This window comes from Clostridium sp. C8-1-8 (genome assembly GCF_009928445.1).
Classification (GTDB): domain Bacteria; phylum Bacillota; class Clostridia; order Clostridiales; family Clostridiaceae; genus Clostridium_AR.
The window spans coordinates 1-57,671 of the sequence record NZ_JAABNO010000027.1; the positions used below are offsets into that span (position 1 = coordinate 1).

Genomic DNA, 57,671 nt, shown 5'->3' on the forward strand with positions numbered 1-57,671 from the left:
AAGATTTTGGGGAGATCCATTGATTAATCTTTACAAGCTTATCATACCAGGGGGTGCCATAAGATTAATTTCTTGCGAGACTGGTGCTGATGATGCTATTGCAGCCAAATACTTAGCCCAAAATCTAGGTGTAGAAGTAATGGCTCCATCAGATATTGTATATGTATATGAAGATGGTGCAATGAAAATTGGAATTAACAACACTGGTACATGGAATATATTTAAGGCATAGGGAGGAATAGCATGATTATTATAGGACAAACATGTGAGTTGGATAAAGATAGTAAGTATCCATCAATAAAAGATTTGCTTAATAAGCCAATTGAGGAAAAGGAGAAAGTTATAAAGTATATGAAAAAGTGCAAGGTTGTAGCAGTTGCTCCAGCAATAGTTAGAGATATACTGAATCCTAACAATAAAATTGATGAACTTTGCTTGATGAGTGATGGTAAATATGAATGGCGTTCTGATATAATATACTATCTAGAAAAGTATGATATGGAGTTACCAGAAGAGTTCATTCAACATGTATTAAACCAAGTATAAGTGGAAGCTGAAAACATTGATATACTTATTTTTGACTGCAAAATTGGGAAATATCTTTCTGAAAAACTTAAAATCGGCACATGATAAAGTTAAATCCATTAGTGTCCTTACTTCTCAGTAGTCTTGCAGTAAGTAGCCCTACTACAAAATCTTAATAATGCAGTGTGCCGTAACTAAAAGAAAAGCTAAATATATATTATTGCAATGATAAGAGTCAATGTTTCTAATGAAGAAGCATTGGCTCTTTTCCATGCAGAGAAATTGAAAGGAGTAAAGATGATGTGTAAAATGATTGAAGATTTCAAGATGAACCTAATTGAGTATGGTAAGAGTCTTAAGACAATAGAAAGCTATGTTGGTGACATGAAGGAAATCGTTGTAGAAAGTTAAGGATAGGTAAAAATAGCTTATGGTTCAGAGAAACAAGTGGAGGTATACGCTGATAATGAAGTTGATCTCAGAAGGTAACAAATGCTTTCCTAAATATATTGAAAAATAAAAAGGTTACTGATACAATGACTGGGCCAGTAAGATATAAGGCTCATGTGGAAAGTATAGGCTGGCAGAATTATGTATCAGAAGGGCAAATTGCTGGAACAACAGGACAAGGTCTTAGAGTTGAATAATAGAGGTGGATTGCCACAAGGAGCTAGAATAAAGTATCAGGTACATGTTCAAGACATAGGCTGGATGGACTATGTATATGATGGAGCAGATGCAGGTACCATGGGACGTAGCTTAAGAATAGAAGCTATGAGAATGCAGCTGGAAAATGCACCAGCAGGCTACCATATACAATATCAAGTACATGTGCAGGATAAGGGATGGATGGATACTGTAAGTGATGGACAGTTGGCAGGAACTACTGGTGAAAGTAAGAGAATAGAAGCTTTCAAAATCAATTTAGTACAAGATTTAATTCCAAGAATGAACATTGATGCACCAACTGAAGGACAAAACCTAAACAGTAGTTTAAGGGTATATAGATGGTCTTTACACAAAGGTGGGGTAAGTCAAGTTAAAGTATATGTAGATGGAAACTTTATAAGTAATGCAAATATTGGTTGCTCAAGACCAGATGTTAAGAATGCATATCCTAGCTATCCAAATGCAGATAAGAGTGGCTTTGAATACGATATAGAAGTAGCAGAATTATCAAATGGAGACCATACAGTTACTGTAACAACTACAGGAAATGACGGAAGCTATGCTCAACAGACTATGGGCTTTAATGTGAATGTAAGCAATAGCGGAAGTGTAGTAACATTATTATCATTAACAGAAAGCTTCTTTGACGGAATAAAGGATGCAGTTTCTGATAATTTACAAGGAATATCTCAGATTATTATGCATCCAATAAAATCAGTGGAAATGGCAGCTTTTTTATTAGTTGCAGTATCGGTTGATGGTTCTCCATATAATCAAATGTTACGGGAGATTATAGATAAGGAACTTGATGAAATAGTTAAAAATTTCAAAAATGGAGATGGAAATCTTAAGGCAAGATATTTGGGGCGTGCATTTGGTGAAGTTATGCTATTATTAGCTTTGGATAAAGCAGTAGAGAAGGCATTTGAATTAATCAAACCATTATTAAAAGCATCTAAACTCTCGGATGTTTTAGAAATGTTTGGCATAGTTAAGGGCAAAAAAGTTGAAGCTGAAAAAGTGGGTGGCCTTATTGAGGAGGCGGCAGAAGCTAGTACCATTATTAATAAAACACGAACTCAAGAGCTTTTGAGTAAAATGCCAGAGTTGATTGGGAATACTAGGGAGAAGTTATTGCAGGTGATACAGAATGGGAATTTAAAAAATGTTGCCAATGAACTATATAGACCAGGTGCTACTATAGGTGATGGTGGAACGGCAGCAGCATTGGCTGATGAATTTACCAAAGGTACTTCCACACATTTGCAAAAAGCACAGGAAAGAGTGATTCAATTGAAGAAGATTATAAATAGTAATGAATTGGGGCTAAATGATTTAGATATTGCAGAAAGTTTTCAAGAAGATTTAGAAGATGCAATAAAACTATTTAGATAGGTAGGGCGTAATAGATGAGCAAAGAATCAGAAAAATTTTTTAGAATGATGTTAGATTTTTTACCGGAAAGAGAGGATGACTATAGAAAATCTATAGAGGAGTATGGTGCATTATTAGAAACTGTTGTAATTGAAGATATTTTTATGCCAGATATTATACATTTAATAAAAGAAAATAAAAAAACCAAGTTATTAAAGAATATATTTGACTACTTTGAAAATGTATCTAATTGTGAAGATGAGCATTTAATAAGTATTTTTTCAATCACTGTTATAGAAATATTAGGGAATGATAAACAAGTTCTAAAGATTGCTAAAGAGTATATGGGGAAAAAAACTACACAACTTCAAATTGAGGCTGATAGAAGTTTAGGTAGAAAATAAGGAGAGTTTACTGCATAATATTAATAATGCAGTAAGAGAAGCACTAAATGAACTAGCTGAATTTAAGTAGGCTGGTTCATTATTTGTGTGCCCAGCATGGGGAACAACTTGGCGGTGAAAGTCCGCTGTGGGCTTGGTAGTGGAAACCACTAGCTAATGGCAAGGTTGTCCATCATGAGGTGGAATCTTAAGGAAGCCTAAGGCAAAGTCTCCGTCTGAGGGATACGAACTACATATAAGGCTTACTAGAAACGGACGAGTTTGCAAAACAAAACGAAGTCCTACACTATCCCAATTCCTAGGAGTAAATGTAGCAGATATATGAGATGAAGGTTGTTGTTATTACCTTGGGAGGTCTGATAGGTACATAGTTTACAAAGATAGATTTCTAGGGCGATAACCTATATAGCGATATGTAACTGAACTATCAGAAGTCAGCAGAAGTCATAGTAACTCCGATAATAGCGATAGCGGATGAAGGACTGAACTTTAAGGAGGTTTTTCAAGTTTGAAAGTTTCGAAGAATGCTCAAAGATTGCAGAAAACTAAATATTTAGGCTCTAGTGCCAAAGATAGAGTGGAACTCGAAGATAAGAAAAGAGTGCATAGAGAATTCTCGGCAACTCCAAAGGAGAAAATTAGTGGATTTGAATATTGCTCAATAGAAAGGATATTATCCAAGGATAATATGAACTTGGCCCTTAAAAGAGTAATATCTAATAAAGGTAGCCACGGCGTGGACGGAATGGCAGTTTATGAACTTAAACAATTTCTGAAAACAAACTGGATATCTATTAGAGAGAATATTCTTAATGGTGAGTATAGACTAATGCCAGTTAGAAGAGTAGAAATACCAAAACCTAATGGTGGAACTAGACTCTTAGGTATACCTACAGTTTTGGATAGACTTATCCAACAAGCTATTGCTCAAGAATTAAATATTATCTATGATAGAAGATTTTCTGAAAGTAGCTTTGGCTTCTGTCCTCAAAGAGGAGCTAAAGATGAAATCAAGAAAGCAGAGCAGTATATCAATGATGGCTATAGGTGGGTTGTTGATATGGACTTAGAGAAATTCTTTGATAAGGTCAACCATGATATCTTAATGCATAAATTATCAAGAAGCATTAAGGATAAGAGAGTATTATTACTAATAAGGAAATACCTTTAGTCAGGAATAATGATAGATTCAACAGGGGAAATTCATCATGGGTTGCCAGAAGAATTTAAAGATTGGTTTGCAACAAAAGGGCTGGATGTAAATAGTCCTGAGTATTTCTTTGACTTACCAGAGGATATACATAGGCTTAAAATAGGAGATGGTATACACACTAATAACTCACCACTGGGGAAAACATGGAACACTGTTTGGGCAAAATATATTCGTGATAATGGAGGAGCAACGTCTGAGCAAATACTTGAAAAATTAAAAGAAATGGCAAATACCTGTGATATAACCAAATACAGGGCTGTTAAAAAGTAGGGAGGGTATATAATGGAGTTTTATATTATGACAGAGTTATTTAGTAATTATGCAACAGCAATTGTACAGGAAAGTCCTAAAAAAGTAGTCGAATGTGAAAAATGTAAAAGTATAGATGTAATATTACTTGATAAATTAAGGGTATGTATGAAGGGTAAAAAGGTAGCAGATTACTACTGGGTTCCAAGTACTAATATAATTAGTGGTAGATTACAGGAACTTTTAAAGTATGAAAATGTGAAAGGTTATGAACTTAAGGAACTAATAGTAGAGGATTGGGTAGATAGTAATTATAGAAGTATTGAAATTGACTATAGTGATTTAAGGGAGATAGTTATTACAAGCAAGTGTGGATATCTAAGGCAAATAGATGGTAGGATAGTAGATAAATGTGAAAAGTGTGGTAACAAGATTTACGAAAAACGTAAAGAGGTGGAAGGCTTAAGTGTAGATTTAGAAAAATGGGATGGATCAGACATGTTTTGCTATGATAATTGGAAGGGGGTTATAATTGTAACTGAACGACTAAAGAAATTAATAGAAAAAGGGAAGTATAAGAATATACAATTTATAAATATTAAAGATTTTAGGTTTTCTTGATATTAAATAGTTTATAGGCATAAATTATCATATATTTTCCTCGGTACCAATGGGAAGTATTAAAAAACAGGAATTGCATTAAAGAATTAGTTTCATATGATATAAACAATAGGGCTAGTTGGAACAACATAAAGTTATATCCAATAATATTAATAAACTAGTTAAAAGATTAAATTAATCAGCTGAAATATAAGTAGGCTGGTTAATTATCTTTTTATAGCTAAATAAATACATTCTATTGCAAGAACAATTGACTCTAAAACCATTGGAAATAGTGAAATCGCTGAATATTTTGATAGAGAATTCATTCAGATAAGCTAAGTGCATTTAATTATTTTGATTAAGGAGATAATTCATAAATACTAAGATGAGGGTAAACAAATGTTGTTATTAGAAGCTGAAGTGTATTTTGATTTACATGTAGATAATTCACAGGCGTTAACGGAAGATTTAGATACAAAATATATAATTAGACCATCAATAAATTTTGGTAATGATATATTATTATCAGGAAATATTATCGGAAACTATAATGTAACGAAATTTATTAGAGGTCAGTATCATAAAGTAATTATTGAAATGCCAGCAGTGGATAGTGATGTATATAATGAAATAAGTGGGTTAATTAAAATTAGGAACAGTTATTTAATACAAATAGCCTCTAGAGTTATAGGAAAAGCAAAAATATTAGATTTGATATTTGAATAATTTACTAACGAGCGCAGGTAAATGGTCTGGTAATTTTGGATATGCTGAGTCAAACATTACTGGGTTAAGTAGAAATATTTTTTTGCACATAGATTATTTAAAAGAACAATATTAAAAATCAACTATAGCAGACCAGGAAAAGGAGTAGTTATGAGCATTAAGAGAATACTATCAATTACAATAATATTTGTAATGTCATTAGTGATATCATCTTGTAGCATTTATAAAATTTCTAAAAATCCTGTAGCTAATAGATTTTCTAGAGATGATGGTAAAATTGCGGATAACAGTTTTCAAAAGATAGTAGAAGCAATAGATAAGAAAGATAAAGAAGGGCTGAAAAAAATGTTCTCTGCACAGGCATTGAAAGAAACAAAAGATATTAATGATGGAATTGATTATTTAATGGAGTTTTATAAAGGCAAGATTGTGTCTAATGAAAGAGCGTTAGAGGTTTCAGAGTCAACTAATCATGGAGTAGATACAAGTGAACTGAAATGTTTTTATACTGTCACAACAGATGTTGACAAATATATTGTGTTCTTTATTGACAGAATAGTTGATGATAAAAATCCTGATAATGTAGGGCTTTATATGGTACAAATAATAAAGTTGTCAGATAGAGATAAAGAGTTTGACTGGGGAAGCAACACAAGGTGTGCAGGTATTTATCGCCCTTCAGATGCAAAAAAGATAAAATTGTTAACTAAAGGCGGTCGTCTATCGATGACCGTCTTTCTCTACTATATAGACCAGCATGAAAATTTTTCTAGCTAAACCTAGTAATTTCATGAGCTTATAATAGCTATTTAATGTAAGCAGTAAAAAAGAAATTAGCAATAATTTAAGGGTTAGAGGATGGTCAATAAATCCATCAGGAGTAAAATCAGTACAAATACTCATAGATGGAAACTTTAAGAACTATGCAGTAACAGAACTATCAAGACCAGATGTTAAGAATGCATATCCTAGCGGATAGCGGAGAATTAAAATTCGAATGATTGGATGGTCTTTTAAACAATTTACAAATATTTTAAATATTAAAAGGGATATACCAATCTTAAAATGTAATTGCTTAGTTTGTTTTACTAAATCTAAATAGAATAGGGGAGATTAAAATGATTATATGGAAGGGATATGGTATATTAACATTTGTGTTTCTAATTCTAAGTTTTACTGTGGTTGAATTAGTTGCAGGAAAAGAGTTTTATGGAGCTCATAGTTGGGTGAGTCTTTTTGCTTATCTGCTTGCAGGTTTGTTATGTTTCTTTGTTGGAAGAGCCTTAAATAGAGGAAGTGGTAAAGTATATATAGATAAGGAAACTGGTCAAGAAATTATAGCTAGAAGGACGCATTCATTTTTCTTTGTTAATATGGAGTATTGGGGATTTATATTACCTATATTAGGAATTGTCCTACAGTTCACAAATAAATAAGGGATTAAACAATAAATTGTTTAGGCTAATGCTTGTATAAAATAGCATTGGCTTTTTTTATTATTTAGGAATGGCAATGCAATTCAAAGTTCTTACAAAAGTATGATGAAAAAGCTTGCGTTTTATTAGAAAATTATATTTCAGATAAAGCTTCTAATAAATATGATTGGATGATTCAAAGACATATATAGGATTAAGAATAAAAATGAAAAAATATATCTCCTGTCAGATTTTAAGGTAATCTTAAGATTCAATTAATAGCTACTTAAGTAAAAGTGGTTAGAATTATAAATAGACTAAACGTCGTTCATAAAAAACAATAATGCTAAACAATTAGGCATAAGTTTTTTATATAATTTATTGTTCCATTAATAATTTATGGATATACAAATAATCATTGAAAGGTTTGGGAGGATTAAAATGATTGAAATAAAAGAATTGTCAAAGGTATATAGAATGGGAAAAGAAAAGGTTGTAGCTTTAAATAAGGTTTCTTTTAATATCGAGGATGGCGAGTTTGTAGCTATAGTAGGGCCTTCTGGTTCTGGTAAATCCACATTGATGCATCTTGTGGGAGGATTGGACAGTCCTACTAAAGGAAGTATAACTGTTGATGGAAAGGATATTTCGAAGCTTAAAGACAAGGATATGGCTAAGTATAGAAATGAAAAAATAGGCTTTGTATTTCAAGCTTTTAATCTTGAGAATACACAAACAGCTTTAGAGAATGTTATGATGCCTTTAATATTTTCAGGGGTCAGCAAGAAGGAAAGAAAGGAAAGGGCTCTTAAAGCTCTAGAACTTGTGGGGCTAAAGGATAAGGTAAAGCATAAACCTACTGAGATGTCTGGTGGACAAAGACAAAGAGTATCTATTGCTAGAGCTATTGTTAATAAGCCTCAGATAATATTTGCAGATGAGCCTACAGGTAATCTTGACTCAAAAACCGGTGAAAATATAATGAACTTGTTTCAGGAGCTTAATGGTAAGGGATATACAATAATAATGGTTACTCACAATCCTATTGAGGCTCAAAAGGCAAAGAGAATGGTTAAAATAATGGATGGAGTTATAATCGATGATGTGGTCAATGAAAGGGGAGTAGAAAATGCGATTTAGAGACAATGTTGGCATGGCCCTTCATGATCTTAAAAGAAGAAAAGGAAGAACTTTTCTTACTTCTTTAGGTATAGCAATAGGTACTATGCTGGTTTTAATAATGGCAGGACTTGGATTTACTTTGAAAAACTTTATAGTGGATTCAATGAATGGAGAGCTGAGTTCAAAGGTTGTTACGGTGAGTCCTATAAAGAAAGATGCACCAGAGCTAGAGGATATGTCAGATTATGAAGATTGGAATGAGAAAAACTTTAAAAAGATAGATAGTAATATGATAAATAAACTTGCATCAATGAATGGAGTAAAGGAACTAAAGGCTTCTATTACTGCCGGTGCAGAAAAGATTAAAGTAAATGATAGCGTGAAAGAAGGATTCTTTAGCATACAAGGATATGATTTAAAACATTCAATATTCTTTGAAGATGAGCTTAGCAGTAAAAAGAAAGCTTTAAAAAATGATAATCTGAAGATTATGCTAAGTGGAAATATATTAGATAAAGATTCAAAAGGTGAGGCTATTATAAGTGAGAACATGGTTTCAGCATTGGGATTTAGCAAGGCTGAAGATGCTGTTGGCAAAGAAATATCTATAGTATTGGATAAGGCAAATAATATAACTATTAAGCCAGTTGAAAAAAAGCTGAAGATAGTTGGAGTTGTTGATAAGAATTTATTATCTGGGGACAGCATAATAACTTCATCAAAAGATGCAGCAGAGATCCTTGGGGTTACACAGTTTGTAAATGATTATGAGAGCGAAAAAGGTTTTAACTCTTTAGTGCTTTCTGCAGATAAGATCGATAATGTTGAAAAGGTAAAGAATGCAGTACTGTCTGAAGGCTATCAAGCTGTATCTAATCAAGATATGATTAAGGACATAACAAAAGCCTTCAACAATATAAGTTTAGTACTATCTATATTAGGTATAATTGTTTTATTTGTTGCTGGCTTAGGTATAGTTAATACCATGGTTATGTCTATTTATGAGAGAACTAGAAGTATTGGAGTAATGAAGTCAGTAGGAGCAAATAACTCAAGCATTAGAAGTATATTCTTAGTTCAATCAGGAACCATTGGCTTCATAGGTGGTATAACTGGAATAATTATTAGCGTAGGTATATTTAAGATAATACAGCTGGGATTGATAGCTTATTTGAAAGCTTCAAAAATAGATATTACCTTTAATTTTAGTATACCATTATGGCTTATAGGCTCTACTTTAGCATTTTCTATTGCTATAGCAGTTTTAGCAGGTTTATATCCAGCTATGAGAGCTTCGAAGATGGATCCTATAGAAGCACTAAATGGTTAGGAGGAGAAAAATGAAAATATCAGATGGATTATCAATGGCAGTTAGTGATATAAGAAAACGAAAAGTAAGGACCGTTCTAACCGTAGTGGCCCTGTCTGTTGGAAGCTTTTTGATGGTGTCTATGATGGGAGTAGGAGACTCTATATCGAAAGGTGCTACTAAATTATTCTCAAGCTTTGGAGATACGAAACAAATAAGTGTTATGCCCCTAAAGTATGATAAGAGTTCATCTCCAGTATCAGTGTCAGTGAATACAGGAAGCAGTAGTACAAGTACTACCACTTCTGATAAGAAGGAAGATAAGACGAAAAAAATAGATAAAGATACTGTAACTAAGATGTCTAAGATAGATGGAGTCAATGAACTTTATGCAGTTGTAGATTCTAAGTTAACTGGTGTTGAGTTAGAGGGCAATAGTGATGTTAAGAAGAAAAGTGTAAATATAATTGGTTTTTCTTTTGATTTTAATTATAAGACTGATAATAATATAACTTATGGAAATGAACTCTCAGGCAAAAATGATGAGGTTTTAGTAGGAGAAAAGTATCTAGATAGACTTGGCATAAAGGATTATAAATCAGTTATAGGAAAAAAGATAAGTATGAAGGTAGAGTTTCCAAAGGTAAATGGAGCTGAGGTTAAGAAGCCTTTCTCTATTGATGGGAAAATAGTTGGTGTAGTTAAGGGAAAGAGTGGTTTTGGAACCAATATATTAACTTCTGAGGACATAGTAAGTAAGGTACAAGGTTACTATGAAGAAAAGGATAATTACCTTGCAGATAAAGGGTATTCTCAGGTTGGCATAGTTGCTAAAAGTGATGATAAAGTAAAAGCAATTACAGATAAAATAAGAAAAGATATGGGATATAGCGCATCTAATATGGTGGAGATGCTAGATATTATAGGTTCCTTCACTAAAGGGATAAAAAGCATTCTAACTGTTGCAGGTATAATTGTTCTTCTAGTTGCAAGTTTAGGTCTTATAAATACAATGACTATGACCATTCAAGAAAAGAAAAAGTCCATAGGAGTTATGAAGGCTGTAGGCGCATCAAAGAAACAGATTAGTTTCGTGTTTATGTTTCAATCCTTGGTGCTTGGAGTTCTAGGAGGACTACTAGGATGCTTAACTTCTTCCCTAGCTATTTATGGGATAAACTTATATATGAAATCAACTTCAAGTACCTTGAACTTAGCACTAAACTTAAATAACTTATTAGTGGCTTTAGGGATATCTGCATTAGTAGCATTTTTTGCAGGTATAGTTCCAGCTATTAGAGCTTCAAAACTTAACGTGGTAGAAATATTAAGTTATGAGTAGCCAATATTAAGTACATTGTGATGTTAAAACATTTAAGTTTTTAACTATGTTTAATAATATTTTTGAAATTAAGTGGTTACGAAGGATATGGTATATGAGCGTGCTATTACAATGAAAGCATCTCATGACTGACCACTTAATTTCAACAGGTTTCTTTGACAGAGGCAAATTTTAAAATTTTGCTTGTACCTCGAACAACATTAAATTATAATATTTCTTATAACTAGAAAATAATGTATAGTAATAAGTTTATATTATGCCTAATTTAAAATCGCTATTTTTATGGCGATTTTAAGTTATGTGAAAAATAAGGTTATGGAAGTTATAGCTGTTAAGTTTATTAAAACTTCAATTAGTAAGTTTATCTATTGAAAGCAGCTTTGGTACTAGCATATAACCTATACAAATTTAAGGTTGGAGGTAATTATGGCAAAAAACATACTAATTGCTGATGACGAAATTGAGATAGTTGAATTAGTTGAACTTTATCTTGAAAAAGAAGGGTATAACATAATAAAGTGTTTCAATGGAATAGACGCATGGAATATATTATGTGAAAAGAGTATAGATTTAGCTATATTTGATATAATGATGCCTGGCATTGACGGATATCAGCTTATAAAGAAAGCTAGAGAAAAACTCAATGTTCCTATAATTTTAATATCTGCTAAAAATGATTTTAGCGATAAGATACTTGGATTAGGTCTTGGAGCAGATGATTATGTATCTAAGCCATTCAATCCACTAGAGCTTATAGCCAGGGTTCAGGCTCAATTGAGACGTTATTATCTTTTAATGGGCGGAGCCAATAATAAGACTAAGGAAGCTCAGAAGATAGTTCATGGTGATATAGAACTAGATGAAGAAAGCTGTGAAGCTTTTAAAGCTGGAAGACTTCTTGATCTTACATCAACTGAATATAAGATATTAAGCCTTTTTATGAAAAATGTAGATAAGGTATTTACTAAAAAACAGATTTTTGAAACAGTTTGGGAAGAAGTATATTATGGTGATGATAATACCATAATGGTTCACATAAGTAATCTTAGAGACAAGATTGAAGATAATCCTAAAAAACCAGAATATTTGAGGACGGTGAGAGGATTAGGATATAAGTTTACTGGAAAGTCAAAGGTGGACTAGATGAAAGTATTAAAGAAAAGAAGAAAACCTAAAAGTATATATATAAAGATAATGTTAGGCTATTTCATATTTGGTGTGGTAACTATCGTGTTACTATTTCTTATGATAATAGCTCTAGCATTTTTTACTTTATTTTCGGCTAAAAGGCATAACGATAATGACTTTCCTAAGTCTACTGCAAAAGCAATTGTGTGCAGTGACTATAAAAATATAGACTCTACTTATATAGAGAAGTTTGGCGGATGGGTTGAAATACTTAAAGACAATAAGGTTATATATGTAAAAGGTCAGAAAAAAGATGATATAAAGGAGTATACAGAAGAACAACTTGTGAATGATTTGTCTACAGATTTGAAAGCAAGCTTTGACTTTAATAGAACTTCTTACTCAGCAGCGACGTTTAAAGGAAATGATGGACTTAGTTATATATGTCTTGTAAAGTTTCCACCTAAAAATATTGGGTTATCGCTAAGTGGACAGATGACGGGATCCCCACTTGAAAGGGATATACAGTTATTTATGCTTTCTATATTTAGCGGAGCAGGAGTTGTACTACTACTTATAATGTTTGTACTTAGTAAGCTAATAGCTAAGCAGATAAGTAATCCTATAAAGCATATAATAAAGGGAATACAGACCATAAGTACTGGAGATTATAATTATAAGATTAGGTGTAAAGCAGATAGTGAACTTGCTATGATTAGAGATGCACTAAATGATATGTCACAGAGGATACGGGAAGCAGAAGAACAAAAAAAATGGGCAGAAGAAAGTAAAAGGATGATTATTGCGGATATTTCCCATGATCTGAAGACACCAATAACTTCAATTCAAGGTTATGCAAGAGCTTTAAATGATGGGCTAGTTGTAGAGGAAGAAAAGAAGAAGAAGTACTTAAATTACATATACGAAAAGTCCAATAGAATGAATTATCTCATTGATGAATTATTTACATTTTCCAAGATGGACACTCCATCCTATAAGTTAAATATGGTAGAAGGTGACTTGGCTAACTTTTTTAGAGAGACAATAATAGGCTTTATACCAGATATAGAGAAATGTAATTTCCAATATGAAGTAGATATAAAAGAAGAATATATAAGGTTTACCTTTGACAGAGATGAATTATATAGAGCAATTTCCAATATAATAATAAATGCTCTAAAGTATAATCCTCCGGGAACTACATTGACATTTTTTCTAGACAAAAATGATGAAGAAATATTAATCTCAATTAAAGATAATGGAATTGGCATATCTGAAAAGGTTAGAAATACTATTTTTAATGAGTTTACAAGAGGTGATACTGCTAGAAAGTCTGATGGTGGCAGTGGACTTGGTATGGCTATAACAAAGAAGGTAATAGAACTTCATGAAGGAGCTATTGGAATAGAAAGTGAGCTAGGTAAAGGAACAAAATTCATTATCAAGTTTCCTAAAAAGTAATTTTTAATAAGTACAAAAAACGCTAAAGCAAACTTGCTTTAGCGTTTTCTATATAAATATTAAGCTTGGTTAACTGATCCGAAAAGTACCATCTTTTCTTTAACTGTAGCTTTTATAGCTTCAAATCCTGGTCCTAAAAGTTTACGTGGGTCAAATCCCTTTCCTTCTAGGTCTTTACCAGATTCTATATACTTACGAGTAGCTTCAGCAAATGATAATTGACATTCAGTATTAACATTTATTTTAGCAACTCCTAGAGATATAGCTTTTTTGATCATTTCTTCAGGAATACCTGTACCACCGTGTAGAACTAGTGGAACGTCTCCAGTTATATCATTGATTTGGCTTAATGCATCGAAAGCTAAGCCCTTCCAGTTAGCTGGGTATTTTCCATGGATATTACCGATACCAGCAGCAAGCATTGTTACTCCTAGATCTGATATTTGCTTACATTCCTTTGGATCAGCAATTTCACCTGCTCCAACAACTCCGTCTTCTTCTCCACCAATTGAACCAACTTCTGCTTCTAATGAAAGTCCTCTTTCACCAGTTACTTTTACTAATTCAGTTGTTTTTGCTATATTTTCAGCTATTGGATAGTGAGATCCATCAAACATTATTGATGAGAATCCAGCTTCCATAGCTTTGTAAGATCCTTCGTAGCTACCGTGGTCTAAGTGTAATGCTACTGGAACAGTTATCTTTAAATCTTCTAATAATCCATTAACCATTCCTACAACAGTCTTATATCCGCCCATGTACTTTCCAGCACCTTCAGATACACCAAGAATTACTGGTGAATTATTTTCTTGAGCAGTTAATAGTATAGCCTTAGTCCATTCTAAGTTGTTGATGTTGAATTGACCAACAGCATACTTTCCATCTCTAGCTTTATTTAACATTTCTTTAGCACTTACTAATGACATGTTCATACCACCTTTCGTTTAATAAAAATCATATGGTAAGGGACTTTTTAGGTCCCAGTGGGACTTATCCCTTATGTACATTATATACTATTATTATTATATTTTCTACCAGTATTATTATATTTTCTCACAAAAAATAATAAAATAATTCTAGAATATGTTTTCTAGCTTTGGAGTTTGAAGAGCCTTTATAGCTTTAGTAGAATATTTTATTAGATGTATGCTTGAAAGTGCTTCTGATTTATTCTCATATTTAGTGTATTGAGAGAGCTTTAAAGATTCATTTACAAGTATATCCGCATCTTGATGGTTTATGTAAACCGAGAGAGGTTCAAAACTTTTTTCTATATACTCCTTAAGATCTACCGAAAGCTTATAGGATTCATCCCATTTATCATTCTTGATTGAATCTTCTATCTTAACACATTTTATACTTACGTCATCGCAAATCTTTATCAAGTCACTATGAGAATAAATTATGAAACCTAGTAAGCATAGAAAAATTAATATGGATGTAATAGTATTTTTCATAGGTCATCATCTCCAAAATCAATTGAATCATCTCTCTTTTGGAGAAAGAACTCTCCAGTTGAATCAACCATAGCTATATATACATCTTTCATGTTGGTTACACCATTATTGTCTAGCATGTTTTTTAGCCAGGTATCATCTTTCTTTAATTTAAGCAGAGCCTTTTGATTTATTTTGCCGTTCACAATGATAACTACTGGAAGTTTATCTTCATCTTCTTTTATTTTTAAATCACCTTTGGTTGCTGGAGAAAAAAACTTTTTAGGAATTACAGAAACTTGACCATTATTTTCCAAAATGGCGTATTGAATATCTGCTATATTGAAATATCCGCTTAGTCTCAGTTCTTCCATAAGATCATCTATATTTATCCTTTGACTTATAAGTGATTGGAAGTTTACTTGACCCTCCTTAATTAATACACAAGGAGTTCCATCTATAACCCTTCTTGCAAGCTTACTCTTTAGCTGTATTTCTGATAAAACAGTTTTTAACATTAACAATGTTATTATTGGAATAACGCCCAAAAGTAATGGAAGTCTAGTGTCTTGCATTGGAAGTGCAGCTAGATCTGATATCATCATAGTTATAACAAATTCGTAAGGCTGAAGCTCACCTATCTGCCTCTTTCCCATAAGTCTCATAACAAGAACAACTACAGAGTAAAGTATTACCGTCCTTATAAGTACAATCAACAACTGAATCACCTCTCCAATGTTATAATTTCTTTTACTAATTTAAATTATTCAAATATTAGGATTTTTTTAAAATCAAAGATGTATAATAATGTTAGGAGAAGTAGAAAGTTAAAAGCTTTCAACGGTATTCTTAAAGTTAACATAAACTAAAATGCATTTAACAACAGCATTTTTGAGTATTTATAAAAGTTTGGTGTGAAAATAAAATAATACTAGGAGTGAATACAAGATGGTATTGAGACTTGAGCTAGATGAAAAGATTATAGAAGTGGAAAAAGGAACAAAGTTTTATGATTTAGTTAAGATATATCGTCCTAATAATATAGTACCAATAACTTTGTGTAAACTTAACAATAAATATTATGAATTAAGATGTCCTATAGAAGAGAATGGAAGATTAGAGTTTATAGCAGCTGATGATCGCATAGGCAATAGGGCATATGTTAGGGCTCTTCAATTCGTATTTATAAAGGCTAGTCTAGATTTGTTTCCAGAAGCCAAAATAACAATTGAACATTCTTTAAGCAAGGGGATTTATGGAGAAGTTCATATGGAAAAGGCTTTAGATGCTGAAGATATAATCTTAATAAAAAAGAAGATGAAAGAACTTATTGATAGGGATATACCTATCAATACTATCAAGATGCCAAAGGATGAAGCTATAAGAATATTCTCTTCCTATGGAATGATGGATAAAGTAAAACTACTTGAAAATATATGTAATAGCCAAGTAAGGCTGTATGAGTTAGATGGAAGATATGATTATTTCTATGGAAAGTTAGGCTACTCTACTGGCATACTAAAATACTTTGATGTTCTATATCATGAACCTGGTTTTTTACTTAGATTTCCTGAGGAAGGAAAGGGCGTAGAAATCCCTGTTTTTGAACCTCAAGAGAAGCTGGAAAAGATCTTTCAAGAGACTGAGCAGTGGCTAAATATATTAGATATTGCTGATGTAGGATCATTAAATAACAAGGTTATAAGAAAAGAATTTGATGAAATCATAAGGGTTTCAGAGGCTTTGCATGAAAAGAAGATTGCATATATAGCAGATATGATTAGGGATAGGAATGAAGTAAAGATAGTTCTTATAGCTGGACCATCTTCTTCAGGAAAGACAACTTTTGCTAAAAGATTAGGAATACAGCTTAGAGTCAATGGCCTAATTCCAATTCCTATTTCACTTGATGATTATTTTATAGATAGGGATAAAACTCCTTTAGATGAAGAGGGAAAACCGGATTTTGAATCTATTTATGCTCTGGATTTAGAGCTTTTCAACAAACAGTTAAACCTTCTTTTAGGTGGAGAGACAGTTAAAGTGCCTACCTATAATTTCAAGACTGGTAAGAGAGAGCTAGAAGGAGAAGCTATGAAGCTCCCACAAAACGGTGTGTTGATAGTGGAGGGGATACATGGACTTAATGATATACTAACTTCAACCATACCGGATCATAACAAGTTTAAAATTTATATAAGTGCCTTGACACAACTCAACGTCGACAATCATAATAGAATTGCAACCTCTGATGTAAGAAAGATAAGAAGAATTGTAAGAGATTATTTATCTAGAGGTTATGGAGGAGAAGAAACTTTAAAGATGTGGACTTCTATAAAGCGAGGAGAAGAAAAGAATATATTTGTATATCAGGAGCAGGCTGATGTAATGTTTAATTCAACATTGGTATACGAACTTTCTGTGCTAAAGAAGTGTGCTATAGAAGAGCTTTCAAAGATACATCAAGATAGTGAAGTATATAATGAGGCGGAAAGACTAATAGACTTTCTAAAGTTATTTCAAGGTATAGACAACGATATGGTTCCTGAAAACTCCATTCTAAGAGAATTTATAGGAGGTAGTTGTTTCTATAAGTATTAAGATGATAATAATGGGCTAAACCCGCATTATTACTATAAATTCTTAAGAATTTAAGAATTTTTAAATTTAAAAATATATAAAATTATACTTTTATAAAGTTTAATTTATTTTAATAGTCCTATCATAGAGCATTTCCTTGATAATTGCTTAATGTTATAAAATAGAACTGGTTCATATGCAAATGAATAGATTAATAATATGATAACTGTAAGATGGAGCGTGGCAAATGAAAAAATATGGAGCTTTTGATATAATTGGACCTATTATGATTGGTCCGTCTAGTTCTCATACTGCTGGAGCAGCAAGGTTGGGAAAGGTGGCTGCAGCCATTGCTGGAGACAGCATTAAGGAAGTTACTTTTTTGCTTCATGGTTCTTTTAGTAAAACCTACAAAGGGCATGGTACTGATAGAGCTTTAGTTGCAGGCATACTAGGTATGGAACCAAGTGACGTAAGACTTAGGGAATCCATAGATATAGCAAGAGAAAAAGGAATAAAGATAGATTTCAAGGAAAAATATCTAGGCGATGTTCACCCAAATACAGTTAAGTTTGTAATAAAAGACAATCAGGATAATATATCCGAAATAACTGGATCCTCTATAGGTGGAGGAAGTATAGTTATAACAGAGGTGAACGGCCAAGAGGTTAACTTTACAGGTGAGTATCCTACTGTAATAATATCTCACAGGGATGTACCAGGAGCGGTGTCAAAGGTTTCAGCAATACTTTATAACAACAACGTTAATATAGCTTTTATGAGTGTGTTTAGAACTAAAAAAGGAAAAACTGCTACTATGATTTTTGAAGTAGACAGCCTTTTAAATGAAGTTGTCATTAATGAGATTAAAAAAGTAGAAGCTGTAGATAGAGTTATAAAGATAAACCCAGTTAGGGCTTAAAATTAAGTCTATGTAAAATTACCGTGTTGAAATTAAGTGGTTAGTCATCCGATGCTTAGATGAGCTTGTGCTAATTGCTCGCTCATATAGCATCTCCTTCATGACCACTTAATTTCAACAATATTATTAAACATAGCCAAAATTAAAGATAAGATTAATTAAAATATCTATAGATATTGAAAAGGAGAATAACTTAAGATGGTTAGGAATGGAGAAGAGCTTCTCAGTATATGTAAGGAAAACCAATGGTCCCTTAGCGAATTTGCAATTCAGGCTGAAATGGAGCAAAGTGAAGCAGCTAGAGATGTTGTAATGAATGAAATGAGAAAAGCTCTAAAGGTTATGATAGAAGCAACTACTGAAGGCCGTGAAAAAGAGGTTTACTCTGTTAGCGGTCTTATTGGTGGAGATGGATATAAGCTTCAAAAATATTTGATGCAAGGTAAAAGCCTAACTGGAGATGTTATGGTATCTGCTATGGCAAAAGCCATATCCTGTGCGGAGGTTAATGCATCAATGGGAAGGATTGTAGCTTGTCCTACCGCTGGTTCTTGCGGTATACTGCCTGCTGTTTTACTTACAGCTGGGGAAAAATTAAATTTAAGTGAAGATAAATTGATAGAAGGCTTGTTTGCAGCTTCAGCTGTTGGAAGTATAATAGCTCAGAATGCAACTGTTGCAGGGGCAGAGGGTGGTTGTCAGGCTGAATGTGGATCTGCAGCTGCAATGAGTGCGGCTGCAATAGTAGAGCTTATGGGCGGCACGCCTGAAATGAGCTTAAATGCTGCTGCAATAGTTATAAAAAACATACTGGGATTAGTATGTGATCCTATAGCTGGGCTAGTAGAAGTTCCTTGTGCAAAGAGAAACTTTGCTGGTGCAGTGAGTGCTTTAACCACTGCTGATCTAGTTATGGCTGGTGTAAGCTCAAAGATACCTTTTGATGATACTGTCGATGCTATGTATAGAGTTGGAAAAAGCCTACCTAGTGAATTGAGAGAAACAGCCCAAGGTGGCCTTGCTATAACAAAAACAGGGTTAAAACTTAAAAAGCAAATTTTTGGAGATCAATAAGCCATTAGGCTCATATAGATGAAGATAGTGACAGAAGAAGAATTATATGATATAATAATATATATTAAGTAAAAGTAAATAGTAATCTGTGCTAGGGGGGCTGGTTATGCCAGCTGAGATAGAGAACGTTATTCTCTGACTCTTAACACCTGAACTGGTTAGAACCAGCGTAGGGAAGCAACAATAATTTTGTTAATTAGTGCAGCTTCTATGCTGCACTTTTTTGTGCGGCTAGATAAGTTTTTGATTTATATTTCTGCAGGTTAAGATAAAGCAGTTTATAAATTTAATAGTTTATCATAGAAGTTAATTAGTAGGTTATAAGCCCCCTTCACAGATGAAAAAGAAGGAGGGCTTTTTTATATGAAACAAAATAATACAGCAATACAAGGTAGTAATAATATGGTTTATAAGCTGACCCTAAGTGGATTGTTTATAGCTTTTGGTACTGTAACAGGATCAGTATTTTATATACCGTTTTTAGGTGGAAAGATGTTTCCGGTTCAGCATTTCTTAAATGTAGTTGCGGCAATAGTTTTAGGGCCATTTTATGGTGTAGCTAATGCATTTTGTATATCACTGCTTAGAAATATATTGGGCACTGGGTCCATACTTGCATTTCCAGGAAGTATGGTAGGAGCACTTTTAGCAGGAGTTGTGTATAAGAGGTTCAAAAATATATATTTGACTGCAGTAGGGGAGTTTATAGGTACAGGTATATTAGGAGCTTTTATAGCTTATCCAATGGCTACTCTTATATTAGGGAAAAAAGTAGCAGCTTTTGCATACGTATTTCCATTTTCTTTGAGTTGTGCAGGAGGGGCTATAATTGCAGTAGTATTTTTATCAGTACCAGTTATAAGAAAAACTTTAAAAAGGGAGGCACAATAAATGATTAAAAAAGCACTTACAATAGCAGGTTCAGATACTTGCGGGGGGGCTGGAATCCAAGCTGATTTAAAATCCTTTTCTGCAAATGGTGTATATGGTATGAGTGTTATAACTGCAATAACTGTTCAAAACACTCAAGGAGTTTTTGGAATACAGGATGTCAATCCGGAAATTATATCAAAGCAGATTGAAGCTATATTTGATGATATAGAAGTTGACGCAGTAAAAATTGGAATGGTATCTAAGATAGAGTCCATTAAAGCCATAGCTGAGACTTTAAAGAAGATAGACAAACTTCCTCCAGTAGTGTTAGATCCAGTAATGGTTTCGAAGAGTGGTTTTAAGCTGCTCTCAGAGGATGCAAAGGAAACTCTTATTAAGGAGCTATTTCCTTTAGCAACTATCATAACTCCTAACATCCCAGAAGCAGAAGAAATATTAGGCTATAAGATAAATGACTTTGAAGATATGTATAAAGCGGCAAAAGACCTAAAAGAGTTAGGACCTAAGTATGTCTTAGTAAAAGGTGGACACCTAAAAGGAGATGCCATAGATTCACTTTTTGATGGTGAGAGACTTATAAGCTTTAAAGAAGAGAGAATAAATACAAAGAATACTCATGGAACTGGATGTACGTTATCCTCAGCAATAGCAGCTAATATTGCCAAGGAAATGAGTATAGTTGATGCAGTAAATGAGGCTAAAAAATATATAACTATAGCCATAGAGCACAGTATAGAGTTAGGAAAAGGTGTAGGACCAACTAATCATTTTTATGAGTTATATAGAAAGGCAGGTTTGAATAATGAGTAAAAAAATAGGCTTTTTTAATATGACTGCATTATGGTTTGGTGCGGCAGTATCTTTGTCAGAAATGATGACTGGTGGACTTTTAAGTTCAGCTGGTTTAAAAAAGGGTATAGCAGGAATATTAATAGGACATCTGATAGGTGCAGTAATTCTTGCTATAGGAGCTTATATAGGTGCAAAATCTAAACTAGCAGCAATGGAATCTACCACTAATTCTTTTGGAGTTTACGGTACTAAGCTTTTGTCACTATTAAACGTTGTTCAGCTTATAGGGTGGACTACTGTTATGATAGTAATGGGAGCAAGGGCCTTTGAAGAGGCTAGTAAAGGTGTTATATCAATAAGTAGTAGCACAATATGGATATTACTAATAGGTCTATTTGTATTCATATGGATAGCTTTAGGTATGGATGGTCTAAATTATGTAAACACTGCGGCTGTGTTATTACTTTTTGTAATGACTATAATCATGACAATAAATATATTCACGTCAAATACTACTTTAGCAGCTGGTCAAAATCCAATAAGTATTGGATCAATAATAGAGTTTAATGTAGTAATGCCGCTTTCTTGGCTTCCGCTGGCAGGTGACTACACTAGGTTTGGAAAGAGTATTAAAGGATCAACTATAGGTACTTTCTTGGGATACTTTGTAGGAAGCTCTTGGATGTTTATTGCTGGTCTTGCAGCTAGTTTAGTAACTGGGGATAGTGATCCAACTAAGTTATTCACAGTTATGAATTTAGGAATTGTTGCTCTAGGAATAATATTATTATCCACAGTTACAACAACCTTTATGGATGCTTACTCAGCTGGAGTTTCCTTCGTTAATATAACCAGCAAAATCAAAGAAAAACATGCAGCTCTTATAATAACAGTACTAGCTACAGTATTAGCTTTTGTTTTTCCTATGGAACAATATGAAGATTTTTTATATTTTATAGGTTCTGTATTTGCTCCACTGTTCGCTATTATTTTTGTTGATTATTTTATATTTAAGAAGAATTTTGTGGATAAAAATAAAAAATTTAAGGTAGATATATTAGCGCTAATAGTATGGGCATTAGGAGTAGCTTTATACTATGGGATAAAGAACAAGGATATAATCATTGGGATTACTACACCTGTTATGATAGTAACATCTCTTATATATGGTGTTGCTAGAAAAGTCGTTAGTGAAGCAAAGACAAACTATGGGAAGTATGAAGAAAGTATTTAATACAAATATGAATTAGGGGGAGGTTTATATGGAGGTATATGCTAAAAAGTTATATCTAATAACAGATTATTTGATGCCATTTGATGCTATGATGGTAAAAATTGAACAGGCATTAAAAGCAGGTGTTGATATTGTGCAATACAGAGCTAAGGATAAGGCTACTAGGGAACTTATAGAAGAGGCAAAAAGTCTGAAGGCTTTATGTGAAGAATACGCTTGTACTTTTATAGTTAATGACAGAATAGATGTTGCACTGGCAGTAGAAGCTCACGGAGTTCATTTAGGTCAGGAAGATATGATGGTAAAGACGGCAAGAAGTATATGTGGGGATAACTTTATAATAGGTGCAACAGCTAAGACCAAAGATCAGGCTATAGTAGCTCAAAGAGAAGGAGCTAACTATTTGGGAGTAGGGGCCTTGTTTCCTTCAAAGACTAAGAGAAGTGCTGTTGGAATAAGCTTAAAGCAACTTAAAGAAATAAGGGACAGTGTTGAGATACCTATATATGGAATTGGAGGCCTAACTCTAGACAATCTTAGCAAAGAGATTATAGAAGTTGTAGACGGAATATGTACCGTATCTACAATTTTAGATGCAGAAGATGTAGATGCTACAGTTAAGAACTTCAAAGTCAGTATAGGATAAATGATTTCTGTCAATAATTTTAAAGAATGGTAATGTTATTATATAGTATTGAAATGAATCAGTTTACCAAAAGTAAGCTGGTTCATTTTTTACTGTTTAGGAAATTGTGAAATTTTTCAATGGCTCAGTCCAGAGAAATAGCTATAGAAATAACCGTGATTAAAAGCTATAATTAAGATATAATTTGTTGATTAAGACTAGTTTAATTGGATGAGAATCTTATTGTAGAATAAGATAATTTATATATACAAGTATAGCTTCAATATATAGTTAGAAGTCTTTGCTTGAAAGGGTATGATTAAAAAGTCAAATTAGTGGGAGTCAAAGATGGATAATACATTGAGGGTACTAAAAAAAGTATTTGGATTTTCTAGCTTTAGAAAAGGCCAAAGAGAGATAATTGAAACTATATTAAGTGGAAAAGATGTATTTGCAGTGATGCCTACTGGCGGAGGAAAATCTATATGTTATCAGATACCAGCCATTCTTATGGGGGGCGTGACTTTAGTAATATCGCCATTAATTTCTCTTATGAAAGATCAGGTTGATAGCATAAAAGATGTTGGAATAAATGCTGCTTTCATTAATAGCACTATAGACAAGAATAAGATAATCGAAATTATAGAAGATTCGCTTATAGGAAAATATAAGTTAATATATATATCACCAGAGAGATTAGAGATGGAGTACTTTGTTAAGCTAATTAGAAGCTTAAATATATCGCAGATAGCTGTAGATGAAGCTCATTGCGTATCTCAGTGGGGACATGATTTTAGAAAAAGCTATAGATTCATACTACCCTTCGTAAATTCATTAGCAAAGAGACCGGTGATAACTGCTTTTACCGCTACTGCTACGGAAGAAGTAAGAAATGATAGTGTTAAGTTATTGGGGCTCGTAAATCCATACTTACATATAAGTAGTTTTAATAGGGATAACTTAGCTATAAACGTTCATAAGGAAGTCGATAAGCTTGAATTTGTTAAGGACATAATAATAGCACACGAGGAGCAATCAGGAATAATATATTGTTCTAGGAGAAAAGATGTAGATGGACTATATGAATATCTTAAAGAAAGAGGATACAATGTAGCTAAGTATCATAGTGGTCTTAAAGATGAAGAAAAAGAAGCTTTTCAAGATGATTTTCTTTTTGATAGAAGGGAGATAATGATAGCTACAAATGCCTTTGGCATGGGTATCGATAAGTCAAATGTAAGGTATGTAGTGCACTTAACCTTGCCTAAGAACTTAGAAAACTACTATCAGGAGATTGGTAGAGGTGGCAGAGATGGTGAAAAGTGTGACTGCCATCTATTATACTCTAGAGAGGATATTCCATCAATGGAGTATATGATTAATACCTCCTCTATACTTAATAGACGGGAAATAGAGCTAAGAAAGCTTCAGGCAATGGTAGATTTCTGTGAGACTCAGAGTTGTTATAGACAGTTTATACTAAATTATTTTGGGGAAGGGACAGTGAAAGAGTATTGCAATAACTGTTCAAATTGCTTAAATAATGAGGAGTTAAGGGATATAACTATTGAGGCTCAGAAGATATTATCCTGCTTGTACAGAACTAAGGAGAAGTACGGAATATCTGTAATAGTAGATATATTGAGAGGTTTTTCTGGACCTAAAATAATAGATAATAAATTGAATGAGCTTTCAACTTATGGAATTATGCAAGAGTATAGTAGCAAATTCATAAAGGATATAATTCAAACTCTTATAGAAGAAGGTTTTGTAGACAAAAAAGAAGGAACTTATTCTATGATAAGGCTCAATAGTAAGTCTATCAGTATACTTAAAGGAAAAGAGAAGGTTATGGCTAGACTTAAAGATTCTGTGGACGATACGGTTTTAGATCAAGAATTGTTTAAGAAGTTAAGAATACTTAGAAGAGACCTATCTCAAAGTGAAAAGGTGAAACCTTACATAATATTTTCTGATTCAACTTTAATACAGATTGCAAATCTGAGACCTAAGAGTAGGGAAGAATTAATGAATATACGAGGCGTTGGAGAGAAGAAGATTGAGAAGTATGGAGATAGGGTGCTTAGAGTAGTATATAACCACACTTTAATAAAAAGCAAGGTAAATTGAGGAAAACCACTTAATTTCAATAATATTTCAAGCATAGGAAGAGAGATAATCAAAGAATAAAAATATTCTTTGATTTTTTTTGTTTTTGTATCATAATATAATTATGACAATGTTTACAAAAGGGGGAGTTATTATGGGAAAATATGTGGTTATTGACGTAGGTGGATCTTCAATTAAGTATGCACTAATGGATGGTGAAGGGAAGTTTTATGAAAAAGGAAGTGTAAAAACTCCTGATACTGGAATAGATGATTTTATCGATACTGTGGGAAGTATAGTTGATAATTTTAAAGAAAAACATGAAATTGTTGGACTAGCATGTAGTCTGCCAGGAGCAGTTGAACCTAAAAGTGGAATTATATATGGTGCAAGCGCAATTCCATACATACATGGTCCTAATATAAAAGAGTTACTTGCTAATAGAACTCAATTAAGAGTTTCCATAGAAAATGATGCTAACTGTGCTGGTCTTGCTGAAGGCTGGTTAGGTGCTGCAAAGGACTGTGAAAACTTCATATGTGTAGTTATAGGGACTGGCATAGGAGGCTGTGTTGTTGTTAATAAAAAGATTCTTAGAGGAAAGAACCTCCATGGTGGAGAGTTTGGATATATGCTAGTAGATGATAGTGATGGAATAGATGAACATACTTGGAGTAATACTGGGTCTACTTTTTCATTAGTAAAGAGAGTTGCTAAGGTTAAAGGTATTCAAGTTGAAGAGCTTAATGGTAAGAAGGTCTTTGAAATGGCTGAACAAGGAGACGAAGAGGTAAAGCAAGCTATTGATAAATGGTATAACTATTTGGTTAGAGGAATATTCAATCTGCAATATATAATAGATCCAGAAAAGATATTAATAGGTGGAGCGATAAGTAGTAGACAAGACTTCTATGATGTAGTAAACGGAAGACTTAACGAGATGAAGAGTGAGTATGCTAAACTAGATATCTTCGTTGAGAAATGTGCTTTTGAGAATGATGCAAATTTAATTGGAGCATTATATAACTTTTTATATTGCTAATCTCTGTTAAAGTATTCTATTAAATTAAGTGGTTAGTCATCCGATGCTTGGATGAGCTTGCGCAAAGAATTAATATGATTTTGTCATATTCCATGGCTAAAACTGTAAACTCACTACGTTTGAACATACAGTTTTACTCTTTATTTAACCATTCACCTCTTATAAATCTTATGTATCTTAACCGTAAGTATATAAAGAATGCTATTAAAATAAAGAGTAAAGGAGAGAATATGTCGTTTGCCAGAATTTCTTCACATACGTTCAGAAAAGGCAGATGCGCAAAAAATAGCTAAAGAAGTTCGCTTTAGCTATTTTTTATTCTTTAGAAATTAAACCGTATATAAAGCTGTATATAAATATGTATAGATGGCTCAAATGCAAAGATAGGAGAACGAATAAAAAAATAAAATATGTCGCCTGCCAGAATTTCTTCACATACGTTCAGAAAAGGCAGATGCGCAAAAAATAGCTAAAGAAGTTCGCTTTAGCTATTTTTTATTCTTTAGAAATTAAACCGTATATAAAGCTGTATATAAATATGTATAGATGGCTCAAATGCAAAGATAGGAGAAAGAATAAAAAAATAAAATATGTCGCCTGCCAGAATTTCTTCACTACGTTCAGAAAAGGCAGATGCGCAAAAAAATAGCTAAAGAAGTTCGCTTTAGCTATTTTTTTTTCCATAATTAAATCCATATTAGTCATAGATAGTTTGTCCCTTTGAATATATTTTTATAAAAGGAGGGAGATGTATATGGATTTTAAGCATTTTATTGAAAGTGATAGAGAAAAACATAATAAGCAGAAGTTTAAGGGTACATTCCTAGATTATTTGGAGATAGTTAAGCAGAACCCAGATGTAGCAAAGTTGGCGCATAAGAGAATCTACGACATCATAGTTAATAAAGGTGTAAAGATATTGAAACCTGAAGAAAACCCAAGGGTTAGAAAGATATATGGTAATGAGGTAATAAAAAAATACAACTTCTTTGAGAGTGATTTCTTTGGTATAGACAAAATACTAATGAAGCTTGTAAATTATTTCTATTCAGCTTCTATGAAGGGTGAAGAGGCAAGGCAAGTCCTTTATTTAGTTGGACCTGTTGGAGCAGGAAAATCTTCATTAGTAGAAGCTTTAAAAAAAGCTTTAGAAATTGCAGAGCCAATTTATGCTATTGAAGGGTGCCCAATGCATGAAGAGCCACTTCATCTAATTCCTAAGCACCTTAGACCTAAGTTTGAAGAAATGTTAGGAGTTCAGATAGAAGGTGATCTCTGTCCAGTTTGCAGATATAGACTAATGAATGATTTTAATGGAAGATATGAAGATTTTCCAGTGGAAACAAAGGGCTTCTCTATAAGATCAAGAAAGGGAATTGGAGTTGTACCTCCAGTAGATCCTAACAATCAAGATACATCTATATTAACTGGTGCTGTAGACATATCTAAAATGGATATGTATCCTGAGGATGATCCAAGGATATTCTCACTTAATGGTGCCTTTAACGTAGGAAATAGAGGTTTGGTTGAGTTTATAGAAGTATTTAAAAACGATGTTGAATATCTTCATACTATAATAACAGCAACCCAAGAAAAGTCCATTCCATCACCTGGTAAAGGTTCTATGATTTACTTTGATGGCTTGATAATAGCCCATTCAAATGAGGCTGAATGGAACAAATTTAAGTCAGATCATACAAATGAAGCAATTTTAGATAGAATAGTTAAGATAGAAGTTCCATATTGTATGGAATTAAATGAGGAAAAGAAGATATATGAGAAGATATTAAAGAAGAGTAATTTTAATGCTCATATAGCTCCTCATACCATAGAAGTTGCTGCAATGTTTGCAATACTTTCTAGATTGTCTCCATCTGCAAAAGTAGATTCTGTAACAAAGCTTAAGATCTACAATGGAGAAGATATTGTTGAAAAAGGTTCTACAAAGCGAATAGACCTTTTAGAGCTTAAAGAAGAAGCAGGTCCAAATGAAGGTATGAAAGGAATATCAACAAGATTTATCATAAAGGCTATTGATAATGCCCTTTCTAGCTCAGAGTATCCTTGTATAAATCCTTTAAGTATAATGGAGAGCATAATAAAGTCAGTTAAGGACTTAGATATATCTCAAGAAGAGAAAAAGAAATATCTTGGATTTATACAAGATACCTTAAGAAAAGAATATAACAAGATTCTTGAAAAAGAAATTACTAAAGCCTTTATCCATTCCTTTAGAGAACAAGCTGAAAGCCTATTTAATAACTATATAGATAATGCAGAAGCTTATGTAAACAAAACTAAGCTTAAGGATAATTCTACTGGTGAGGAATTGAATCCAGACGAAAGCTTTATGAGAAGCATAGAAGAGCAGATTGGTATATCAGAAAGTTCAGCTAAAGGCTTCAGATCTGATGTAACTTCTTATATGTTCTACGTTGTAAGAAATGGCGGACATATTGATTACACTGCTTATGAGCCTCTAAAAGAAGCTATTGAGAAAAAACTCACAGCTTCAGTTAAGGATCTTTCTAGAATAATAACTAAGTCTAGAGTTAGAGATAAGGAACAAGATGAAAAGTATAATGCTATGGTTGAAGAAATGAAGGCAAATGGATACTGTGATCATTGCTGCGATGTCATATTGAAGTATGCTGCAAACAACTTGTGGAAGGATTGATACTATGGCTATATTCAGAGATCATGCAGAAAATCCAGTGGAACATGACAGAGCTATAGAGGATAGAAGAAGGCATAGGCAGTTAGTTGAAAAGTCTATAAAAGAAAATCTAGGAGATATACTTTCAGAAGAGAGTATAATCGGTGAATCTAAAAATAAAAAGTTCAAAATTCCTATCAGAGGGATAAAGGAATATCAGTTTGTTTACGGCAACAATAACGGCGGTGTAGCTAGTGGAACAGGAGAAGAAAAAAGAGGGGATAAGGTAGGGAAAGCTTCAGAGCAGGGGGGCAACGGCCCCGGCTCTGCTGGCAATCAAGAGGGGGAGGACATATATGAAACTGAAATAACTCTTGAGGAACTATTAGACTATATTGTTGAAGATCTTGATCTACCTAACCTGGACAGAAAAAAGTATTCCGAGATAATTGTAGAAAGTGCTGGAAGAAAAAGAGGATATCAAAAGTATGGTATTAATCCAAGACTTGCTAAGAAGAAAACAGTAATGGCTAAGATTTCTAGAAAGCAGGGGAAGAAGAGAGCTTTAATGGAAATCGGTGAAAGCGGAAAGTTGGATAGATTTCCTTTTAGAGAAGAGGATCTAAGATACTATAAGGTTAAGAAAAAGCCTAAAAAAGAAAGTAATGCAGTAATGCTGTTTATAATGGATGTATCTGGATCCATGGATAACTCTAAGAAATTCTTAGCCCGTTCATTTTTCTTTGTATTATCAAGGTTTATAAGAAGAAAGTATAATAATATAGCTTTTGAGTTTATATCTCATACAACCTTAGCTAAAGTTGTAAATGAGTATGAATTTTTTCATAAGGCAGAATCCGGTGGTACCTATATATCCTCAGGGTTAAATAAAGCATTAGAAGTTATAAGAGAAAAATATCCTCCAGATATGTGGAATATATATCCTTTCTATGCTTCCGATGGTGATAACTGGAGTGAAGACAATGAAAGAGCAATAAAAGCAGTAAATGATTTATGCGAAATAAGTAATTTATTCGGTTATGCTGAGTTACTACCTTCTACTTATTCTACAACCATGTATTATAGATTTTTAAAGGAAGTAAAGAAGAAGAATTTTGCAATGGTTGTAGTAAAAGAAAAGAAAGACCTATGGAATGCATTGAAATTTATGCTATCTAAGGAGCTTAAGGAGGAAGGGTGATGGATTATACAGTTAGAGATTTAGAGAAATGGAACATTTTAATAGAAGAGACTGCAAAGGAAGTAGGTCTTGATTTCTATCCTCAAGAATTCGAGATAATAGGATATAATGAAATGCTAAGCTACGAAGCTTATGTAGGAATGCCATCAAGATATCCTCATTGGAGTTATGGAAAAGCCTATGAAAAGAATAAGACTTTGTATTCATTAAATTTAACTGGACTACCATATGAGATGGTAATTAATTCGAATCCTAGTTTAGCATATCTAATGAAGGATAATACATTACTTCTTCAGATATTAACTATGGCTCATGTATATGGACATAATGATTTCTTTAAAAACAACAGATTATTTAAAGATGGTACTGATGCCGATAATACCTTAGAGATGTTTAAGTTAGACGCTGAAACTGTAAGAAGATATATAAATAATCCTAGCATCGGGTATCAAAGGGTTGAAAGAGTTCTAGATGCGGCTCATGCAGTAAGATATCAGATTAGTAGAGTTATTGGAGAAAAGAAAATATCTCAGAGTGAGCAGCGTAAGAGGCTTATTGAAGATTATTCTAGAAAGATTGAGAATAGAGGAATACTGGATAGCAATGATCCAATTGAAGAACCTAATTTGTCAAAAATTCCACTTAGTCCAGAAGATGATTTGATTCAATTTATAATAGATTATGGTAGTTTAGAAGATTGGGAGAAAAGTCTTTTAAGTATAGTTAGAAGAGAGACGCTGTATTTTTTACCACAGATCGAGACAAAAACTATGAATGAGGGATGGGCTAGTTTTTGGCATTATAATATCCTTAAAAAGTTAGAACTTCCTCAAGAGTTACATTTTGAGTTTTTGAAGAGACACAACGATGTAGTTGCTCCAATGTTAGGTGGCCTAAATCCATATTATGTAGGATTTAGAGTTCTTGAGGATATTGAAAGAAGATATGGTAGAGATAAGATTTTTGAAGTTAGAGCTATTGAGAGAGATAATTCGTTTTTGAGAAAGTATCTTACAGAGGAATTATGCGTTGAACTTAATTTGTTCCAGTATGCGAAAAAAGGCTTTGATTTTGTCGTGGATGAAGTTTCAGATGAAAATGGTTGGAAAAAGATAAGAGATACTATAGCATCTAACTGCGGAGTCGGAAGTATTCCATATATAAGGGTTATAGATTTAAATAAAAGAGATAATACCCTTACTCTAGAGCATGTTTTTGATGGTAGGGAGCTAGATATTGTTTATGCTAAAGAAACCTTGAAATATGTACAGGAGCTATGGGGGTATAAGGTAGTTTTGATTACAAAGAATAAAGACTTACAGGAAGTTTCATTAATATGTGATGAGGGTAAGAAGATAACAACAAAATGAAAAATCGCGGAATAAACCGCGATTTTTTTTTGCTTTCTAAGAGAATATAAAACTTTTTGCTACCTAGAACTGGTAATATTTTGTGGCATAACATCTTATTAGGACATACAAAGAAAAAGAAGAACAATAAAAAGGTTCGTGAATATACTAATGTGTGAAGTATTTTTGGGAGAATTTTTATGAAATTAAAGGATAGTGAAACCTTAAAGAATCTGCTTAAAACCTTTGCTGGAGAGTCTAGAGCAAGAAACAAGTATAATTTATATGCAGAGAAAGCTAGGCAAGAAGGTTTTGTTTGGATAGGGCAAATTTTTGATATGACTGCATCTAATGAATATGCTCATGCTAGAGAAGCATGGGGAAGATATCTGGGAATGATAAAGTCTACTGAGGATAACCTCCTAGATGCTGTTATGGGAGAAGGAGAAGAGACAAATAAAATATATAAGGAATTTGAAGAGGTTGCTAGAAAAGAAGGGTTTGAAGCTATTGCTAATTTCTATAAAGAGCTTAGAGAAGTAGAAGAAAGCCATAAGGAACGATTCAAAGAATTATATGAAAAAGTTAAAAGTGGAACAGTATTTAAGGCTAGCTGTGAAACCTTTTGGAGATGTTTAAATTGTGGATATATATACGAAGGTAAGGAAGCTCCAGAAGTATGTCCTTTGTGTAAGTTCCCAAAAGCGTATTTTGAACCATATGGAGAAGGTAAGAAAGAGTAGGAGGAAGAGATTATGAAGTTTTCATATGCAGAAGAATATTTCTTTCCAGTTGTGATGAAAGATATAAAGGTATTTGATTTTTCAGAAGATGCCGTTGAAGATGAAGCTTTAAGGAAAAATAAAGATGAAGATTTATATAAGGAACTTTTTAAAGAAGTCGATGATGAATTTATAAATGAAATACTTTGTAATAACATATAAAAGTATAGCTAAGGCTTATTGCCTTAGCTATACTTTTTACTGTGTAGAGATACAATATATAGATATTAAATGAAGGTAAGGACTTCGCAAAGTATTCACGGGTTTTAGGGAAATTAGCGTTTTTTATAAGGAATTAAATACAATGTATTTTAATATATTGTTATGATAGCAATATTAGGGTGATTTAATGGAAAGCTTCAAGGAACTTTTTGACTCATATTTTTTAGAGGTTAATAATTTGACTGATCTTTTAACAAAGTATGTTAATTCATATAGATTGCTTATAGGTGGAGCAGGGGAACTTAATGGAATTGCGCTAGCTAGAAAGAAAGAAGTAAGAGATGCTATAAAAAGAGCAAACCAGCTAGGGGATATTATAGATGTATTGCTAAACGTGATTCAAAGCGTGGAGTGTTGTTATCTTGATTATATAAGGATGAAGGCAGATGTAATTGCCCTAAAGACCGCACAGAAATCTATAATATTAACGGAAATTGATAATGAATTACTTTTCCAAAATTCCAGTGGAGGGCCAGCACAGCAGCAGGCCAATAACCAAGGAAGGCCTCCTATTAAGCCACCTCCAACAAGAAAAAGGAGAAAGCTTAATAAAGGCAATAATGATAGCCATGAAGAAGATAAAGATTGTGATGATGATCATGATAATTGCGATGACAGCTGTGAAGATAAGGATGAAAATCCTTATGATAAGAAATGTGATGACGATGATAAAAACAATCCTGAAGATTAAAGTAACTATAAGGCTTGGTAGATTTTTTTTATATGTTTTTGGAAGGGTTGATGAACAAAAAATCTCGCTGAAAAGACTTTGTTCAGCGAGATTTTTGTTTTTTTACTATCTTAAAGCTTTTTTAACTTTAAATTTGATATCATCAAGTAAGAAAAGATTAACATCAATATCACAGGTAATGCTGTTGGGACAAAGTATCTTGTTGTAATTAAAGAAAAGATTGCCATAATACTTCCTGCTATAGTTATTGGAATTCCTGTAAAAACTCCATCGAATTCTGATAAGTTATATCTCGCCAGTCTGAATGCTCCGCATATAGGGAAAATTATTAGTGCGCAATAGCCAAATAATCCTTTAGGTCCAAGTATATTTAAACTATGTTGAGTATATATTAGTATAGCAGGCGCAACTCCAAAAGATACCAAGTCAGCTAGGGAATCTAGTTCCTTTCCTAGTTCACTAGATACATTAAGAAAGCGAGCAACTCTTCCATCATATCTATCAATCAGTGCAGCTATAATTACAAATATTGCTGCTAAGAAATAATCTTCATTTAATGTGGCAAGTATTGAAAAAATTCCGAAAGATAAATTGGCAAAGGTAAAATAATTAGGGATATTACTTTTTCTCATATAATCACTCCTAGTAAAATAAATATAATTCCATCATCAATAAATAATTATAACGCATTTTAGATAAAAGTATAAGAGGTAAAATCTTATATATTCCAGAGAAAATACATATATTCAGTTATTTTTAGTTATTTTATTAACAAAATGACAGTTGGACACTATGAAAATCTATAATAATCTAGAAATTGGCTATAATATATATAATTCTTTGCAATATTATTATTTTTACTACATGTGTATATTGTATTTTTTGTTGCAAAGTTTCTATTTAAATTTATTTTGTGCATAATATACAAAATAACTATAAAACGGTATATAATGTAAGAGGTTGCCAGGTGCTGATGTATTTGTATTGTGAAAAATATTTATTTTTTATAAACAGCATCATTAGGGCAAAATTAGAGTTTATTGGCTAAATGGCATAATTATAAGTGTTTAGGACAACCTCGACATACGATTATAATTCTGCTATAATGTTTAATGATTGAATTTGCAAGAATATGATGTAAGAAATGAGAAAAGTTTACATACGTTGTTATGGAGGTATTCATGAAAAAGGTAAAGTTTATATATAATCCATTTTCAGGGGAGAATGTCATTTTAGACGAATTAGATAAAGTTATAAGAATCCACCAAAAATATGGTTATATAATTGTTCCTTATAGAATAAATAAAGAGTCTGATATATCGGAAGCTTTGCACGATATTGATGAAGATTATTATTATATTTTAGTAGCTGGTGGAGATGGTACTGTAGATTCTCTAGTTAATGCCATGAAAGCAAAAAATATAGATTTACCAATTGGAATATTGCCAGTAGGAACAGCAAATGATTTTGCAAAATTTTTAGATATACCATCAGCGGTAGGGGAAGCCTGTAAGAGGATATTAGAAAGTGAACCTACTCCAGTAGATATAGGGAAAATTAATGATAAATACTTTATAAATGTAGCAAGTACTGGTTTATTTACCGATGTTTCGCAAAAGACAGATGAAAATCTAAAAAATATGATAGGTAAATTAGCATATTATTTAAAGGGACTTGAACAATTACCTAACTTTAGAAAGCTAAAGGTGAAGATTTCATCAAAGGAGCTTGAATACGATGGATATATGTATCTAATGTTAGTATTTAATGGTCAGACTGCAGGTAATTTTAATTTAGCTACTCGTGCAGATGTTATGGACGGATATTTAGATGTAATAATATTTAAGGCTGTATCAATAAAAGATCTAATACCTTTGTTTATAAGAGTTATAAGAGGTGAACATCTAGATGATCCTAAGGTTATATACTATAAAACGAAGGAATTGACTATAGAAACTGATGAGGATATAGTTACTGATATAGATGGTGAAAAAGGACCAGGATTTCCGCTACATTTACAGTGTATAGAAGGTGGAATAAAGGTTTTAGGCATAAAATAGATTATAACATAATAAATTATAAGTAAGAGTTTCTAAAGACTTTATAGCATGAATAGTTATTATAACTTATTTATTGAGATTAAAGAAGGAACCAAGATATTAAGAGGTGTGATATGGTGGGCGTGTATCTATACTTTGTAATATTATTACTTATAATTTTTTTATGTGTTTTTATATTAGACAAGCTATTAAAGACTGCACCTATTAAGATTAAACTTATATCATTATTGGTGATTAGTTTAATGATTGTAAGATATGTAATATTGATTTTATTCGCCATTATTCAGGATCAAAAGTATATATACTATATAAAATACGTAACTTTTCTTCAATATATCTATATACCAGCAATTTTATTTACAGCATATTATATATTTAGAAGAAGCGAAAAATTAAAGTTTTCTATTAGTTATGGAATTCTAGTAATATATACAATAATGTACTTTTTGACAATTATAATATATGAGCCTACTTTGAGTATATCTTTAAGTTTTGGTTATGTAATCAGCCTTAGTCAGGAACTGATTCCTGCTTTAATATTTATTATAAGCCCCATGACAATATTGGTTCTTTCAATAGTTCATATGGATAGGAGATTTGTTAATAAACAAGGTCTTAGACTCCTTATAATTATTTCAATAATTATAATATTAGAAAGTATGTTAAAGCTTTCTGGAGTATATATATATCCCTATTCAATTATAAGTGAGCTACTAACAGTATTAGTATTTAACTATTCATTGGGATTATTTAAGAAGTAGTAATTTAAGGGATTAGAATAGCATGTCAGGCAAATACAGTAAAAAAACTTATTCGCTAGCTAGGTTTTCTCATATGGATTTGGAAATGCAGATACGGAAAAACATCACTGAAGAAGATGACTTCAGTGATGTTTTTCGTTCTTTAGGAATTTATAAAGTTTTAGTGTACTCTTTTATTCCTTGATGGACTGTTATTACTATTATTTAGCTTTTTCTTTGTACTTGAAGTAGTAGATTTTCTTTGAGCTTTATCTCCGTTGCCTAAGTTTTTTTCAGATTCATGATTATTTTTTGACTTAGAACTATTATTATGACTCTTATTACTATTAGACTTATGATTTCTTTCCTTAGCAGGAGTCCAATCTATAAGGCAGTTTTTATCTTTTCCTATAAGGTCTTCACGTCCAGCCTTTAGCAACGCTTTCTTTACTAAACCATGATTTTTTGGAACAGCAAATTGAAGTAGTGCTCTTTGCATATTCTTTTCTTCTTGAGTTTTTGGCGTATAAACTTTTTCACCTGTGAAAGGGTTAACACCGGTATAGTATATAGTAGTAGATATACTTCCTGGAGTTGGATAAAAGTCTTGTACTTGTTCAGGTGTATATCCCATATCTTTTATGTAAAGTGCAAGCTCAATTGCAGCCTTTAGATCACTTCCAGGATGAGAACTCATAAGATAAGGAACCAAAAATTGTTTCTTTCCTATCTTTTCATTTACTTGGAAGTATTTCTTTACAAATTTATCATATACTTCTCTTGTGGGTTTGCCCATTTGGGCTAAAACTTTATCACTTACATGCTCAGGTGCAACCTTTAGCTGACCGCTTATATGATGCTTACAAAGCTCTGAGAAAAACTCATTATTTTTATCTTCAATTAAATAATCATATCTTATTCCTGAACGGATAAACACTTTTTTTATTCCAGGAAGAGTTCTAACCCTTTTTAGTACGCTTAAGTATTCGCTATGGTCAACTATAAGATTCTTACAAGGCTTTGGAAACATACACTGTTTGTCTTTACATGTTCCGAACTTTTCTTGCTTTTTACAGGACTTATGTCTAAAGTTAGCGGTAGGACCGCCAATGTCATGTATATAGCCTTTAAAATCATCTAATGTGGTTAAGAGCTTAGCTTCATCAACTATTGATTCACCACTTCTGTTTTGTATTATTCTTCCTTGGTGGAAGGTTAATGCACAAAAGGAGCAAGAACCATAACATCCCCTATGGCTGGTAATAGAAAACTTAACTTCGTTTATAGCAGGAATCCCACCCTTAGCTTCATATATAGGATGATAAGTTCGTGTATAAGGTAGATTATACGTTATATCCATCTCTTCTTCAGTCAATGGCAGTTGAGGCGGGTTCTGAACAAGGTATCTGTCACCATGTGGCTGGATTACAGTCTTTCCTATTATTGGATCTTGTTCGTAGGATTCTAGTTTATAGCTCTGTCCATAAGCTTCTTTACTTGACATAGTTTCTTCAAAGGAAGGAACTATAACATAGTCTTTAAGGTTAGTTATATCCTTAGTTAAATAACAAGTTCCTCTTACATCAGCAATCTTTTTTACTTCCATTCCATAGGATAAGAGATTAGCTATTTGAACGATGGTTTTCTCTCCCATACCATAGCTCAAAAGATCTGCCTTAGAATCCACCAGTATGCTTCTTCTTACTTTATCATCCCAATAATCATAATGAGCAAATCTTCTCAATGAGGCTTCTATACCACCAATTATAATAGGAATGTCCTTGAAGGCTTCTCTTATTCTATTGCAATATACGATGACTGCTCTGTCAGGTCTATGATCTGCTTCACCACCTGGAGAGTAAAAATCATCTCTTCTTTTCTTTTTAGCTGCAGTATAGTGATTTACCATGGAGTCGATATTTCCTGAGTTTACAAGGAATCCATATTTAGGTCTTCCTAAAGCTTTGAAATCTTCAGAGTCATGCCAGTTTGGCTGAGGAATAACCCCTACAGTAAATCCGTTTGCCTCTAAGGTTCTTCCAATTATGGCTGTACCAAAGGAAGGATGATCAACATAGGCATCGCCTGTAACTATTATAAAATCTAATTGTTCTATATTACGTCGTTTTAAATCTTCTTTATTAATAGGTAAAAATTCTTTTGATAGATTCATTACAAAACTCCTTAATAGATATTTTGCTGGTTAGCAAACAATCATTTGATGAACTAAAATATCCTAAATAAGTATGGATTTTAGATTCATGATTTTGCTTGATATAACATTTATAAACACACATAGAGTATCATATCTTTATATCACTAAGTTATATTATCATAATGGTGAAAAAAATAAAAGTGTCAAAAGTCAAATGGAAGAATATGAAGCAAATTGAAGATTTCTTGCGATATTTTACAAAAAGTAATGATATATAAAATAATTTTGGAAATTTAGACATTATAGGTTGCAAAATGGGCTTAAAGTAATATAATATTAATGTATAAAGTACTATTAATATTATTTTATAAATGAAAATTTAATTGTTAGGTGAGGCTCCTACAAGAATGCATGCTACTGCCCGGAAACATCGAGAGATGCCAATGGGTCAACAGGTTTTATCGAATCAAGGTATAACTTAATGTAGCTAGACCATAGGTCTTAAGTCTTGTAGTGCTAAAACTCAACGTTGTTAGCGGTATTTAGTTGAATTTTAGAGCCTTAGGGCTCTTTTTTACTGTCTATGAAAGTTAAAAGACAGTATATTGGTAATAATATTGTAAATTTAGTGAAATCATAACAATAAATGATTGATTATCAGGTGGTGAAATTAGATGGAGAGTGGCCCTCATAGTAGGTCGCAAGGACAATTGAATAAAATAATAAACAATGAGTGGCTTCAGCAAAATTTTAACATATTCTAAAGTATAGCTCTAGCTATGCCCTCATTGATTTCTGAGGGAGGTAGAAGAATGAAAAGATTAGCTGTAATTCTTTATAGTTCTATATTAAATAAAAAGGTATACGATGAGTTTGACGATATCCTTGGAATCCTAAAGGACGTATATGTTACAACAGAAGATGGCTATCCAAGAATTATTGGGTACAAGATAAAGAGAGATGGCTCAGTGTTTGATTATGAGTTTAGAAATATAGATTTTTATTTAAAAGATAGTGGAAAACTACGAATAGAGACCAGAGGAAGTAAAGAGATATTGCCAAGAAAATATACCTATTTACTAACTCAAAATCTTTTAGATAAAAAAATAGTTGATATAAACGGAAAAAAAGTAGTAAGAGTGAATGATTTAAGGATTGCGGAAATTGCAGGAGAGTACAGAGTTGTTGCTGTGGAAGCAGGTCAAATTGCTAGATATAGAAGAATGGGAATTGAAGGCTTTGCAAAAACTTTACTTAAATTAATGAATAAAGAAGCCACTGATCAATCTTTGATGTGGGATGATGTTGAAACCTTAGAAATAATAAAGGATAGCTTACAGCTTTCAGTGCCTTATAAAAAGCTATCTACTTTGCACCCTGCTGATTTAGCAGATATATTAGAAGATCTTGATGAGAAGCAAAGAAAACAAGTATTTGAAAATTTAGATGATGACTTGGTAGCAGATGCATTGGAAGAGATAGAACCAGAATTTAAGGGATCTATAATAAGAGATTTAAGTGTATCAAAGACAGCAGAGATACTTGAAAATATGCCTAACGATGAGATAGCAGATCTTTTAGACGGACTCAATGAGGAAGAAAGAGAAAAGGTGCTAGTATCATTGGAATCAGAAGATGCGGCTGAAGTAAAAGAGCTTTTAGCATATGAAGATGAGACTGTTGGTAGTATTATGAATAAAGATTTTATATCTGTAAATATAGATATAACAATAAAGGAAACAATAGAGCTATTAAGAGAAATGAAACCAGATGATGAAGTTATGCATTATATTTATATTACAGATGAATTGGAAAAGCTTTTAGGTGCTGTACCTATAAGAGATTTACTTATTAGTAGTAGTGAAACAAAGCTTAAGGATATAATGGATAGAAGTGTTATTAGTATCAAGTATGATCTGCATATTGATGAAGCCATCGAATTAATAACCAAATATGATCTGTTATCTGTACCTGTTACAGATGAGGAAGATAGACTTGTAGGCATAGTTTTAATTCATGATATTGTGGATGAATTCTTACTTCCAACCTGGAGAAAGAAAGTGAAAAAAGCTGTTTAATATTATTTAAAATTTAGTTGACATTTAATGCAAATGGCATATAATAAAATTAAGATTAATCTTATCAAAATACTCAACTTTAAATGCAAGGAAAAAGTAAAGTATCATAAATGAAGGTTTCAGAGAGGAAGAGATGGTGTGAATCTTCTACTTGGATTTTATGAGAAGTGCGCTTTGGAGCTGGTAGCCGAAATTTTTAGTAGGTGTCCTCGGGAATGCCCGTTATAGCAAGGAAGCATGATAGTGCTTTTTATGAGTGAGATTTTATATCTAAGTAGAGTGGAATCGCGGAGTTTACTTCGTCTCTAATAAGGAGATGAGGTTTTTTTTTATTCTTTATGAATGTTTTCTTAGATAAAGTTATAGGCAAGTATGCTTATAAGGCTTAGTAGCAATTATAAGTGAAGGGATAAAAAAGTAAGACTATTTCAATAACTATAAAAAGTCAAAGGTATAAAAAGATAACTTATACTTATTTATAGCAGTTATCTTTGATATAAATATATAAATTATTAGGGGTATCTAAAAGAATAAATTATAATTTTGGAGGTAGAGAGATATGATATTCAATAATGCATTAGAGTTACTTGGAAACACACCAGTATTGAAGGTAAACACTTTAACAGGAGAGAATTCCGCAGAAGTATATGTAAAGTTAGAGAAATTTAATCCAGGTGGAAGTGTAAAAGATAGAGCGGCTTATGGAATGATAGAAAAAGCTGAAAGCTTAGGATTACTAAAGGTTGGAGATACTATAGTAGAACCTACAAGCGGTAATACCGGAATAGCTTTAGCTATGATTGGAAAGCTAAAAGGATATAAAGTTGTAATAGTAATGCCAGAAACAATGAGTAAAGAAAGAAGAGACTTAATTAAAGCTTATGGTGCAGAACTTGTACTAACAGAAGGTGCTAAGGGAATGAAGGGAGCTATTGCTAAAGCAGAAGAATTAGTTAAAGAAAAAGGCTATTTCATGCCACAACAATTCTTAAATGTAGCTAACCCAGAAAAACACTATGCAACTACTGCAGAAGAAATAGTTAAAGATCTACCAGATATAGATGTATTTGTAGCTGGAGTTGGAACTGGTGGAACAATATCTGGAGTTGGTAAGAAGTTAAAAGAGTTAAAGAGTGATGTTACAGTAGTAGCAGTTGAACCTGAAAAGTCACCTGTAATCTCTGGAGGTGCTCCAGGACCACACAAGATTCAAGGTATAGGAGCTGGATTTGTTCCTGAAATCTATAACAGTGATGTTGTAGATAAGGTAGTTCAAGTTAAGGAGGAAGATTCATTTGCAGCAGCAAGAAACTTTGGAGCTAACGAAGGAGTACTTATAGGCATATCTTCAGGTGGTGCACTTCATGTTGCATTAGAATTAGCAAAAGAGTATGGACCAGGTAAAAAGATTTTAGTTGTAGCACCAGATGGAGGAGAAAAATATCTTTCAATGGGCCTATATGAATAATATAAAGGTGTGATAACAATTGTTTAAGAACCTTAGATACGATATAAAAAAGATACTTGAAAATGACCCAGCAGCTAGAAGCTGGCTTGAAGTTTTACTACTTTATCCAAGTGTTCATGCAGTTAATGGACACAGAGTATCTAGTTGGTTTTACAAAAGAAAAATGTTCTTTATAGCAAGACTAATATCTCAAGTAGTAAGACTTTTTACAGGTATAGAAATACATCCAGGGGCTAAAATAGGCAAAGGCTTATTTATAGATCATGGTATGGGGGTAGTCATAGGAGAAACTAGTGTTATAGGCAACGATGTTGTAATATATCATGGAGTTACTCTTGGTGGTACTGGAAAAGATAAGGGTAAAAGGCATCCTACCGTTGGAGATAATGTAGTTATAGGAGCAGGTGCTAAGGTTCTTGGACCTATAACTGTTGGAGATGGAGCAAAGATTGGTGCGAATTCTGTAGTACTTGAAGCTGTTCCAGCGGGAGCTACAGCAGTTGGAATACCAGCGAGATTTATAGTGAAAAATACTCCCATAATCGAGATTGAAGATTATAGGGGAAGAAGAAAGAAAATATATAATAATATGGTGATTTAATATTATGGATTTATCAAATGAAATAATAAAGTACTGTGCTTCTCTTGGACTTGATTCAATTGGCTTTGCACAGTGTAGAGTTTATGAAGAGTTAAGAAGCTTTTATAGCGAAAGAAAAGCCAAGGGTTTAGAGAATGAATTCGAAGAAAAAGATATAGAAAAAAGAATAAATCCAAATCATTATATGAGTGAGGGAAAGACTATAGTATCTATAGCTTTCCCTTATCTGCATGATAAGGATTATACAGACAATGGATTTTCTTTGTATACTAGAGGCAAGGATTATCATAGCGTAGTATATAGCTACTTAGAAAAGATAGTGGGATTTATAAATAGCTTAGGAGGAAATGCTATTGCTTTTACTGATAGCAATACTTTGCCAGAAAGATATATAGCTTATCTTGCAGGCGTAGGTTTTGTAGGTAGAAATAATATGATAATTACTAAGAAATATGGTTCTTATGTGTTTTTAGGAGAAATAATAACTGATTTGGTTATACCTCAATCCACAAGAAGAACCTTTGAGGATATGAAGGATTTTGAAGAATGTGGCAATTGTAGAGCGTGTTATATAAGCTGTCCCACAAAGTCTATAAATTCATATAGTAAGAACCCTAACATCTGTATGTCTTACATAACTCAAAAGAAAGACATTGATGATAGCTTTTTTCCTTTAATGAACGGGCGAGTGTTTGGATGTGATAGCTGTCAAAAAGGATGTCCTTTTAACGAGCATATAAATTTATCACCTGTTGAAGAGTTTTATCCATTGAGCTTTATGGAAGATAATAATGAGGATAATATAATAAATATTAATAACTCAGAGTTTAAAGCTACTTTTAAAAATTCCTCTTGTGGATGGAGAGGGAAAAATATTTTAATAAGAAATACACTAATTAGAAAAGCTTTATATAAACACATGGATATTTCCAAGTATAAATTTAATTCACCGTATTTAGAAGAATATAAAGAACGAATTGTAGGCTTTAAAAATAGGAGATGCAAAAATGAAGAAAAGTACTAAAAATATATTAGAAATATTAAAAGAAGAATATCCAGATGCACAGTGTGAACTGAATTATGGTACTCCTTTTCAACTGCTTGTAGCTACAATACTTTCTGCTCAAACCACAGATAAAAAGGTTAATGAAGTCACTAAAGATCTATTTGAAAAATATCCAACAGTAGATGAATTTTTGAAAATCTCTCAAGAAGAATTAGAGGAAAGAATAAAGCAAATAGGACTTTATAGGAATAAAGCAAAGAATATAATGATGATGTGCAGGCAGCTCAAAGAGAATTACAATGGGGAAGTACCTAAAACCATGGAAGGCATAACTTCATTGGCCGGTGCTGGAAGAAAAACTGCTAATGTGGTGCTTTCAAATGCTTTTGGAGTACCATCTATAGCAGTTGATACACATGTTTTTAGAGTATCTAATAGGATTGGTCTTGCCAAATCTGAGGATGTATACGAAGTTGAAATGCAGCTTCAGAAGGAATTGCCTAAAAAAGAATGGTCGCTTGCTCATCATCTTCTTATATTTCATGGAAGAAGATGTTGCACAGCTAGAAATCCTAAGTGTGATATATGCCCTATTAAGGGAATGTGTAAATATTATAAGAGTACAACTAAAAAATAATATAAGTATAGGTTAGCATGTATAGACGGAGGTAGAAGTCCTGATATACATGTTTTTTTTTGTGGATCTTCCCAATGTTCGTTAGGGGAGGGAGATGCGGAAAAAACTTACTGAAGAAGGTTGTCTGTGATATATTTTTACAATTAAACATATGAATATTAAGATAGTTACAAAAACATACAATAATAATAAAAATATGATAATTTTTGAGGTATTAAGAGTGAATAATCAGAATTAGAAGCTGAATTATATCTTTTACTATTATTAAATTAAAATACTAAGGACACTTCAATAAAAACAAACAATTAAATAGCGATAATTGCGATATTTAAATTTTTCAAAATATTATATAAAATAGTATAATTAATAAGTAAATTACATTTTATGTATTAGGTGGTATAATAATATGGATTATCTTATAGATAAATATAGAAAAATATCAAAATATGTAGGGTTACAAGATATTATGATGATACTACTAACCATAGCCTTTGTAATATCAATAAATATATTTAATAAGTATAAGGATTATAACTTTAATGAAGTATTTATTTCTATAAGATTATTAATAGTTTTTGCTTGTTTAATATGTATATACTTATGTTTTTTATACATTTCTCAAGAAGACAACATTATGTTTTTGACAATTTGTTTTTCCATAGTATACTTTTGTTTTGAGTTTATGGTTAGAGCGGTTCTATTAAGGTTAAATGTAAATAATGTAAGCAGTGTATTGGAATTAAGTAATGTCAAATATCCATTTGTTTTTGGAACTATCTTAAGGCCGTTAACGATATTACTTTCAATTAAGTTTAGTAGATATAAATTTATGCCTACAATGAAGAAAAGTATATTAATACTTGTAGTAGCCTTTTTTTTAGGAGGTGGGACAGTTTTAGTTGATATATATTTGTTGTTACCAAAATTCGTATATTTATCAGAACAGAGAATTATTGTGACCATAATAGATACAGTTTTAGTAAATGTTATAGCATTAATTGTTTGTATGGCATGTAATAATAAAGATAAGTATTCACATAAGGTGTTATATTACTTAATATTACCGATTTTTGCTAAGAGTTATAGTTTTTTTTCCAGTGATAATAAATCAATATATATGATTGGTTCCGAGGTAATAATACTACTGATTTTAGTAATGCATATAGGCAATATAGGTCTATTATGGAGTAAAAGAGTTAGAGATGCCTATTCCAGTATTAAACAAGAGGATATTGGAGTGGTATCCAAGGATGAATTGGCTAATATAGAAGTAGAAGAACAGGAAAATGAATGTAGTAAGGATAATGATTTGAGGAATATGAGCGACTTTCTACAGTCCTATTTTTTAATTGAAGAAAATATAAAAGATATATTGTTAATAGTTGATATAGAGGGAAGAATTAGTTATGTATCAAAGTCATTTTTTTCTCTAACTGGTTTTAATGAGGAAGAGATAATTGGAACAAGCTTTTTTACAATTACACATCCAGAAGATATTATAAAGGCAAAGATTCTAATTAGTTTGAAAAAGAATGATACAGTTCCTATAGTACATAGGATTAAGCAAAATAATGGAAAGTACATTTGGACTGAATCAATAGCAGACTTAATTTTTGAAAATGATAATATAACAGGTAAAATTATTGTGGCAAGAGATATAAGTTATAAAAATTTATAAGTTTAGGGGAAGGATAATAAAAATGAATCACAAAAGCCAAGAAAGGCATATTTCATATTTTAGTATTTATATGACATTCATTTTTCTAATTCTTTTACAATATGGTTCTAGTGTAGAAACAAAAATATCAAAATCATATAGTGATGGAATAATACTCGCTGAAGCAATATTGACCCTTACTGCAGCTTTGGCAATCTTGATATATTTCGATACAGTTAAACAAAGTTATATTTTATTCTGTGGCTTATTCTTAATGGTGTTTTTTGGAGTGAAGATTATGGAAGCTATGGATGTTCTGAGAAGTGGAAATAGCATCTTCGATATGTATAACCAAGATTTTATTTGTACAAAATACACAATTACTAACCTAATAGGGGCCTCTGGCCTAATCTTTTGTATTTTTAATGATGACATAACTACAAATATGAATGGGAAGAAACTAAAACTATACTCTGGCATAAGTTTAATAATAGGCGCTATTTTGTATTGTTTAGATGTTAAAGTTGTATATCCCTACATATGTAATCTAACTTCCTATGGGAAAAGTGCTATAAGCTTATTAAACCTATTGATTATATTAGTTTTGATTATAGTACTGGTTAGGAAAGAACAAGATTATAAAGAGCCTATGGTAGGGTTTCTTATAGTATCTACGCTCTTAGAACTATTCTATAACATTTATACATATTGTGATCTGGGAAGAAAAACTGTTCTTTTCTATTTTGCGGATATCTATTTTTTTCTTTCGGTTTCTGTAGTTATAATAGGTGTATGCATATGTCTTAAGGAAAGATATAAAGAAGTTGCAGATTCAGCGAAAGAATCAAATGAATTTAAAAAGGATATCCTTAAGTATTATAAAATTCTTGAGGAAACACCTAATTACGTTTTTATACTGGATAGAGATTCAACTATTCATTATGCTAATACTGCAGTTGAAAATTTCGTTAAATCAAACTATGGCTCTGAAAATATAATAGGTAAAAACGTTGATGAAGTAATTACAGTGAAGAATAAAAAATATTCAATGGATAAGATTAGTAAGGTTGTAGATGTACAAAAGAAATGGTCTGGTGAAAGTAAGCTTAGAGGGCCAAATAAAATTTTTTATTTTAATACATATGTTAGTGAATTAATAGTAGATGGCAAAACTTTATATTTAGGCATTATGAATGATAATACTGATTTTATAGATATGTCTTTGCAGCTTCAGAAAAGTGAGAAGAAGTTTAGACAGATTACTGATAGCGTACATGACTTAATATGTAAGATTGATGTTGAGGGAAGAATAGATTATTGTTCACCATCATATACGAATCTTTTTGGAGGTAATTATGAAGAGTATAAGAGGGTACCTTGGGTTCATAATGTTGTTGAAGCTGATATAGATAAGGTACTAGGTGACATAAAGCTTTGCTTTCAGCAAAATAAAACAGTTACAAATGAGTGTAAGATGGAGTCAGGACAAAATACATATATTTATGTTAATTATGTTATCAATCCAGTTGAGGAGAATGGGGATATTGATGGAGCTATTATAAGTGCTAGAAATATAACATATAAGAAGTTAGCTGAAAAGGAACTTAAGGAGAGCGAACGAAAGTATACAGAGATATTTAATATGTGTCCTGATATGATATATGTTCTTGACTCTAAGACTTTAAGAATAACTGATGTTAATCCAGCAATGTGTGAACTTTTAGGAAAGACTAGAGATAGTATACTAAATAGATATTTAAAACAAGTATTTGATGATATAGACTATGAAAGTGAAATTAATATAATTAAATACTTGAATGAGGGGCTTATAGTTAGAGGGCATGAAGTTTCTTTTTCCTTCTATGGAGAAGCTAGGTACTTGGAAGTAAATTATTCTCCATTAATTGAAGATGGGGAGCTTACAAAGATAATCTGTTTGGCTAGAGACATAACTGAGAAGAAAAAGATTATTGAACTTAAGGAAGAACATGAAAAGGATAGAAAAAAGTTAGATGAAACACTTCAATATGATCAATTGAAAACAGAGTTTTTTGCTAATATATCTCACGAGCTAAGGACTCCTATAAATGTTATATTCTCTGTTATACAAGTATTAGATTTGTATAGGAATGATCAAAATGAAATAAGATTACCTTATGATAAATATAGCAATGTTCTAAGACAAAATTGCTATAGACTTTTAAGGCTTATAAATAATTTGATAGACATAACAAAAATAGATGCTGGATATTTAAAGCTAAATTGCGGCATGTATGATGTGGTTAAGATTATAGAAGACATAACTATGTCTGTAGTAACTTATGCAGAAAACAAAGGTATAGAGGTAATTTTTGATACCTACATTGAGGAGTTATATATATATTGTGATCCAGATAAAATAGAAAGGATAATATTAAACCTTCTATCTAACGCCATAAAGTTTACAGATAACAACGGTAAGATTTTTGTGCTAATGGAATTATGGGGAGATAGCGTTAGGATATCTGTAAGAGATAGTGGGAAAGGTATCCCTGAGGATCAGTTAGATATAATATTTGAGAGGTTTAGACAAGTGGACAAGTCTTTGGCAAGAGAGCATGAAGGTAGTGGCATAGGACTTTCCTTAGTAAAGTCTTTGGTTGAGCTTCATGGGGGGGCTGTAACTGCTAAAAGTATCTTAAATGAAGGAAGCGAATTCATAGTAGACATTCCGATATTAAAAATTAAAGAGATACAACAGTCGCCAATAATTATAACAAATGAGGATAATAGGATTGAGAGAATTAATATTGAATTCTCAGACATATATGAGATAAGCTAGATTTTATATGCATAGTTAATTTATAGTTGTTCGACAATAGTTGTCTTTTGGGATTTACTAGCATTAATAAATTAAATAGTTGAGTTATGAATTACATAACACCTTTAATCAATTTAATTAAAGTGATATAATTAACAAGGTTTGATTATATTTATAGATATATATTTTTTATATTCTAAGAAGATTAAAGTAGGATTAAGTTATTTTATTATTTAGTGGATTATATAGTCTGTCACATTTTCCTTATATATATTGGGAAAGGCAGGTGTGAAAAAATTCAGTGGATTTTTTATAACTTAAGCTTTCTATTAGGTGTGATTCCTGTAGAATATAAAAAATACTGATGTCTTTGGAGGGATTATAATGAGAGTCGGAGTTATAATGGGGGGAATATCCTCAGAAAGAGAAGTTTCTTTGAATAGCGGACAATCTATATTGGCAAATTTGGACAAAGATAAGTATGAGATTATACCAGTTGTAATTGACAGCAAGGAAGACTTATTTACTAAAGTTAAAGATATAGATTTTGCTCTACTTGCTTTACATGGGAAATTTGGAGAAGATGGAACAGTTCAGGCGGTCCTTCAAACTATGGGAATACCTTACTCTGGATGTGACACTTTAAGCAGTGCTGTTTGTATGGATAAAGATATGACCAAGAAGGTCTTAAAGTCACGAGATATTAGAACTGCACCTTGGTTTAATGTGTCTGCTGTAGAAGAGATTGACTACAATAGGATAGAACAACTTGGCTACCCAGTGGTGGTAAAGCCAAATAACGGTGGGTCATCAGTTGCTACTTTTGTAGTTAAAGAAAAATCAGAAATAGAAGCTGCAGTTATTGAGGCTTTAAAATGGGACAAAGAAGTTATGCTTGAAAAGTATATAAAGGGTGATGAAATAACTTGCCCTATATTAGATAACGAGATGTTCCCAGTTTTAGCTATTAAGCCAAAGTCATCATTCTTTGATTATGCTTCCAAGTATTCTGATGGAGGGGCAGATGAGTTTGTAGTTGAGTTAGAGCCATCATTGCATAAGCAAGTTGAAGAAATGGCAATAGCTACTTACAAGGCACTAAAATGCAGTGTATATGCTAGAGTTGATATGATAGTTAAAGATGGAGTTCCATATATATTAGAAGTTAACACACTACCAGGAATGACTAAAAATAGCCTTTTCCCAAAGAGTGCAGCAGGTAAGAATATAAGTTTTAGCGGCTTGTTAGATAGAATAATAGAAATATCCTTACGAGAGCGTGCTTAAGTTTAGCACATCTAAAATGATTGAATAAAATTTGTAATATTAGTACTTTTAATATATCGTGTTGAAATTAAGTGGTTAGTCATCCGATGCTTAGATTATAGATGTATCACTTCGTAATAAAATTTATATTTTTAAATTTTCTCACCAAAACCCGTGAGAGCTTTAAAAATGGTTTAAGGATCGAAGTGATACATCTGATCAGCTGAATAGATAAACTACTTCAATCCTTGAACTCAAAATAAAACTTTCGATGAATCTGCGAAGTTTTATTTTGATAAATTTCAATATGAAGTAGTTTATCTCTAGCTTGCGCTAATTGCTCGCTCATATAGCATCTCCTTCATAAACACTTAATTTCAATAATAATTTTAAAATAACATAAATAAAAAGTCATAACAGGATATGATAAGCTGTTATGGCTTTTTATTTAGTATCTGTTTAAGTACCAGTTTGAAATTAAATGGTCAGTAATCCGATGCTTTGATTATAGATGCATCACTTTATAATGATTTTGTATTTTCAAATTCTTGGCTCAGAAACCAACAGAGTTTCGAAAAAAGCTAAATGATTGAAGTGAAGTATCTCTGGCCAAAACTAGGGTTATCTAAGAATTTTGCACTAGTAGATTTAAGATAATATTAAGAATTTGAATAGATAATTATTAAGATATTTTCCTTATAATAAAAGAAAGATTTGTTAAGGTATTGTGTTGAAATTAAGCTATTATTTATCCAATATTTTAAGTAACTTAATAATATAGAATATTTTGTATAACTACTTAATTTTAGCAGTATTACTAAACATAAGCTGAAAAATAGTTTAAAATTAGCAATGGGAGAATATAAAGTAAAATTATATGTATATAATCTTAATATTAATTACAATAAAATAAAAATAATTAATATAACAGATATATGGTATGCTTATGGTTAGAATTTATATAACAAAAACTTTGTTTTGAAAAGTTAGAGGTTAAAAAAATACTTTAGGAAATAGCGTCTTAGATAGAACTTTATAAATTATATACAAGAGGTGAGTAAGATATTATGGAGAAAGAAACTATACTTATTGTTGATGATGAAAAGGAAATACGAGATTTAGTAGAAATCTACCTTAAAAATGATGGCTTTAAAACTATAAAAGCATCTGATGGGTATGAAGCCCTTAAAGTGCTTGAAGAAAATCATGTGGACTTAATTGTGTTGGATGTAATGATGCCAAACCTTGATGGTATAGGTGCTTGTATGAAGATAAGAGAGGAACGTAATACACCAATAATAATGCTATCTGCCAAAAGTGAGGATATGGATAAAATATTTGGTCTTACTACTGGAGCAGATGATTACTTAACTAAGCCATTTAATCCTTTGGAATTGCTTGCGAGAGTAAAATCTCAGCTTAGAAGATATATAAAGTTAAATAACAACTCAGTTCCTAAAGTTAAAGATAATATAATTGAGATAGAAGATTTGACAATAAACATAGATACTCATGAAATTGATATTAGTGGAAAGGAAGTGAAGCTTACTCCTATTGAATTTGATATATTTGCTCTTTTAGCAAAGAATAGGGGAAAGGTGTTTTCCATAGAAAATATCTATGAGAGTGTTTGGAATGAGAGCTTTATACAATCCGATAATACTGTAATGGTCCATATTAGGAAAATAAGAGAGAAACTTGAGGAAAATCCAAGGAAACCTAAATATATAAAAACCGTTTGGGGAGTAGGATATAAAATTGAAAAATAGAAGATTCTTTAAATTTAGATTGCTTAGATGGATATGGCATTGGAGAATAATGAAGCCTGCTAGAATAATATTCAATATGTTCAGGGCAAGGATGGAAAAGAGCATAAGATTTGAGTTAGTAGTTACTTTTGGGATATGCTTTGTTATAGCATTGTTTGCTTATGGTATATCAAATGATATGTTAAGAGATAGTTATAAAACCGCAACACTTGTCTATGATGATAGTGATATACAGGATAGAGCTCAAAGATTTTCAAATTATCTTATAAATGTTAAGGATTTATCCCCAACTGACTCTAATGCAATGAAGAAAAATGTTGATAGATTTTATGGATCGGATTCTAATGAAAAGGTAATATTGACAGATTTAGATGGAAAAATAATATATAAGACATCAAATGTTACGCAAACCTCAGTAGATGTCTATGCTACTATAAAGTATGCTATGGAAACTTACTCTAAAAAATCTAGTAGCTATAGCAAATCAGAAGGAAAGGAATTTGTAATATTTTATCCTTTAGATATACAGAATGAAAAGATGTATTTATTCATTTTTGCAACTCCACAAGCAAGAATGGAATATAACGAAACTTATTCTTCGGACTCTATAATGGCTATTATTATAGCTGTGATTGTATTTGTTACCAGTTTTATATATATAACAAACAAAAAAATGAAGTATATAGAAGAGATATCAGAAGGATTAAGAAAAATTGCAGCTGGAGATTTAAAGTTTAGAATAGAGGGAAGAGGGAAAGATGAACTTAATAATCTAGCTGAGAATATTAATTACATGGCTTCTGAAATACTGCATAGGATGGAAGCTGAAAGAAAGGCAGAAAAGACAAAAAATGAGCTTATAACTAATGTATCTCACGATCTTAGAACTCCACTTACCTCAGTTATGGGGTATATAGGCCTTATTAAAGATGGAAAATATGAAGATGAAGCTCAGATGATAGAGTATTTAAATATAGCTTTTAACAAGTCAGAGAAGATAAAGATTTTAATAGAAGATCTTTTCGAATATACTAAGTTAAATAATAAAGGTGTAACTCTCTATAAGGAAAGAGTGAATTTGAATGAATTCTTATCACAACTTATAGAGGAACTTATGCCATTATTTGATGAAAGAGAGCTTATGGTTTATAAAAGATTTACTGAAGAAAAGCTAGAAGTTGATTTGGATGTAAATAAAATGCTTAGAGCTTTTGAAAACTTACTGGGAAATGCTATAAAGTACTCTTATTATAATACTAATATAGCAGTTAGTTTAAAAAAGGAAGAGGAATATGCATTTATATCTATAAAAAACAAAGGTGATAATATACCTAAAGAAAAACTGGATAAACTTTTCGAGAGGTTTTATAGAGCAGATGAGTCTAGAACCTCTGAAAATGTAAGTGGAAGCGGACTAGGGCTTGCCATATGTAAAAATATCATTGAACTTCATGGAGGCAGGATATGGGCTGAGTGTCAGGGAAATGATATAACTTTCTCAGTAATGCTACGATTATAGTTAAATAGAATAAATAATTTTAGTTTTTGTAACCTTGCTTGTACAATAATAATACTCTAATACTATGATTATTATTATAGTTGGAGGAACTATGCAAAATAAGACAATGTTTAGTACCTTCGGGGCTGACATAAATGAGTACAAAGAAGGGGTTAACTTCACAGTATTAGCTAGAACTATAGATTTTTTGTATTTAAGAGCCTCTGGTTCTGGATCAGGAAGGTTTAGGGTAGATAGAAAATTTATTGAATTTGCTAGGGGATCTAGATCCGTAGGTATACCTGTTGGAGCTTATCACTATGCGCTTCCATCAGCAGATTATGCTACTGCAGATAGCCAATGTGATGCTTTTATAGGGGTACTACAAGATGGATTTGGTCAAGGTGATTACGGAGATTTATTTCCAGTTCTTGATGTAGAGGCACCTACAAATAAATCAATAACAACTACACAGCTAGTAAATTGGGTAGATCGTTTTAGAAAGCGCTTTGAAAGTAAGACAAGAAGAAGACTTATGCTGTATACAGGAGTGTTTTTTGTTAATCTATATGATGATCTTAAGGTTCCAGGAAAAGGTTATCCACTAAGTAATATGCCACTTTGGATAGCTATGTATAGAGAAATAGCTGGAAATCCTCCTGTTCCACCGGATATTGGAGGTTGGAAGAAATGGCGAATATGGCAGTATACAGAAAAGGGAGATATTCCAGGCGTAACTCCACCTGTAGACTTGAATTATGGACCGGACAGTATTGATATGCTGATGCCGCCAACTGATGTAAAAGGACTTTATGCAAGAACAGACAATAAAAATATATATGTTTCTTGGACAAAGAATAGAGATAAGGACCTTTTGGGATATAATCTATTTGTAAACAGCAATTACGCAGGAACTGTAGGAATAAATGATACTTATTACGTTATACCAAGATCTAAGTTTAATCTACCAGCTGGAAGACCTATAGAAATAGGCATAGAGGCTTTTGATTTTGATGGAGACTTTTCTAAGAAGAGGAATAAGTTTTTAATTCAACCAACTAGAAGTGATGATCCATTGGAATATGGTACCTATTTTGATGATGAGTATTTTATGTTTGGTCAAAATGAGGAGTAATTATATCATAGTAATAAAAATGCCCTTTTTAAGGGCATTTTTATTGCATTTTCTTTTCTAAAAAGGCTTGGAACTGTTATATAGGTTCCTTATAGAGTTTGTGAGTAAGCTACTATTAGCTTTAATGTTTCAACAATTGAATCCATATGAGTTCTTTCATAGGCATGGGAGGCGAAAACACCAGGGCCTATAAGAGCAGCTCTTATATCCCACCCAGCACCTAGAGCTGCTGAAGCATCTGAACCATAATAAGGGTAAATGTCAATCTTGTAATCTATAGATTTATCTTTGCAAACGTCTATGAGCTTCTTTCTTAAATTATAGTCATAAGGACCAGAAGAATCTTTTGCGCATATACATACAGCATACTCAGAGGAATTCTGTCCAGGACCAGGAGCTCCCATATCTACTGCTATAAACTCTTTTACATGTTCAGGTAAACCTGCTTTAGCGCCATGTCCCACTTCTTCATAAGTAGAGATGAAGAAATGCGTATTGTATGGTAGCTTTAAGTTATTCTCAGAAATATACTTTATTGCTGTCAGAAGGATTGCTACGCTTGCTTTATCATCTAAATGTCTACTTTTTATAAAGTCTTTTTCTGTTATAGTTGCTCTAGAGTCAAAGCATATAAAATCACCAACATTTATTCCTAAAGCTTCTGTATCTTCTTTTGTAAATACTTTTTCATCTATTATAACTTCCATGTTCTGAGCTGTTCTTTTTAGTTCTCTAGCTTCATCACCACTTATGTGAACCGAAGGTTTTATAGTTTGAATAGTCCCAGTATATGTTTTGTTATCCAAGGTTTCTATGGTACAGTTTTCGCCATCTATGGAGGTCATCATGAATCCGCCAACTGGTGTGAGTTCTAATGCTCCATTGCTTTTTATTTCCTTTACCATTGCTCCTAAGGTATCTATGTGACCAGAAAAAACTCTTTCGTAGTTCTTGTTTTCTCCTTTGAAACTTACTAAAATTGCACCTTTGTTTGTTAAGGTATATTTAACGTTTAGCTTGTCTAACTCCGAAACTACATATTTCCTAATATTATCAGTATAACCAGTAGGACTAGGTGTAGATAATAAATTAATTAAATAATCTTTTATAACATTTCTATCAAAATTCATTTTATACCCCCAAAAATATTAATATAGTATAAATTATACAACTAAAGATGAAAAAATAGAAACATACAAAATTAATTAAAAAAATAAAGTGAAATTATATGATAAATTTTGAAAAATGTCGCACTATAGATAATAGGATATTTTTTTGTAAGTTACTACTAAAAATACGGTTTACAATAAAAGTATATTTATTAATATTTTCTTTTATAGTATAATTAAGAGTACAAAAAAAGTATACCAATCTAATTGTTAAATACTTTAGAAATAATGACTTCTTAGATTTATGAAGAGTAAACAACTTTAGATGGTTCATCTAGAGATGTACTTATTTTATATCCAATATATTTATATTAACTATGATTCATCAGGTCAAGTTGAAGGTAGTAAAGTGTACATCTACATCAAGGAGGAGAAGATATATGAGCAGCAAAGTAAGAAAAACTAAGGCACTTAAGTGGGTCGTAGCTGGAACAGTAGCTGTAGTTGTAATTGGATTGTCTGGATTTGGTGGATATGCCATGACGGTAAAGAACCAAGTGTCAAAATGGGACAATAAAATATACCAAGGCGTTAAGGTTAATGGTGTAGATCTTTCAGGTAAGACTAAAGAAGAAGCAATTAAGCTATTAGAAGATAGTTTTTCAGGAACTATAAAGCAAAAGAAGCTTGTTGTTAAAGCTTTAGACCAAAGTTTTGAACTTGACTATTCAAGTCTTAGTCCTCAATTTAATGTTCAAGAAGTTGCAGAAAAGGCTATAAAAGAAGGAAAAGATTTATCATTATTTAAAAAGAATGATGTAATAAAAAATGGTCTAGGTAAAGATATTCCTTTAGACTTTACATATGACGATAGCAAGTTAAAGGCTTTTGAACAACAGATTGAGAGTAAGATAAACAAGGATCCTGTAGATGCTAAGCTTACAATAAGTAATGGAAGTATTAGTGTTACAGACGATCAAATAGGGCATAAAATTAAAACCGAAGAACTGGACAAGTTGATTAAAAATAACATAAATGGAAAATTGGAGGCTAATTCTGCGGTTGAGGCACCTATAGAAGAGACTAAGCCTAAGTATCCTAAGACTGAATTAACTAAAATTGATAGTAAGCTGTCCACTTTTTCAACTAGTTTTGCTACTTCAAATCCAGGAAGATCAGCAAACGTAACTTTAGCTAGTAGTTTTATAAATGGTAAGCTTTTAATGCCGGGAGACACCTTTAGTTATAATCAGGCTGTTGGAGAAAGAACCACTGCAAGAGGTTTTAAAGATGCTGCTATATTCGTAGGCGACAAGGTTGAACAGGGTGTTGGTGGCGGAATATGCCAAGTTTCTACCACATTATATAGAGCAGCAATGAGAGCTGGTATAAGATCAACAGAAAGATACAATCATTCTATGCCCACAAGCTACTCGCCAGTTGGACTAGATGCTACAGTTTACTGGGGCTCTTTAGATTATAAGTTTAAGAATACATATAATTTTCCTATATACATAGAATCATACACAAGTAATAAAAATGTATATGTTAATTTTTATGGAAATGCAGCAGGTATGGGCGGAAAAACTTATGAACTATTTGCTGAAACTTTAGAAAAATATGATCCTACTGTAACCAATGTAAATGATGCTAGCCTTCCAGAAGGTCAAAAGCAATGGGATAAGAATCCAGTTACTGGATATAAGGTGAAAAGTTATCTTGTAACATATCAAGATGGAAAAGAGATAGCTAGAGACAACATAGCTACTGATATATATCAAAAAGTTAATGGAGTTTTGAGAGTTGGAACCAAGAAAGCAGCTCCAGTTCAGGCGCAACCAGCAGATCAGACACAGCAGGCTCAACAAGCGCAGCCAACTCAAGCTGCTCCAGTTGCTCCGGCAGCTCCAACTCCAGCGGCTCCTATAGCTCCGGCTCAAGGAACTGCAGCAGGTACTAATCAATAATAACATCCATACTTAAAAAGCCATCCTAATGCAGGGTGGCTTTTTTTAGTATTTACCAATCACACGTGAAGGAAAGAATTCCACAAAGTATTATGAAAAAGGTTGTATTTTATATATAGATCTGTAGATAAGTATGTGTAGTTAACTTAAATATTTATCTACATAAAAGAATAAAAAATATATCACCTAACTAATTTTCTATGGATAAATAATCTAAAAGGTATTGACATAAATTTAACTATTGCATATAATTTGATTATGCCAAATTAAATTGCATAAAATTAATATTAAGAGGAGAGCGAGAATATGATAAGAGAAGTTGTTGACAATAACTTAGAAGAGGCTATGAAGGATTCGAAGAATGTTGTACTAGTGGATTTGTGGGCTACTTGGTGTGAACCATGTAAGATGATATCACCTATTTTGGATGAACTTTCAGTAGAATTAGAAGGTAAAGTTGAATTCTTAAAAGTTAATGCAGATCAAAATAAAGAATTAGTAAGTAAATATCAAATATCAGGAATACCTACAATGTTAGTATTTAAGCAAGGAGAGTTAGTTGACACATTAAATGGA

At 32.1% G+C, this 57,671-nt stretch carries 51 protein-coding genes, 2 riboswitches and 1 other annotated feature (1 of these 54 running past the window's edge); of the genes, 45 read left to right on the forward strand and 6 right to left on the reverse strand.

The features are described 5' to 3' along the window. The 16 genes from GXK57_RS20785 to GXK57_RS20860 all read left to right on the forward strand — a co-directional run. Positions 1 to 232 (forward strand): hypothetical protein (locus tag GXK57_RS20785; RefSeq protein ID WP_347709105.1); only part of this gene is annotated, 232 nt, incomplete at its 5' end. A gap of 11 nt (positions 233 to 243) precedes the next feature. Then, entirely contained in the window at positions 244 to 546 is a 303-nt protein-coding gene (locus GXK57_RS20790; protein WP_160679946.1) for a hypothetical protein, read from the forward strand. Between the two features lie 515 nt (positions 547 to 1,061). After that, positions 1,062 to 1,172, forward strand: a complete 111-nt coding sequence (locus GXK57_RS20795) for a hypothetical protein (protein WP_160679947.1) — start codon at positions 1,062 to 1,064, stop codon at positions 1,170 to 1,172. Continuing rightward, positions 1,135 to 2,589 carry an Ig-like domain-containing protein gene (locus GXK57_RS20800; protein WP_160679948.1) on the forward strand — a complete coding sequence of 485 codons (1,455 nt, stop codon included), beginning with the start codon at positions 1,135 to 1,137 and terminating at the stop codon, positions 2,587 to 2,589. Before GXK57_RS20795 ends, GXK57_RS20800 begins: the two co-directional genes overlap by 38 nt. A 14-nt stretch (positions 2,590 to 2,603) precedes the next feature. After that, positions 2,604 to 2,972, forward strand: a complete 369-nt coding sequence (locus GXK57_RS20805; protein WP_160679949.1) for a resolvase — start codon at positions 2,604 to 2,606, stop codon at positions 2,970 to 2,972. Between the two features lie 508 nt (positions 2,973 to 3,480). After that, the gene (locus GXK57_RS20810; protein WP_243156482.1) at positions 3,481 to 4,143 is read left to right on the forward strand and encodes a reverse transcriptase domain-containing protein; all 663 of its coding nucleotides are present in this window, start codon (positions 3,481 to 3,483) and stop codon (positions 4,141 to 4,143) included. 9 nt (positions 4,144 to 4,152) lie between these two features. Beyond that, positions 4,153 to 4,455: a DUF2380 domain-containing protein gene (locus tag GXK57_RS20815; protein WP_160679950.1), complete on the forward strand. Its 303-nt coding sequence runs from the start codon at positions 4,153 to 4,155 to the stop codon at positions 4,453 to 4,455. Positions 4,456 to 4,467: 12 nt separating this feature from the next. Next, entirely contained in the window at positions 4,468 to 5,055 is a 588-nt protein-coding gene (locus tag GXK57_RS20820; RefSeq protein ID WP_160679951.1) for a hypothetical protein, read from the forward strand. A 381-nt stretch (positions 5,056 to 5,436) separates the two neighbouring features. Continuing rightward, complete coding sequence (locus GXK57_RS20825; RefSeq protein ID WP_160679952.1) at positions 5,437 to 5,763, forward strand: hypothetical protein; 327 nt, start codon at positions 5,437 to 5,439, stop codon at positions 5,761 to 5,763. Between the two features lie 150 nt (positions 5,764 to 5,913). Next, positions 5,914 to 6,540 carry a DUF5104 domain-containing protein gene (locus tag GXK57_RS20830; protein ID WP_160679953.1) on the forward strand — a complete coding sequence of 209 codons (627 nt, stop codon included), beginning with the start codon at positions 5,914 to 5,916 and terminating at the stop codon, positions 6,538 to 6,540. Between the two features lie 341 nt (positions 6,541 to 6,881). Beyond that, positions 6,882 to 7,199, forward strand: a complete 318-nt coding sequence (locus tag GXK57_RS20835) for a hypothetical protein (protein WP_160679954.1) — start codon at positions 6,882 to 6,884, stop codon at positions 7,197 to 7,199. A 420-nt stretch (positions 7,200 to 7,619) separates the two neighbouring features. Next, positions 7,620 to 8,318, forward strand: coding sequence for an ABC transporter ATP-binding protein (locus tag GXK57_RS20840; RefSeq protein ID WP_160679955.1), 699 nt, complete (start codon positions 7,620 to 7,622; stop codon positions 8,316 to 8,318). Then, positions 8,308 to 9,630, forward strand: a complete 1,323-nt coding sequence (locus GXK57_RS20845; protein ID WP_160679956.1) for an FtsX-like permease family protein — start codon at positions 8,308 to 8,310, stop codon at positions 9,628 to 9,630. The genes GXK57_RS20840 and GXK57_RS20845 overlap by 11 nt, the downstream gene beginning before the upstream one ends. A 10-nt stretch (positions 9,631 to 9,640) precedes the next feature. Then, positions 9,641 to 10,951 (forward strand): ABC transporter permease, encoded by a 1,311-nt coding sequence (locus GXK57_RS20850; RefSeq protein ID WP_160679957.1) that lies wholly within the window; start codon positions 9,641 to 9,643, stop codon positions 10,949 to 10,951. A 426-nt stretch (positions 10,952 to 11,377) separates the two neighbouring features. Continuing rightward, positions 11,378 to 12,094: a response regulator transcription factor gene (locus GXK57_RS20855; protein WP_160679958.1), complete on the forward strand. Its 717-nt coding sequence runs from the start codon at positions 11,378 to 11,380 to the stop codon at positions 12,092 to 12,094. Further along, positions 12,095 to 13,540, forward strand: a complete 1,446-nt coding sequence (locus GXK57_RS20860; RefSeq protein ID WP_160679959.1) for a HAMP domain-containing sensor histidine kinase — start codon at positions 12,095 to 12,097, stop codon at positions 13,538 to 13,540. It begins immediately after the preceding gene. A 59-nt stretch (positions 13,541 to 13,599) separates the two neighbouring features. On the opposite strand, the gene fba is transcribed toward GXK57_RS20860, so the two are convergent. The 3 genes from fba to GXK57_RS20875 form a co-directional block, all read right to left on the reverse strand. Continuing rightward, positions 13,600 to 14,466 (reverse strand): class II fructose-1,6-bisphosphate aldolase, encoded by an 867-nt coding sequence (fba, locus tag GXK57_RS20865; protein WP_160679960.1) that lies wholly within the window; start codon positions 14,464 to 14,466, stop codon positions 13,600 to 13,602. 150 nt (positions 14,467 to 14,616) lie between these two features. Next, positions 14,617 to 14,997 (reverse strand): DUF4363 family protein, encoded by a 381-nt coding sequence (locus GXK57_RS20870; RefSeq protein ID WP_160679961.1) that lies wholly within the window; start codon positions 14,995 to 14,997, stop codon positions 14,617 to 14,619. After that, complete coding sequence (locus GXK57_RS20875) at positions 14,994 to 15,695, reverse strand: DUF421 domain-containing protein (protein WP_160679962.1); 702 nt, start codon at positions 15,693 to 15,695, stop codon at positions 14,994 to 14,996. Before GXK57_RS20875 ends, GXK57_RS20870 begins: the two co-directional genes overlap by 4 nt. A 229-nt stretch (positions 15,696 to 15,924) precedes the next feature. Here GXK57_RS20875 and GXK57_RS20880 point away from each other — a divergent pair, with 229 nt between their 5' ends. The 15 genes from GXK57_RS20880 to GXK57_RS26400 all read left to right on the forward strand — a co-directional run bounded on the left by GXK57_RS20880 (position 15,925) and on the right by GXK57_RS26400 (position 33,149). Continuing rightward, a complete protein-coding gene (locus GXK57_RS20880) occupies positions 15,925 to 17,577 on the forward strand; it encodes a nucleoside kinase (RefSeq protein ID WP_160679963.1) in 1,653 nt (550 codons plus the stop codon). A gap of 226 nt (positions 17,578 to 17,803) precedes the next feature. Further along, entirely contained in the window at positions 17,804 to 18,478 is a 675-nt protein-coding gene (sdaAB, locus tag GXK57_RS20885) for an L-serine ammonia-lyase, iron-sulfur-dependent subunit beta (RefSeq protein ID WP_160679964.1), read from the forward strand. Between the two features lie 198 nt (positions 18,479 to 18,676). Further along, complete coding sequence (sdaAA, locus tag GXK57_RS20890; RefSeq protein WP_160679965.1) at positions 18,677 to 19,552, forward strand: L-serine ammonia-lyase, iron-sulfur-dependent, subunit alpha; 876 nt, start codon at positions 18,677 to 18,679, stop codon at positions 19,550 to 19,552. Between the two features lie 83 nt (positions 19,553 to 19,635). Beyond that, a riboswitch (TPP riboswitch) is annotated at positions 19,636 to 19,745 on the forward strand. Positions 19,746 to 19,915: 170 nt separating this feature from the next. Then, positions 19,916 to 20,443, forward strand: a complete 528-nt coding sequence (gene thiW, locus GXK57_RS20895; protein WP_243156483.1) for an energy coupling factor transporter S component ThiW — start codon at positions 19,916 to 19,918, stop codon at positions 20,441 to 20,443. A gap of 3 nt (positions 20,444 to 20,446) precedes the next feature. Next, the gene (gene thiD / locus GXK57_RS20900; RefSeq protein ID WP_160680002.1) at positions 20,447 to 21,256 is read left to right on the forward strand and encodes a bifunctional hydroxymethylpyrimidine kinase/phosphomethylpyrimidine kinase; all 810 of its coding nucleotides are present in this window, start codon (positions 20,447 to 20,449) and stop codon (positions 21,254 to 21,256) included. Continuing rightward, positions 21,249 to 22,472, forward strand: a complete 1,224-nt coding sequence (gene cytX / locus GXK57_RS20905; RefSeq protein ID WP_160679966.1) for a putative hydroxymethylpyrimidine transporter CytX — start codon at positions 21,249 to 21,251, stop codon at positions 22,470 to 22,472. Before thiD ends, cytX begins: the two co-directional genes overlap by 8 nt. 28 nt (positions 22,473 to 22,500) lie before the next feature. After that, positions 22,501 to 23,118 carry a thiamine phosphate synthase gene (gene thiE, locus GXK57_RS20910; protein ID WP_160679967.1) on the forward strand — a complete coding sequence of 206 codons (618 nt, stop codon included), beginning with the start codon at positions 22,501 to 22,503 and terminating at the stop codon, positions 23,116 to 23,118. A gap of 327 nt (positions 23,119 to 23,445) precedes the next feature. Further along, positions 23,446 to 25,227: a DNA helicase RecQ gene (gene recQ, locus GXK57_RS20915; protein ID WP_160679968.1), complete on the forward strand. Its 1,782-nt coding sequence runs from the start codon at positions 23,446 to 23,448 to the stop codon at positions 25,225 to 25,227. Between the two features lie 133 nt (positions 25,228 to 25,360). Further along, entirely contained in the window at positions 25,361 to 26,248 is an 888-nt protein-coding gene (locus GXK57_RS20920; RefSeq protein WP_160679969.1) for an ROK family protein, read from the forward strand. A 754-nt stretch (positions 26,249 to 27,002) separates the two neighbouring features. Beyond that, a complete protein-coding gene (locus GXK57_RS20925) occupies positions 27,003 to 28,925 on the forward strand; it encodes a PrkA family serine protein kinase (RefSeq protein ID WP_160679970.1) in 1,923 nt (640 codons plus the stop codon). A gap of 4 nt (positions 28,926 to 28,929) precedes the next feature. Beyond that, positions 28,930 to 30,105, forward strand: a complete 1,176-nt coding sequence (gene yhbH, locus GXK57_RS20930) for a sporulation protein YhbH (protein ID WP_160679971.1) — start codon at positions 28,930 to 28,932, stop codon at positions 30,103 to 30,105. Further along, a complete protein-coding gene (locus GXK57_RS20935) occupies positions 30,105 to 31,475 on the forward strand; it encodes a SpoVR family protein (RefSeq protein WP_160679972.1) in 1,371 nt (456 codons plus the stop codon). The genes yhbH and GXK57_RS20935 overlap by 1 nt, the downstream gene beginning before the upstream one ends. Before the next feature lie 179 nt (positions 31,476 to 31,654). Continuing rightward, the gene (locus tag GXK57_RS20940) at positions 31,655 to 32,197 is read left to right on the forward strand and encodes a rubrerythrin family protein (protein ID WP_160679973.1); all 543 of its coding nucleotides are present in this window, start codon (positions 31,655 to 31,657) and stop codon (positions 32,195 to 32,197) included. A 12-nt stretch (positions 32,198 to 32,209) separates the two neighbouring features. Beyond that, positions 32,210 to 32,398 (forward strand): hypothetical protein, encoded by a 189-nt coding sequence (locus GXK57_RS20945; RefSeq protein WP_160679974.1) that lies wholly within the window; start codon positions 32,210 to 32,212, stop codon positions 32,396 to 32,398. A gap of 187 nt (positions 32,399 to 32,585) precedes the next feature. Then, positions 32,586 to 33,149 (forward strand): hypothetical protein, encoded by a 564-nt coding sequence (locus GXK57_RS26400; protein WP_202127762.1) that lies wholly within the window; start codon positions 32,586 to 32,588, stop codon positions 33,147 to 33,149. 110 nt (positions 33,150 to 33,259) lie between these two features. Here the strand turns inward: GXK57_RS26400 and pssA are convergent, their stop codons facing one another. Beyond that, a complete protein-coding gene (pssA, locus tag GXK57_RS20955; protein ID WP_160679975.1) occupies positions 33,260 to 33,781 on the reverse strand; it encodes a CDP-diacylglycerol--serine O-phosphatidyltransferase in 522 nt (173 codons plus the stop codon). Between the two features lie 549 nt (positions 33,782 to 34,330). Between pssA and GXK57_RS20960 the strand changes: the two genes are divergently transcribed. Beyond that, a complete protein-coding gene (locus GXK57_RS20960; RefSeq protein WP_128215329.1) occupies positions 34,331 to 35,209 on the forward strand; it encodes a YegS/Rv2252/BmrU family lipid kinase in 879 nt (292 codons plus the stop codon). Between the two features lie 921 nt (positions 35,210 to 36,130). Here the strand turns inward: GXK57_RS20960 and GXK57_RS20965 are convergent. After that, complete coding sequence (locus tag GXK57_RS20965; protein ID WP_160679976.1) at positions 36,131 to 38,122, reverse strand: YgiQ family radical SAM protein; 1,992 nt, start codon at positions 38,120 to 38,122, stop codon at positions 36,131 to 36,133. Between the two features lie 357 nt (positions 38,123 to 38,479). Further along, positions 38,480 to 38,644: riboswitch (M-box (ykoK) riboswitch) on the forward strand. A 272-nt stretch (positions 38,645 to 38,916) separates the two neighbouring features. Between GXK57_RS20965 and GXK57_RS20970 the strand changes: the two genes are divergently transcribed. The 11 genes from GXK57_RS20970 to GXK57_RS21020 all read left to right on the forward strand — a co-directional run bounded on the left by GXK57_RS20970 (position 38,917) and on the right by GXK57_RS21020 (position 54,019). After that, positions 38,917 to 40,182 (forward strand): CBS domain-containing protein, encoded by a 1,266-nt coding sequence (locus GXK57_RS20970; RefSeq protein WP_160679977.1) that lies wholly within the window; start codon positions 38,917 to 38,919, stop codon positions 40,180 to 40,182. 79 nt (positions 40,183 to 40,261) lie between these two features. After that, positions 40,262 to 40,492, forward strand: a binding site (T-box leader). Positions 40,493 to 40,741: 249 nt separating this feature from the next. After that, a complete protein-coding gene (cysK, locus tag GXK57_RS20975) occupies positions 40,742 to 41,650 on the forward strand; it encodes a cysteine synthase A (RefSeq protein ID WP_160679978.1) in 909 nt (302 codons plus the stop codon). A gap of 19 nt (positions 41,651 to 41,669) precedes the next feature. Further along, on the forward strand, positions 41,670 to 42,251 hold the full coding sequence (epsC, locus tag GXK57_RS20980) for a serine O-acetyltransferase EpsC (RefSeq protein WP_160679979.1): 582 nt from the start codon (positions 41,670 to 41,672) through the stop codon (positions 42,249 to 42,251). A 4-nt stretch (positions 42,252 to 42,255) separates the two neighbouring features. Beyond that, complete coding sequence (queG, locus tag GXK57_RS20985) at positions 42,256 to 43,275, forward strand: tRNA epoxyqueuosine(34) reductase QueG (protein ID WP_160679980.1); 1,020 nt, start codon at positions 42,256 to 42,258, stop codon at positions 43,273 to 43,275. Then, positions 43,259 to 43,894, forward strand: a complete 636-nt coding sequence (gene nth / locus GXK57_RS20990; RefSeq protein ID WP_160679981.1) for an endonuclease III — start codon at positions 43,259 to 43,261, stop codon at positions 43,892 to 43,894. The genes queG and nth overlap by 17 nt, the downstream gene beginning before the upstream one ends. 406 nt (positions 43,895 to 44,300) lie before the next feature. After that, positions 44,301 to 45,572 carry a PAS domain S-box protein gene (locus GXK57_RS20995; RefSeq protein WP_160679982.1) on the forward strand — a complete coding sequence of 424 codons (1,272 nt, stop codon included), beginning with the start codon at positions 44,301 to 44,303 and terminating at the stop codon, positions 45,570 to 45,572. 22 nt (positions 45,573 to 45,594) lie between these two features. Beyond that, the gene (locus tag GXK57_RS21000) at positions 45,595 to 48,372 is read left to right on the forward strand and encodes a PAS domain-containing sensor histidine kinase (protein WP_160679983.1); all 2,778 of its coding nucleotides are present in this window, start codon (positions 45,595 to 45,597) and stop codon (positions 48,370 to 48,372) included. 363 nt (positions 48,373 to 48,735) lie between these two features. Beyond that, entirely contained in the window at positions 48,736 to 49,638 is a 903-nt protein-coding gene (locus GXK57_RS21005) for a D-alanine--D-alanine ligase (protein ID WP_160679984.1), read from the forward strand. A 1,046-nt stretch (positions 49,639 to 50,684) separates the two neighbouring features. Then, a complete protein-coding gene (locus tag GXK57_RS21010) occupies positions 50,685 to 51,386 on the forward strand; it encodes a response regulator transcription factor (RefSeq protein ID WP_160679985.1) in 702 nt (233 codons plus the stop codon). Further along, complete coding sequence (locus tag GXK57_RS21015) at positions 51,376 to 52,905, forward strand: ATP-binding protein (RefSeq protein ID WP_243156484.1); 1,530 nt, start codon at positions 51,376 to 51,378, stop codon at positions 52,903 to 52,905. Before GXK57_RS21010 ends, GXK57_RS21015 begins: the two co-directional genes overlap by 11 nt. Positions 52,906 to 52,996: 91 nt before the next feature. Then, positions 52,997 to 54,019, forward strand: a complete 1,023-nt coding sequence (locus GXK57_RS21020) for a glycoside hydrolase family 25 protein (protein ID WP_160679986.1) — start codon at positions 52,997 to 52,999, stop codon at positions 54,017 to 54,019. Between the two features lie 89 nt (positions 54,020 to 54,108). On the opposite strand, the gene GXK57_RS21025 is transcribed toward GXK57_RS21020, so the two are convergent. Continuing rightward, a complete protein-coding gene (locus GXK57_RS21025) occupies positions 54,109 to 55,149 on the reverse strand; it encodes a M42 family metallopeptidase (RefSeq protein WP_160679987.1) in 1,041 nt (346 codons plus the stop codon). Between the two features lie 419 nt (positions 55,150 to 55,568). Here GXK57_RS21025 and GXK57_RS21030 point away from each other — a divergent pair, with 419 nt between their 5' ends. Both GXK57_RS21030 and trxA read left to right on the forward strand, forming a co-directional pair. Beyond that, complete coding sequence (locus tag GXK57_RS21030) at positions 55,569 to 57,095, forward strand: VanW family protein (RefSeq protein ID WP_160679988.1); 1,527 nt, start codon at positions 55,569 to 55,571, stop codon at positions 57,093 to 57,095. A gap of 306 nt (positions 57,096 to 57,401) precedes the next feature. After that, positions 57,402 to 57,671, forward strand: partial view of a thioredoxin gene (trxA, locus tag GXK57_RS21035; RefSeq protein ID WP_160679989.1) — the 5' portion only. It continues 48 nt past the right edge of the window; only the first 270 of its 318 coding nucleotides appear in the window; it begins with the start codon at positions 57,402 to 57,404; its stop codon lies off the right edge, out of view.

Coding starts and splice junctions, on each gene's coding strand:
- GXK57_RS20790 (WP_160679946.1), top strand. CDS start 244: ATGATTATTATAGGACAAACATGTGAGTTGGATAAAGATAGTAAGTAT.
- GXK57_RS20795 (WP_160679947.1), top strand. CDS start 1,062: ATGACTGGGCCAGTAAGATATAAGGCTCATGTGGAAAGTATAGGCTGG.
- GXK57_RS20805 (WP_160679949.1), top strand. CDS start 2,604: ATGAGCAAAGAATCAGAAAAATTTTTTAGAATGATGTTAGATTTTTTA.
- GXK57_RS20815 (WP_160679950.1), top strand. CDS start 4,153: ATGATAGATTCAACAGGGGAAATTCATCATGGGTTGCCAGAAGAATTT.
- GXK57_RS20820 (WP_160679951.1), top strand. CDS start 4,468: ATGGAGTTTTATATTATGACAGAGTTATTTAGTAATTATGCAACAGCA.
- GXK57_RS20825 (WP_160679952.1), top strand. CDS start 5,437: ATGTTGTTATTAGAAGCTGAAGTGTATTTTGATTTACATGTAGATAAT.
- GXK57_RS20830 (WP_160679953.1), top strand. CDS start 5,914: ATGAGCATTAAGAGAATACTATCAATTACAATAATATTTGTAATGTCA.
- GXK57_RS20835 (WP_160679954.1), top strand. CDS start 6,882: ATGATTATATGGAAGGGATATGGTATATTAACATTTGTGTTTCTAATT.
- GXK57_RS20840 (WP_160679955.1), top strand. CDS start 7,620: ATGATTGAAATAAAAGAATTGTCAAAGGTATATAGAATGGGAAAAGAA.
- GXK57_RS20845 (WP_160679956.1), top strand. CDS start 8,308: ATGCGATTTAGAGACAATGTTGGCATGGCCCTTCATGATCTTAAAAGA.
- GXK57_RS20850 (WP_160679957.1), top strand. CDS start 9,641: ATGAAAATATCAGATGGATTATCAATGGCAGTTAGTGATATAAGAAAA.
- GXK57_RS20855 (WP_160679958.1), top strand. CDS start 11,378: ATGGCAAAAAACATACTAATTGCTGATGACGAAATTGAGATAGTTGAA.
- GXK57_RS20860 (WP_160679959.1), top strand. CDS start 12,095: ATGAAAGTATTAAAGAAAAGAAGAAAACCTAAAAGTATATATATAAAG.
- fba (WP_160679960.1), bottom strand. CDS start 14,466: ATGTCATTAGTAAGTGCTAAAGAAATGTTAAATAAAGCTAGAGATGGA.
- GXK57_RS20870 (WP_160679961.1), bottom strand. CDS start 14,997: ATGAAAAATACTATTACATCCATATTAATTTTTCTATGCTTACTAGGT.
- GXK57_RS20880 (WP_160679963.1), top strand. CDS start 15,925: ATGGTATTGAGACTTGAGCTAGATGAAAAGATTATAGAAGTGGAAAAA.
- sdaAB (WP_160679964.1), top strand. CDS start 17,804: ATGAAAAAATATGGAGCTTTTGATATAATTGGACCTATTATGATTGGT.
- sdaAA (WP_160679965.1), top strand. CDS start 18,677: ATGGTTAGGAATGGAGAAGAGCTTCTCAGTATATGTAAGGAAAACCAA.
- thiW (WP_243156483.1), top strand. CDS start 19,916: ATGAAACAAAATAATACAGCAATACAAGGTAGTAATAATATGGTTTAT.
- cytX (WP_160679966.1), top strand. CDS start 21,249: ATGAGTAAAAAAATAGGCTTTTTTAATATGACTGCATTATGGTTTGGT.
- thiE (WP_160679967.1), top strand. CDS start 22,501: ATGGAGGTATATGCTAAAAAGTTATATCTAATAACAGATTATTTGATG.
- recQ (WP_160679968.1), top strand. CDS start 23,446: ATGGATAATACATTGAGGGTACTAAAAAAAGTATTTGGATTTTCTAGC.
- GXK57_RS20920 (WP_160679969.1), top strand. CDS start 25,361: ATGGGAAAATATGTGGTTATTGACGTAGGTGGATCTTCAATTAAGTAT.
- GXK57_RS20925 (WP_160679970.1), top strand. CDS start 27,003: ATGGATTTTAAGCATTTTATTGAAAGTGATAGAGAAAAACATAATAAG.
- yhbH (WP_160679971.1), top strand. CDS start 28,930: ATGGCTATATTCAGAGATCATGCAGAAAATCCAGTGGAACATGACAGA.
- GXK57_RS20935 (WP_160679972.1), top strand. CDS start 30,105: ATGGATTATACAGTTAGAGATTTAGAGAAATGGAACATTTTAATAGAA.
- GXK57_RS20940 (WP_160679973.1), top strand. CDS start 31,655: ATGAAATTAAAGGATAGTGAAACCTTAAAGAATCTGCTTAAAACCTTT.
- GXK57_RS20945 (WP_160679974.1), top strand. CDS start 32,210: ATGAAGTTTTCATATGCAGAAGAATATTTCTTTCCAGTTGTGATGAAA.
- GXK57_RS26400 (WP_202127762.1), top strand. CDS start 32,586: ATGGAAAGCTTCAAGGAACTTTTTGACTCATATTTTTTAGAGGTTAAT.
- pssA (WP_160679975.1), bottom strand. CDS start 33,781: ATGAGAAAAAGTAATATCCCTAATTATTTTACCTTTGCCAATTTATCT.
- GXK57_RS20960 (WP_128215329.1), top strand. CDS start 34,331: ATGAAAAAGGTAAAGTTTATATATAATCCATTTTCAGGGGAGAATGTC.
- GXK57_RS20965 (WP_160679976.1), bottom strand. CDS start 38,122: ATGAATCTATCAAAAGAATTTTTACCTATTAATAAAGAAGATTTAAAA.
- GXK57_RS20970 (WP_160679977.1), top strand. CDS start 38,917: ATGAAAAGATTAGCTGTAATTCTTTATAGTTCTATATTAAATAAAAAG.
- cysK (WP_160679978.1), top strand. CDS start 40,742: ATGATATTCAATAATGCATTAGAGTTACTTGGAAACACACCAGTATTG.
- queG (WP_160679980.1), top strand. CDS start 42,256: ATGGATTTATCAAATGAAATAATAAAGTACTGTGCTTCTCTTGGACTT.
- nth (WP_160679981.1), top strand. CDS start 43,259: ATGAAGAAAAGTACTAAAAATATATTAGAAATATTAAAAGAAGAATAT.
- GXK57_RS20995 (WP_160679982.1), top strand. CDS start 44,301: ATGGATTATCTTATAGATAAATATAGAAAAATATCAAAATATGTAGGG.
- GXK57_RS21000 (WP_160679983.1), top strand. CDS start 45,595: ATGAATCACAAAAGCCAAGAAAGGCATATTTCATATTTTAGTATTTAT.
- GXK57_RS21005 (WP_160679984.1), top strand. CDS start 48,736: ATGAGAGTCGGAGTTATAATGGGGGGAATATCCTCAGAAAGAGAAGTT.
- GXK57_RS21010 (WP_160679985.1), top strand. CDS start 50,685: ATGGAGAAAGAAACTATACTTATTGTTGATGATGAAAAGGAAATACGA.
- GXK57_RS21020 (WP_160679986.1), top strand. CDS start 52,997: ATGCAAAATAAGACAATGTTTAGTACCTTCGGGGCTGACATAAATGAG.
- GXK57_RS21025 (WP_160679987.1), bottom strand. CDS start 55,149: ATGAATTTTGATAGAAATGTTATAAAAGATTATTTAATTAATTTATTA.
- GXK57_RS21030 (WP_160679988.1), top strand. CDS start 55,569: ATGAGCAGCAAAGTAAGAAAAACTAAGGCACTTAAGTGGGTCGTAGCT.